The organism is Enterobacter soli ATCC BAA-2102, from assembly GCF_001654845.1.
Taxonomy (GTDB): Bacteria; Pseudomonadota; Gammaproteobacteria; order Enterobacterales; family Enterobacteriaceae; genus Enterobacter; species Enterobacter soli.
The window spans coordinates 1-57671 of the sequence record NZ_LXES01000047.1 but is presented as its reverse complement, the minus strand read 5'-3'; the positions used below and the strand labels follow the sequence as shown (position 1 = coordinate 57671).

Genomic DNA, 57671 nt, shown 5'->3' with positions numbered 1-57671 from the left:
GTGCAATACCCGCTTAATGATATTGCGGAGCAACAGGTCGCCAGCGGCAAAAGCAGCGGGAAACCCATCAGCGTGATCCAGATTGATGATCCGGCAAATCCCGGCCACAAAATGAGCCTGGCACCGTTTATCGAGCGAGCCGACAAGCTCTGCTAGCATTCTGGTTTCCAATAAAAAACCGCAGGCGCTTGCGAGAGCTCTGCGGTTTTTTAGTTTTTATGATGGCGATGCGCTTTTTTTAGGCCACTTTTACCGTGGACTGGAAAACCTGGCGCTCTCATCTATTCTTAAAAGGCAAGGCGATTTTAGCCTGCATTAATGCCAACTTTTAGCGCACGGCTCTCTCCCAAGAGCCATTTCCCTGGACCGAATACAGGAATCGTATTCGGTCTCTTTTTATGTGCTTGTTTTTTCAAAGTGATTACCGGTGTTAACCCGGAACCACCTGAAAACTTCTCGAATTTTCCATATCCTGTCTAAACCATAACATACTCTGCACCGCGTTCGTCCAGGTATTTTTGTCATTGTTACATTTTCGTGTTTGAGCGATCTGGTGAATGGATGTGGGGCGAGGGCGACACAAAAATGCCGCCCGAAAGCGGCATATCCTGCACCGGGTTTATACCCGTTTCAGGCTTAAAAGCGTGATTTTACTGACGCTTCAATTTCGTCGAGCAGTTCAAAACGACGGCGGTATTCAGCACGTTTTTTACTGGCAATCTCTTCCAGGGATTTACGTTCCATCTGCAAAGGTAACTGCCAGCGGAAGGTGGACAGTTTTTTGCCGTCGATAGACTCCCAGAACTCATCGTAGCTGGCATGGAAATGGCGACCTTTGCTCAGTCGATAACGCAACGCACGGAAGATGTGACCTTCATCGCTGACGGCGTAAATGGCTTTGATGCCGGAAAGCGTTGCCAGCTGGAACAGCACTTCCATCAGTACGCGTTTCGGAAACAGACCATGACAGGCGCGAGTGGCTTGTTTAATCACGTCACGAGACACGCTGCGACGCGGGCCTTGCAGACCGCCAATCACCAGCACCGGCTGGCCGTTTTCACGGGCAACACAGAACGTCAGGCTCGCGAGCAGGGTATTTTCGTTATCACGCAGCCACAACGTACATTCACCCTCACGTTCCGCTTTGCTGGCATTCATGGCGTTGACGTTATAGCTGACGCCTTCTTTAGCGTGAAACTCAACAATCGACTGTTCCTGCGGGCCCGTTAAGGCCTTGACCAGGCTGGCGTCTTTCAGGGAATCGATCCACTCATAGTGGCTGACGATGGCTTCAGCACGATCGTTGGCATTCATGCCGCGCATCAGATACTGACGGTGAGTTTTGCTCGGCAAGGTGATTTGCGAGGCCAGAAGCTGATCAAAATCGTCACGACGAGACAGCGCTTCCAGCATCCGGTGAGTTGAAGACCAGAACAGCAGCGAGCGCAGAAGAAACTTCAGTCGATACTCGCGTTTTTGCCAGATTGGGCCTGGGACGAGTTTACCTTTCACCAGATCGGAAATAATAGTTGCGCGATGAGAATGTGCTACATCGTTTTGCAGGCGCGAATTTGACACGTGAGAACCTCAGATTTTATGCATTGCATATTTTAGGGGGCATGCAAAAGTGGATTAATACTGGTGAGAGATTTATTTGTCCTTAGTTTACTGTTTGTTTAGCTTTATGAAAAGGTACATCACCCTGGCCGCTCCGTATGGACTTTTATGTTGCGACTATACTCCTTTGAGGAGGCGTTATGTATCAACGAATCGATGGTTCACAGTGGCGCCATGTCTGGGTTGTCAGCGACATACATGGTTGCTATCAATGGCTTATGGACGAACTTAAGCGTCGGCATTTTAATCCCTATGAGGATCTACTCATCTCAGTTGGGGATTTAATCGACCGTGGGCCGGACAGTGTCAGTTGCCTCGCTCTAATGAACGAAAAATGGTTTCGTGCGGTACGGGGTAATCATGAACAAATGGCTCTCGATAGCCTTCAGGATAATGATTTCGCACTCTGGACGAGGAATGGCGGCATATGGTTTGCCAGGCTTGAGAGCGGGGAGCAAAAACGGGCGCTGGCGCTGCTTGAGGAGTGTCGAAAGTTACCGCTGATTATTGAAATCACCTGTGCAAACGGTCTCAACGTAATTGCCCATGCAGACTACCCCTCAGAAGAGTATGCCTGGAACAAACCCGTCAGCGAGCAGCGGGTCTTGTGGGACCGTAATCGCTTAATGGGGTTTATGGCGGGTAAAGGGCAGGGGATTCACGGTGCGGATCACTTCTGGTTTGGGCATACGCCACTCGATAAACGCTATGATTTTAATAACCTGCACTATATCGATACCGGTGCAGTCTTTGACGGGTATTTTACGCTGGCGCAGTTACAGTAACGCATAAATAACCCGCCTTCGGGCGGGTTCTCTTTAGGTCAGACAAGCCGCATGACCCAGGCATCGGAATTACGATCGTAGTGCTCACGGTAAAGAACAGAGTGTTCGCCATCAAGAATGGCAGGAATGCTGATATCGGCATCCCAGGCATCCAGTTGCATACATAAATCCGGGTCGGATTTGCAGGGAATACTTAACGTTCGGTCGCCTTGTGTTTCGCCGCGCAATTCTGCATCGTCGATCTCAAAAGCGCCAATACGCACGCTGGTTTTCGTCATAATGCTCTCCGGGGTTTGTGCAAAAAAATCTGGTATGACCAGTCGGTCATCCAGATTTTAGAGTAGCCAGGGGGAGCAAAATCGCCAGTAAAAAAGTGCGCTTTTTTCAGGCAGTGCGATCGTTACCGGTAAACAGGCGGCCATCGCGCACCAGTTCGCGCGGGTAGCTATTTTTCAGGCGTGAGCCCACCTTCTTCGCCAGCCCTATCGGATATCCCTGATGGGTGACGACCACTTCGTCAGATGCTGGCGTATTTTCAGGATAAACATCCCGGCCGCGATACCACTCTTCGGCTTCCTGATGCGTCAGGGCAAAGGTATTTGCCTCACCGGCAAGCGCAATCACCGCTTCATGTTGCCAGCGATAACCTTTGTTATGTACCTCTGCAAGGCGAATACCAATACGCGAGAAACGAACTTTGCCGATAAGCGGTTCAATGTTGACCGGGAAAAGCCAAAGCTCTTTATCACGCATCCAGAGGCGCAGGCTCTCATCCCAGGAAATCCCGACCTTGCGCGCGGCCTCTTCGGCCTGTGTCGCTTCACGACCTTTTATCGGGGTGAAGGGGAAATTGCCGACTTTGAATTTTGGAGCGGGCAGCGGTGCGATTGCGGAGGTTTTACGCAAACGGGCGACGAAGAACCCTTCGCAGTCGTAAATTTGCGGGAAGACATGCAGGAAACCTTCAGGGGTCAGTGCCTCTGTTGCCGAAGAAAACAGCTCGCCAAGCGGCAGAAATTCGACTGCATCCGGATATTGCGCCTTGAGCCACTGGCAGACGTCTTCGTTTTCGTCGCGGTTTAATGTGCAGGTGGAGTAGACCAGCGTGCCGCCAGGGCGCAATGCATGGAATGCGCTGTCGATAAGTTCACGCTGCGTGGCGGCAATATCCAGATTACTTTCAACGGACCAGTTCTTAAGCGCATCGGGGTCTTTACGTACCACACCTTCACCGGAGCAGGGTGCATCCAGCAAAATGGCATCGAACGCTTCAGGTAATGCCGCGCCAAACACGCGGCCATCAAAATGCGTAAGAGCAACGTTGTGGATACCGCAGCGGCTGATATTGGCGTGCAGCACTTTGACGCGACTGGCGGAGAATTCGTTAGCGAGTATTGCCCCGTGGTTACCCATACGTGCGGCAATCTGGGTGGTTTTTGACCCAGGCGCGGCGGCGACATCCATCACCCGCTCAGGCGTATTGCCATCGGCGAATAACGCCGCGACCGGCAGCATTGAGCTGGCTTCCTGAATATAAAACAGCCCGCTGAGATGTTCGGCGGTGCTGCCCAGCGGCAGGGCTTCTTCGTCATCACGCTCAATCCAGAAACCTTCTTCACACCAAGGGATGGGCGTCAGCTGCCAGTTGTAGGGCGACACCAGCGCCAAAAAGTCGGTCACGCTGATTTTCAACGTATTCACGCGGATGCTGCGGCGCAAGGGACGCTGGCAGGCCGCGATAAAATCGTCAAAGGAGAGATGAGAAGGAAGCGCCTCGCGCATCTGCGCCAGGAATTGTTCAGGAAGAAATACGGAGTTTTGAGCCACGGGCACACCACAGGGAATCATTCAAGTGCGCAGTGTAACATAAAGGCTCCGGCGCGTTGACACCGGAGCCCTGAGATTAACGCGGTAACGCGGTTCCCCACTCACGCCACTCTTTTGGTTCGCTCTCCAGCAGCAGGAAGTGTTTATCCGGCTGCGCTTTTGGCGCAAGAGGTGTGCCAGGCGGTGTGGCGAAGGCGATACCACCGCGGATGAACTGGTTGAAGGTCCCGGTTTTCACCACGCCTCCCGTCAGACCAAAGTCCAGTGAATACCCGGAGGCCAGCCAGAATACCGAGTTGTTCCGCACCAGATGCTGGTAACGCTCGCTGATCCTGAGAGCTACCATCACGCGGTCAGACAATGTTCCGAGCGTCAGGCCAGTGACGGTACCCACTTCAATACCACGGAACAGTACCGGCGTCCCGATGTTCAGGGAACCCGCTTCCGGCACTTCTACCACAATGCTCAGGCCGTCAAGATAACGGGAGTCGGTGATGGTGGCTTCCTGTAGTTCAAAGTCACGACGGGCATTGCCACGACCGGGTTCGACGTTGATATACGGTTGCAGAATGGTATCCAGATGCTCAACACCCGCGGCAGAAATTTGCGGTGTGACCACCGAGAACCGGCTGCCTGTTCTGGCGAAGGTCTGCACATACTCCGGATACAGCACGGCAGTTGCCTGCACTTCGTTACGCGCGGTGATAAGCGTTAACTTCTGGATCTGCCCGATGTCGATACCCAGATAGCGAATAGGCATTCCCTCCGCCAGCTTGCCCGCATCGAATGCATGAAGCGTTATCTGCCCACCGACCGCGCGTGCTGCCGTTTCTGACGGGAAGAGAATACGTTTATCGCCTTTACGCAGGTTCGCACCTGCACCGCTGAGGTTGTCGAAGCTGATCGCCCCACGCAAGGCCCGGGAGAGCGGGGAGGCCTGAACAGTTAAACCGCTGCCATTGAGTTGCACTTTCGCGCCACCTTCCGCCCAGAAGACGCTATTCGGGGTCAGCAGATGGCGGTATTCCGGTTTGATATGCAATTCGATATCAAAGGCATCGGCACGCGGGCGCACGGTGATCACTTCACCCACGTCAAACTTACGGTAGAGCACCACCGAACCTGCCTGCACATCAGGCAGGGTTTCCGCGCTGAGTGTCAGTGTGGTGGTGGGTAAATCACTCAGGCTGTTTTCAATCGCCTTATCGAGATTGGCATACAGCGGATAACTGTCGCGCAGAGGACCCTTCTCACCCGGCAGAACGCGGATACCGCCGTTGATCCATTCGCTGGCGCTGGCACCAAGAAACTCCACGCCATCCAGACCGACTTTTACATCGACACGGCTGTTAACCACAAATTTGCTGTCGCCATGCAGCAAGTCACGATACTGCGGTTCGACGGCAGCGGTGAAGGTCACGCCCTGTTCCGTGAGTTTACGCTCCAGCACCTGGCCGACCTGAACGCCGTGTAAGATCAACGGCTGGCCCGCTTCGATACCGTAGCTTTCCGGGGCATTCAGCGTCACAGTGATCACACCAGGCTGTTGCAGCAGTGATTTATCTGCCGGGGCGATAACAAAACTGCTGACAGGCTCGCCGTCACCGGGGATTAACTCAAAGGTGCTGCCGGTCAACAGGCTACTGATGTTCGCATCGCTCAGGGATAGCTTCGGATTACGCATTTCAATACGCGTTTTTTCACGCAAGAGGTCGACCACGCCAGGGTCGACGGTCATCTCTCCGGTAACCGAGCCGCCAGGATTAAGCGTCATTTTGGTAAGCTGACCCACCTGCAAGCCCTGATACATCAGCGGCGTGGAGCCGGCTTTCAGACCTTTGCCATCCGGCAGGACGAGTTTGACCAGAACGCCACGCTGGCTGTGGGCCAGGTCGGCATACAGCCCGAAGGTGTCGTCTGCCGTTGCGGCGCTGGAGTTGTCAGGGGAGTCGAAGGCGATGGCACCATTGACCAGGGCCGCCAGGCTCTCAAGTTTTACTTTGGCTCCGCTGAGACTCAGGTCTGCGTCCACGCCAGAAACATTCCAGAAGCGGCTACCTTTTTTGACCAGATTGGTGAAACGGCGCTCGATCAGGACGTCAATAGTCACTCCCTGTTTGTTAGGGTTTATCGTGTAATCGTAGACACGCCCGACAGGGATTTTACGGAAATAAACCAGTGAGCCACTGTTCAGCGAACCCAGATCCGGGGATTGCAGGTGAATCATCAAATCACCGTTATTGAGACGGTATTTGGGCTGGGTATCCAGCGCGGTGAAGTGATCCTGGGGCTCGCCTTTACCGGGCATCATGCCAATATAGTTCCCGCCCACGAGCGCATCCAGACCTGATACGCCAGCCAGTGAGGCTTTTGGTGTAACCAGCCAGAACTGGGTTTCACTGCGCAGAGCATCCTGCATATCGGATTTAATACTGGCGCGAACCTGAATATTATTCAGGCCTTTACCCAGCGTAATATCCTGAACTGTGCCCACTTCTACACCCTGGAAGCGGACAGGCGTTCGCCCGGCGACAATACCGTCCGCAGACTGGAAATCAATGGTGATGGTATTACCGCGATCTTCGTAGCTCGTCCAGACGAGCCAGCCAGCGATCATCAGTGCGATGATCGGCAGCAACCAGAATGGCGAAATGCGGCGTTTTGTTTTAATTCTCGCTTCAGTCGGCGAAGCGGGCGTTTCCTGACTCATGTGCATCCCAAAGTAAGCGGCTATCCAGCCATTCCACTGCAAGAATAGTCAATATCACCGCAGAGCCGAAGTAAAAAGCTGCGGGTCCCATTGTAAAAGCAAGTAACTGATCGCGATTGATGAGCGACATCATCAACGAAATCACGAACAGATCCAACATTGACCAGCGACCAATCCACGTGACCAACCGCAGGAGCAGGATACGCGTGCGTAATCCTTGCTCACATTTAAAGTGAATGCTGATAAGCAACGTAAACATCACTACGACTTTAGTAAACGGCACCAGAATACTGGCGATGAATACGATGGAAGCCACGGCAACGTTGCTGTGACCGAGCGAGATAATACCCGAGAGGATAGTATCTTCCTGTCGCCCCCCGTTAACATAAATGATTGAAATTGGAAGCATGTTCGCAGGTATCAGGAATACCACCGAGGCGATCAGCGCCGCCCAGCATTTTTGCAGGCTGTTGTTGCGGCGTAATCTTAACGGGATATGGCAGCGCTTGCAGCGCCCACGGGCGTCGGGCAGGCCGGTGTAGTGGCAGCCCAGGCACACGCGCAGGTTGTTATCGGGGCGCGTGGCAGGGCGCTGGGGATAAAACCGTTCCCAGAGTTGCTCAACGTTGAGATGAATAAGTGTCAGAATACTGAGCAACACCAGCGAGAGGAATGCCACCAGGCCAATGCCTGGCTGCAAAAATGCATAGTCCTGTACCTTAATAGAGGCAACGCCAACGCCGACAAGATAGATATCGAGCATTACCCACTCTTTGAGCTTCTCCAGCATCAGCAGCACAGGGCGCAGGTTCATCCCCAGAATGTTGCCAAACCACAGGTAAGCAATGGCCGCGACCAATACCAGCGGCGCACCAACGGTACAAAATAGCACCATCGCTGCCGTCAATGGATCGCCCTGACGGGTCATTTGCCAGATACCTTGCAACACGTTGGCATCAATGCGCACGCCAAGCAGATAGAGCTTGAGCAGCGGCTCGCTCCAGGCGAAAGGCATCAGCATCAGCATGGTCACCGCCATTGCCGCGAGCCGGGTTAATGACCAGTCGCGACCACTGCGGATTTTTGCATCGCAGCGAGGGCAAAATGCACTTTGGTGCGATTTCATCTTCGGCAACATAAAAAGCGTATCGCACTGAGGGCAACGCTGATAATGTGCACGAGGCAGCGCATCGCTTACCGTATGAACTGTTATCTTTTTTGTCGGCGTAATTTTGGGTGTTTTTAGAGCCATCAGTCGCGCACAGATAAGTATTGTTGAAGGTTATATTAACTCATGAACTGATTCATCTTGAGCATGAGCGCATTTAATGCTTATTTTAATAGGCTATGCGGTAATTTTGTAAGACAACCAAGTGATTGAATAATGAACAAAACAGAATTCTACGCGGATCTCAACCGCGACTTCCAGGCATTAATGGCAGGTGAAACCAGCTTTTTAGCCACTCTGGCAAATACAAGTGCGTTGCTGTTTGAACGTCTTTCCGACGTTAACTGGGCCGGTTTTTATCTTCTTGAAGATAAAACGCTGGTGCTCGGGCCATTCCAGGGGAAAATCGCCTGTGTGCGCATTCCTGTGGGGCGCGGCGTATGCGGCACTGCGGTTGCAACAAACCAGGTTCAGCGTGTAGAAGATGTTCACGCCTTTGACGGACATATTGCATGTGATGCGGCCAGTAATTCTGAAATCGTCCTTCCGCTGGTGGTAAAAAATCAGATTATTGGCGTTCTGGACATCGACAGTACGGTCTTCCGCCGCTTCACAACCGAGGATGAGCAGGGGCTGCGCGAGCTGGTCGCACATCTTGAAAAGGTGTTAGCAGCTACCGATTATCAAAAATTCTTTGCGAGCGTCGCAGGATAATCAACGGATAACGTAGCATTTACTGATGGCGTCATTATAATGTCGCCTGTTCATGCCTGCGCTTGTTGGCAACGTCCGTTGTAATCAGGAAATTTCATGGAAAATCAACCTAAGTTGAATAGCAGTAAAGAAGTTATCGCATTTCTGGCCGAGCGTTTCCCACAGTGCTTTAGCGCTGAAGGTGAAGCTCGTCCCCTGAAAGTCGGTATTTTTCAGGATTTGGTAGCACGCGTTGAAGGTGAGATGAATCTCAGCAAAACTCAGCTGCGTTCTGCCTTACGTCTTTATACTTCGAGCTGGCGTTACCTGTACGGTATCAAAGCGGGCGCGACGCGTGTCGATCTCGACGGCAACCCTTGCGGTGAGCTGGACGAGCAGCACGTAGAGCACGCACGCAAGCAGCTGGAAGAAGCGAAAGCCCGTGTTCAGGCACAACGTGCTGAGCAGCAAGCGAAAAAACGCGAAGCCGCAGCGGCAAACGGTCAGGAAGAAGCGCCTCGTCGTGAGCGCAAACCGCGTCCTGCACCACGTCGCAATGATAATAACGATCGCAAACCGCGTACTGACAAACCAGCAGCAGCGAAAGCTCCGCGTGCGCCTCGTGAAGAGCCGCGCCACACCCCAGTTTCTGATATCAACGCTCTGAGCGTAGGTCAGGCTCTGAAGGTTAAAGCGGGTAACAATGCGATGGACGCCACCGTACTGGAAATCACCAAAGATGGCGTTCGGGTACAGCTGACTTCTGGTATGTCAATGATTGTACGCGCAGAACACTTGTTGTTCTGAAACGGAGGCCAAGCCTGGCATGAACACTTTTTTTAAGCTCACCGCGCTGGCGGGCCTGTTTGCCATAACAGGTCACGCTTTCGCAGTGGACGATATTACGCGTGTTGATCAAATTCCGGTTTTAAAGGAAGAGACTCAGCACGCGACGGTGAGTGAACGTGTGACGTCACGCTTCACTCGATCGCACTATCGTCAGTTCGATCTCGATCAGGCCTTTTCGGCCAAAATCTTCGACCGCTATTTAAACTTGCTGGACTACAGCCATAACGTGCTGTTGGCCAGCGATGTTGAACAGTTCGCAAAACGTAAGGCCGACGTGGGCGATGAACTGCGCTCCGGTAAGCTGGATCTGTTCTACGACCTGTATAACCTGGCACAGAAGCGCCGTTTTGAACGTTACCAGTACGCACTGAAAGTGCTGGAACGTCCGATGGACTTCACCGGTAACGACACCTTTAATCTGGATCGCAGCAAATCCCCATGGCCGAAAGACGAAGCCGAGCTGAATGCGCTGTGGGACGGAAAAGTAAAATATGACGAGCTAAGCCTTAAGCTCGCCGGCAAAGACGAAAAAGAGATCCGTGACACGCTGACGCGTCGTTATAAATCGGCCATTCGTCGTCTGGCGCAAACCAACAGTGAAGATGTGTTCTCACTGGCAATGACCGCGTTTGCCCACGAAATCGATCCGCATACCAACTACCTTTCCCCACGTAATACCGAACAGTTCAATACTGAAATGAGCCTGTCTCTGGAAGGTATTGGTGCGGTGCTGCAAATGGACGACGATTACACGGTAATCAACTCCATGGTGGCGGGTGGCCCTGCATCCAAGAGCAAAGCGATTAGCGTTGGCGATCGCATTGTCGGTGTTGGCCAGACAGGTCAGAGCATGGTTGATGTCATCGGCTGGCGTCTGGATGACGTTGTCGCGCTCATCAAAGGACCAAAAGGCAGCAAAGTTCGCCTGGAAATCCTGCCTGCCGGTAAAGGCACCAAAACCCGTATCGTTACCCTGACCCGCGAACGTATCCGTCTGGAAGACCGCGCGGTGAAAATGTCGGTCAAAACTGTGGGTAAAGAGAAGGTCGGTGTTCTGGATATTCCTGGCTTCTACGTTGGCCTGACGGATGACGTAAAAGTACAGTTGCAGAAACTGGAAAAGCAAAACGTCAGCAGCATTATCATCGACCTGCGTAGCAACGGTGGTGGTGCATTGACTGAAGCCGTCTCACTTTCCGGGTTGTTCATTCCGTCTGGTCCGGTAGTTCAGGTTCGCGATAACAACGGTAAAGTGCGTGAAGACTCTGATACCGATGGCGTGGTTTATTACAAAGGCCCGCTGGTGGTGTTGGTCGATCGCTTCAGTGCTTCAGCCTCTGAAATCTTTGCTGCTGCAATGCAGGATTATGGCCGTGCGCTGATTGTGGGTGAGCCTACCTTTGGTAAAGGCACTGTTCAGCAATACCGTTCTCTGAACCGTATTTATGATCAGATGCTGCGCCCTGAATGGCCAGCGCTGGGCTCCGTACAGTACACCATTCAGAAGTTCTACCGTGTGAATGGCGGCAGTACGCAGCGTAAAGGCGTCACGCCGGATATCATGATGCCTACGGGCACGGAAGAGACAGAAACCGGCGAGAAGTTTGAAGATAACGCACTGCCGTGGGATAGCATCAATGCCGCGACCTATGTGAAATCCGGTGACATGACCCAGTTTGGTCCTGAACTGCTGAAAGATCATAACGAACGCATTGCGAAAGATCCTGAGTTCCAGTACATCATGAAAGACATTGCGCGTTTCAATGCCATGAAAGATAAACGGAACATTGCTTCTCTTAACTACGCCCAGCGTGAGAAAGAGAACACGGAAGATGATGCAACCCGTCTGGCGCGTATCAACGATCGCTTCAAACGTGAAGGCAAACCGCTGCTGAAAAAACTGGACGATCTGCCTAAAGATTACCAGGAGCCAGATCCGTATCTGGACGAGACGGTACATATCGCTCTCGACCTGGCGAATCTTGAAAAAGACAAGCCAGCCGTGCAACCCGCACCGGCAAAATAACCTCCAGACAGGCACAAGTAATTGTGCCTGTTCTTTTTAGTTCTGCATCCTCCCGTCAATCAGCTTTCCAATTGTGTAAAGTTGTGTCTTTCTGGTGACTTACGCCCGTCGAATCCTTGAAAATAGCCGCAATACCCATACGATGTGGGTAATCGCATAGTGCGCTTTGTTAAACTGAGGTTAAAAGAAAATTATGATGCGAATCGCGCTCTTCCTGCTCACCAACCTGGCGGTTATGGTGGTATTCGGGCTCGTGCTAAGCCTGACAGGAATTCAGTCGAGCAGCGTTCAGGGCCTTTTGATTATGGCGCTGCTATTTGGTTTTGGTGGCTCCTTCGTTTCTCTGCTGATGTCGAAGTGGATGGCACTGAAATCGGTGGGTGGTGAGGTCATTGAGCAGCCACGTAACGATATGGAACAGTGGCTGATGAACACCGTTGCGCAGCAGTCGCAACAGGCGGGTATCGCCATGCCACAGGTCGCCATTTACCATGCACCGGACATCAATGCGTTCGCCACGGGTGCGCGCCGCGATGCGTCCCTGGTTGCGGTCAGCACCGGTCTGTTGCAGAACATGAGCCGTGACGAAGCCGAAGCGGTTATCGCTCACGAGATTAGCCATATTGCCAACGGTGACATGGTGACCATGACCCTGATTCAGGGCGTGGTGAACACCTTTGTTATCTTTATTTCGCGTATCCTGGCGCAGATTGCCGCAGGCTTTATGAGTGGTAACCGTGACGAGGGCGAAGAGAGCAACGGTAACCCGCTGATCTATTTCGCTGTGTCGATGGTGCTGGAGCTGGTGTTCGGTATTCTGGCAAGCATCATTACCATGTGGTTCTCCCGTCACCGTGAATTCCACGCAGATGCGGGCTCTGCGAAACTGGTAGGGCGTGAGAAGATGATTGCCGCGTTGCAGCGTCTGAAGACCAGCTACGAGCCGCAGGAGGCAACCAGCATGATGGCATTCTGCATCAACGGTAAATCGAAATCGCTGAGTGAGCTGTTTATGTCTCACCCACCGCTGGATAAACGCATCGAAGCACTGCGTAGTGGGGAATACCTGAAGTAACGCTGTGTGATGAAGAGCCGGGCAGGAGTCACTCCGCCCGGTTTTTTTATGCCTGAACGCCAGGCTGAGTGACGCGAAGCCCGCTGATAATCGCGGCAATGGTTGCCAGCGTCCCGGCGGTAAACAGTGCCACGTGCGTACCATTCTGACCGGCAAGGTTGAACATCAGAGCAACCAGTGCAGCCCCGGTACTTTGCCCCAGTAAACGCGCCGTACCCAGCATTCCGCTGGCACCACCGCTGCGATGGCGTGGAGCGGAAGTGATAATGGTGTGGTTGTTCGGTGACTGGAACAGACCAAACCCGGCGCCGCAGAGGATCATTCGCCAGATAATATCCAGGTCAGAAGGCGAGGAGGGAAGCAGTGCCAGAGCGAATAGCCCTGTCGCCATCACCACCAGACCAAGCGCACCCAGCAGACCGGCATGAACCCGCTCAATCAAATAACCTGCCAGCGGTGCCATCACCATCGTGGCAAGCGGCCATGGGGTTAACAACAGCCCCGTCTCCACCTCAGTACGGCCAATCACGCTTTGTAAGAAGAAGGGCAGAGAAACCAGTGCCAGCATCTGCGCACAGAACGAACAGATTGACGTACCAATTGAGAGTGAAAACAGTGGAATGCGTAACAGATCAACTGGCAGCAGGGGCACAGGTAAAGACAACTGGCGGCGGACAAAGAAGAATCCGATAACCAGCATCGCGGCGATTTCTGCGGCGATTAAGGTGATGGACTGACCTTGCGCAAACCCACTCAGGGCGGTGATCAGCAGACCGAAGGTCAGCGCATTCATCACCGCACTGGGTAAATCGAATTTCGGCATAGTGCTTTTCGGCCCATTTGCCGGGAGGTAACGCAGGGCAAAAACGATAGCAATGATGCCCAGCGGCACATTGATGGCAAAAAGCCACTGCCACGACGCAACGGAGAGGATTGCGGCGGCAATGGTTGGCCCGGCTGCCGAGGATACCGCGACAATAAAGGAGTTTATCCCCATGCCGCGCCCCAGATGGCGCTGCGGGTAGATAAGGCGTATCAGAGCCGTATTCACGCTCATCAGGGCCGCGCCGCCAAACCCCTGGGCGATACGGGCGAGCGTCAGGGTATGCAGAGAATCCGACAGGGCGCAGAAAAGGGAGGTGAGTGTAAAGACCACCAGACCACACTGATAGACCCGACGGTAGCCAAACATATCGCCCAGGAAAGAGAGCGAAAGCAGAGAAACCACGATCGCTATCTGGTACGCATTCACAATCCAGATAGAACTGGCGGGTGAGGCATGAAGGTCGCTGGCGATGGTTGGCAGGGCAACGTTAGCGATTGCACCGTCAAGGACAGCCATCGAAATACCGATAATAATGGTGGCAATGGCGCCGTACCGCTGGGGTAAGGGCAGCCCATCAGAAGGATTTTTTTCCATTGGGAATGAAAAGCTCAACGTGAAATTATTCTCAGAGTAACTATTTTAGCATTGTTAATTCTGTTTTATGTCGCAGATTTGTAACGAAGTAAACGCGGATTGATTGCAGGTAGCATGACAGGAATTTATAATAAAAACCGGTTCTGATTTTTATAAAACACTCTCCATGAGGTGATAAATGGCAATTGCGGATTTGGATAAGCAGCCAGATTCTGTTTCTTCCGTGCTGAAGGTGTTTGGCATCTTACAGGCGCTCGGAGAAGAGCGTGAAATTGGTATTACAGAGTTGTCGCAGCGTGTGATGATGTCGAAAAGCACCGTTTATCGCTTTTTGCAAACCATGAAGTCTTTAGGGTATGTCGCGCAGGAAGGCGAATCTGAAAAATATTCTCTGACGCTGAAACTGTTCGAACTGGGTGCCCGCGCACTCCAGAACGTCGATCTGATTCGTAGCGCCGATATCCAGATGCGTGAATTGTCTCGTTTAACCAAAGAGACGGTTCACCTGGGCGCGCTGGATGAAGACAGCATTGTTTACATCCACAAAATTGATTCCATGTACAACCTGCGCATGTATTCGCGCATTGGTCGTCGTAACCCGCTGTACAGTACCGCAATCGGTAAAGTGCTGCTGGCCTGGCGCGACCGCGAAGAAGTGACCCAGATCCTCGAAGGCGTGGAATACAAACGCAGTACCGAGCGAACCATCACCAGCACTGATGAGCTGTTAACGGTTCTCGATAAGGTTCGCGAGCAGGGTTACGGCGAAGATAACGAAGAGCAGGAAGAAGGTTTGCGTTGCATTGGTGTGCCGGTGTTTGACCGCTTCGGTGTGGTGATTGCAGGCCTGAGTATTTCGTTCCCGACGCTGCGTTTCTCTGAGGAGCGTCTGCACGAGTATGTGGCGATGCTGCATACCGCTGCGCGCAAAATCTCTGAGCAGATGGGTTATAACGAGTATCCGTTTTAATCCCGGCTAAGATAAAAAACGCCGCGTAATCGCGGCGTTTTTTGTGAATTCCCGTTGCGGTGTTAGCCGTTATCGATAACGACCGTCATCTTGCGCAGCACCGGGCAGTTGGTTAACCCAATGAAACCGCTATCTGAATGCAGGTATTGTGCCGTGCTTACCCCACGAGCGGTCACATACTTACACTGAATGCCTAAGCCCGCCGCATTTTCTGTGCTTCCCACAAGTACACCGTATCCAGTTAATAACAGGCCAATCCAGATAATGGCCAGTGCAATAATAGTGCGAATGATTAAATGCATCATTGCCTCTTTTTGTTAGTTGTCATGCCTTTAAGCGTAACGGGTTTACGCAATGAAACAAGTGCACTATTCCGAAAAGGACTTGATGACAGTACAGTTAGCCCCTGTTTAAGATAGCCATGCTAACCTGGTTGCATCAGGTCATAAGACGGAGTTTGGAGTGAAAAAAATACGCTGGGTAATTCTGGTTATCGTGCTGATAGCGTGCGTGGTGCTATGGACGCAGACTATCAATGTGATGTGCGATCAGGATGTACAGTTCTTCAGTGGCGTTTGTGCAATCAATAAGTTTATTCCGTGGTAAGACGCATTTTTTCTCAAGGTGATTTCCTTCCTTCGCGCCAGTGGTAAAATAGACATTTTTATTGAGGTGGTGAAATGGGTGAGTTACTAAATTCAGGGCTGCTGAGTATGGCGTCCCTGGTTGTCTCGTTGGTTATTCTGGTTGTGGGTTTGGTTCTGTGGTTCTTCGTAAACCGTGCCAGTTCTCGCACGAACGAGCAAATTGAGTTACTGGAAGCGTTGCTCGATCAGCAGAAACGACAGAATGCCTTACTGCGCCGTCTGTGCGAAGCTAACGAGCCAGAAGAGAAAGAAGAAGCAAAAGAAGCGGTTGTTGAAGATAAAGAGCAAGACGACGATTTTATTCGCCTGGTGGCTGAACGTTAATCTGTGATTCACGGGAGGTGGCTGTGGTCTGGAAAAATCCCTGGTATGACCCCTCCCTGAAGCATCACACCCCCGCTGGTTTTCGTAATACTCTCCCCGCTGGCCATCAGCAGGGCGATGTTGATCGCTGGCGAAAAGAGCGGAAATCCGCCGGGTTGCCTAAACCTCCCGCATTGGGCTATGACGCCTTTCTCAATCAGTGGTGGCAGCCTGTAATCCTTAACACATTACCTGAAGATGGCGTATGGTGGCTGGGCCATGCCAGTATGCTGTTGCGTATGGACGGGAATTATATCCTGACGGACCCCGTTTTTTCCCGACGCGCCTCGCCGTTACCTTTTGTTGGGCCCGAGCGTAAAACGCCCCCGGCTATCTCAGTCGATAAACTCCCGCAGCTTGATGCTCTGGTTATTTCCCATAATCATTATGATCACCTTGATGCCGCCACCGTTCGTCATCTGTTGCGTCGTTTCCCCGATCTGCACGTGTTTGTGCCATTAAGCCTGGCGAGCTGGTTTCGTCGTCGGGGGGCAAAAAATGTGACTGAACTCGACTGGTGGCAGAGCATCAGCTGGCAGGGTATGACGCTGACGGCTGTACCTGCGCAGCACTGGAGTATGCGCACGCCATGGAACCGAAATCGCTCTCTCTGGTGTGGCTGGGTGTTTGAAAGCCGTTATCATCGCTTCTGGTTCAGCGGTGATACGGGGTATACGCCAGAGCTGCTCACTATCCCCGAACGCCTTGGCAAGATTGACGCTGCCGCATTGCCGGTTGGCGCGTATGCACCACGCTGGTTCATGTCCGTACATCATATGGACCCACAATCCGCCGTTGCCTTATGGCAACAACTGGGTGCGCCGCTGGTGTTTCCTATTCACTGGGGCGTGTTTGAACTGGGGGATGAATCGCTGGAAGAACCTGTGCAGGAGTTAAATCAGGCGCTCGCTAATTTAGCACCAGTTAATGATTCATTCAGGACACTGAAAATTGGTGAATATTTACCCTTCTAAACGCAGCGCTGTTGTGTTGCATATATTCTGTATTTTAATCAATCAACGAGAGTTTTATTTTTATCGAAACGTTTTGCTTGCCTTCTTTTGAGGCAGAGTCATAAAAATTTCATTATTTTGGTGCATAACGATATTTATTAAGCGGTGAATTTTAATACAATTTGGGCGGGTTTATTAACAACGTATTTTCATTACAACGGTACCGGTACGTTGCAATGATTTAAGCATAACTTTTCACAATTTGTTCTAACTCAATCATTGCATGGAGGATTCTGTTGCCCGGCGCTGGACGCACCGAAGTGGTTGAGCTAAGGTAAAAAAGTCTTAGATTACAGCGGTTGTGAAAACATCGTTAAGGCAGTTCAGGCTGGTAATGCTGGCCGCAAACATTGCGCATAATTGTGCAGAAGGTTGCGAGGCAGCGCCAGAATTTGTGCGGCGGATCGAGACACGTTTAAAAATGGCTTGCCATAATTAACGTTGTGTGTGATAACACGTTTTGGGTCAAACGAGGTACAGTTCTGTTTATGTGTGGCATTTTCAGTAAAGAAGTCCTGAGTAAACACGTTGTCGTTGAATACCGCTTCTCTGCCGAACCTTATATTAGTGCCTCAAGCAGTAATGTCTCAGTTTTATCTAAGTCAATGCCTGCGGGCTAAGAAAACACTCTAAGGAATTTTGCAAATGGCAAAGATTAAAGGTCAAGTTAAGTGGTTCAACGAGTCTAAAGGTTTTGGTTTCATTACTCCTGCTGACGGCAGCAAAGATGTGTTCGTACACTTCTCTGCAATCCAGGGTAACGGCTTCAAAACTCTGGCTGAAGGCCAGAACGTTGAGTTCGAAATTCAGGACGGCCAGAAAGGCCCAGCTGCAGTTAACGTAACTGCTATCTGATCGAACCACTGCTGACTGAAGTGCTTCTGCGCTTCGATCTCAGATATAAAGCCTCGCTTATGCGGGGCTTTTTTATTGCCTTATCTTTCAAAATATTACGAATGAACGCCTTGTTAGCAACTTGTTGCAAAGCTACGAGGTTATTAGCATTGTTTTCACCGCGTCAGCCAGCCTTTTCCCGTTAAATCAGAGCGTTGTTTAACGGACCTGGGGTTCAGGTGAAAAAGAAAACGATAACGACAGCCGGAAACTTCACCCCGGCTCGTTTTGCGCTGCTGTGTCTTGCTATTTTTTGTAGTCTGGCTTTCTTACTGGGCCGTGTTGCCTGGTTGCAAATCATTAAACCTGACAATCTCGTTAAGCAGGAAGATATGCGCTCGCTGCGTGAGGTGGCGATTGATGCACCGCGCGGGATGATTGTCGACAGGGAAAATCGACCGCTTGCCGTCAGTGTACCGGTAAGAGCCGTCTGGGCTGACCCGAAAACTGTGCTGGCAAAAGGCGGTGTGGGGTTTGACGAACGCTGGCAGGCGCTGGCGAATGCGCTGCATCTCTCCCTTGGCACACTCTCTGCCCGAATTAACAGCACCCCGCAGGGACGCTTTATCTATCTTGCCCGTCAGGTTGACCCTTCCCAGGCACAATGGATCGATAAACTGAATCTGCCAGGCATCAATTTGCGCGATGAATCGCGGCGCTTTTATCCTGCCGGTCATGTGGCGGCCAACCTGATAGGGTTCACGAATATTGACGGGCAGGGTATTGAAGGGGTCGAGAAAAGCTTTAACGCACAACTTTCGGGGAAAGCCGGCGTCAGGCAGGTGAGGGAAGACCGCTACGGCCGCGTAGTTGAAAATCTGACAGAGATAGCGCCGGTTCCAGCGCACAACATCCAGCTGAGTATTGATGAGCGTCTGCAAACCATTACGGAAGATGCGCTGGATAACGCTGTCGCGTGGAATAAAGCCGAATCAGGCGCCTCCGTACTGATTAATGTGCAGACGGGCGAGATCCTGGCGATGGCGAGTTTCCCTGATTTCAACCCGAACAACCGCGATGGGGCGACGCTGAACGATTTTCGCAATCGCGCCATCAGTGACACCTTTGAACCTGGCTCTACCGTCAAACCTCTGGTGCTGATGACCGCATTACAGCAAGGTCTGGTACAGCCAGACAGCGTGATAGATACCCATCCGTACATGCTTGATGGCCATCGCATCCGTGATGTGGGGTATTACCCGGAACTGACGATGACCGGGATCCTGCAAAAATCGAGCGACACGGGTGTGTCGCGTCTCTCGCTGGCGATGCCGATCCAGCGATTGCTCGATACCTATAAAAACTTTGGTTTTGGCACGAACACCGGGCTTGGCTTAACGGGGGAAAGCTCTGGCTTGCTGCCACAGCGTAAATTCTGGAGCCAGCTCGACCGGGCAACCTTCGCGTTCGGCTATGGGCTGATGGTCACGCCGCTGCAACTGGCGCATGTTTACGCCACCATCGGCAGCTTTGGCCTGGAGCGGCCTCTGTCGATAACCCGAATTGATCCTCCGGTCATCGGGCACAGGGTGATGTCTGAGGAGATAGCCCATGAAGTCGAACATATGATGGAAAGCGTGGCGCTGCCGGGCGGCGGTGGCATTAAGGCGGCGGTACGCGATTATCGTGTCGCGGTTAAAACCGGGACGGCGAAAAAAATCGGCGATGACGGTAAATATGTCAATAAATACGTGGCTTACACCGCAGGCGTTGCGCCCGCCAGCCAGCCGCGTTTTGCGCTAGTGGTGGTGATTAACGATCCGCAAAACGGGGATTATTACGGCGGGGCGGTATCAGCACCGGTTTTCAGCGAGATCATGGGGAACGTGCTACGTCTTGAAAACGTCAAACCTGATGGTTTAGCGGCGGATTCCACTCACCTTATCGTCATGCGTTAGCCAGGCGTTTATAACCCGGGCGAATAGCGGTACACTTTCGCCCTTTATGATTGCCCGGAGTCACCATGTCCTTCAGTTGCCCACTTTGCCACGCGCGCCTGACGCGTTCTGAGAAAAGTTTTACCTGCCCGCAAGGGCACCAGTTTGATATGGCGAAAGAGGGCTATGTGAATCTTCTTCCGGTGCAACATAAGCGCTCGCGCGACCCGGGTGACAGCGCAGAGATGATGCAGGCGCGCCGCGCGTTTCTGGATGCCGGGCATTATCAACCCCTGAGAGACACCGTTGCACAGCTTCTGACAGACAACCTATCGACGCCTTCAGCTATTCTGGATATCGGCTGTGGTGAGGGGTACTACACGGCGTTGTTTGCTGATGTGGCTCGCGAGAAGGGCGCTGAAACTTATGGCCTGGATGTCTCTAAAGTGGCTATCCGCGCGGCGGCCAGGCGCTATTCATTGGTGACGTTCTGCGTAGCGTCCAGCCATCGCCTGCCGTTTGAGGATGCCAGCATGGACGCCGTGGTGCGAATTTATGCGCCCTGTAAAGCCGAAGAGCTGGCACGGGTCGTTAAACCCGGTGGCTGGGTGATTACCGTTACGCCGGGCCCACGTCATCTGATGGAGCTGAAAGGTTTGATTTACGATGACGTGCGTTTACATGCTCCGCATTCTGAACAGCTGGCGGGTTTTAGCCTGCAACAGGAACAGACGGTCGCGTATGAGATGAAACTCAAAGGGGATGAAGCGGTAGCCTTGCTGCAAATGACGCCTTTTGCGTGGCGGGCGAAACCGGTTGTGTGGGAAACGTTAGCGGAACAGGACGAGTTTTGCTGCCAGACGGATTTCAGTATCCACTGCTGGCAGCGCGAAGTTTAACCGGCGAAGTGTGCCCACAGGATTTGGGCACCAATCCCAATTAACACGATACCGCCCAGAATTTCGGCTCGCTTACCAAGCAGCGGGCCGATAAAGCGGCCAACCATTATGCCGAGCGTTGACATAATCAGGGTGGCACAGCCAATCGCCAGAGCGGTGGCGATGATGTTCACCTGAAGGAATGCCAGTCCTACCCCCACAGCCATCGCGTCAAGACTTGTCGCGATGGCTGTCGTGACCAGCAACCAGAAGCCATGGCGATGCTGCGGCGCTTCATCTTCATCGCTGTTGCCGCGAAAACCTTCGATAACCATTCGCCCGCCGAGGAACACCAGCAGAACAAAGGCGATCCAGTGGTTCCACTCCAGGACGAACTGACTGGCAAGCATTCCCAGACCCCAGCCAATCAGCGGCGTCAGCGTTTCGATGGCACCAAAGATAAGACCGGTGCGTAACGCTTCTGAGAATTTAGGTTTGTGGAGAGTGGCGCCTTTACCAATGGAGGCTGCAAAAGCATCCATGGACATGCCGAAAGCAAGAAGAATTGTTGCAGAGATATTCATAAGAGCGTCCAGACCGGGAGATATCCATATGACACATCACTGCCCCCAGTAAACAGCAGTTAATGTATCTATGGTCTCGCCTGATCTTTTCGTACACAGCAACTGTGCAGAAAGATCCGTACGCGCCACGTTTTTCAACGAGCATGTTGACACGTACATTTCCTGGAAAACAGGAAATCAGCTACTCCCCAACGACGGGCGCAACCTTAACATATTTTTAGAATATAAAACAACAACAGAAAAGTATTATTCTATTAACTAGTTGATAACGATTTTCATTTAGATTTAAGCGTAAAGTTATCGTTAATGAATATAAGTGTTTTTGGGGTTCTTAATATAGCTAAGGCTATATTCTTTGCGTGAAAATACCGCAATATATAGCCAGTGCTATAAATGTAACTTATTGAGTTTTAACGAGTAATTTGTATATCTTTTCAAGGTCTTCAATATTCTTGACCCGAATAAGCAGGCGGCGTTGTTCTAATTGCATCACCAGAACACCATCTTCCGATAAATTCATCTCTTTAATGCGGTTATATTCTATCCACACATTGGCAAAGAAAAATCCCTGACTTTTAAAGATGATCTTTGGTGAGCGGACCCAGAACAAATAAATCGCCATTAATACCAGCGCACATAATAACCATGTGGTTAATAATGCACCGTGACTCATGGTGTTGTTGTAAATCAGAATGACCAGTAAACCCACAAAGATGACGGCATCGATGCGGTTACGGCGCAGAAGAGGGATGGTGAGCAACGATTCGCCATGGCGGCGGGGCATGATGAACTCATCATAAATGGCGTAAGCCAGAAGGGCGGCAATAAAAAGAACCAGTACGATGTCCGTGGCAGTCATTCATCCTCCAGATAAAAAAACCGGGGGCAAGCCCCCGGTATATAACGCAGTAACTTACAGACCCAGCAAGCCGACAGCGTAGCCCGCGATACCGATGACGAAGAAGCCAACGATGATCCACAGTGGGTTAACTTTCTTACGCAGCAGCCACATACAGGCGAAGGTCAACAGCAGTGGAACCAGGCCTGGCATCAGCTGATCCAGAATGGTTTGCACCGTGGTAACGCGAGTCTGACCATCCTGACCAGTAATGGTCGACACCACCAGCGGGATGTTCACGTGCGTCCACTTGTTAACCAGCGCCCCCATGACAAAGAGGCCGAGAATAGACGCCCCCTCGGTCAGTTTTTGCAGGAAGCCGCCGCCCATGTCCTTAACGATGTCCACACCTTTACGGTAGCCGTATGCCACGCCGTAGTAACGGGTCAGCAGACGCACGGCGTTGAACAGGATGAAGAACAGCAGTGGGCCGAGCAGGCTACCACTCATCGCGATACCTGCGCCAAGCGCCGCAAATACCGGACGAACAGTACCCCAGAAGATTGGGTCGCCCACGCCTGCCAGCGGCCCCATCAGACCCACTTTGATACCGTTGATGGCACCATCGTCAATCTCTGCGCCGTTAGCACGCTGTTCTTCCATCGCCAGGGTAACGCCCAGAACCGGTGCCGCTACGTAAGGATGGGTATTGAAGAATTCCAGGTGACGCTTAATCGCTTGACGACGTGCTTCGTTGTTTTCCGGATACAGGCGTTTGATTGCCGGTACCATGGAGAAGCAGAAGCCAAGCGCCTGCATACGTTCGAAGTTCCATGAACCCTGAAACAGGTTAGAACGGATGAACACGCCACGAATATCACCCGGAGTGAGTTTCTTCTCAGTGGTATTTTTTGTCATATCAACCATTTCGCTCACCTGCTAGTCCAGTTCGTTATCGAGATCGTTATTACCAGCAGCCTGTGCCGGAGCACCCGCTACGCGGTTGTATTTCGGGCTGAGCTGGATGTAGAGAATCGCCATGACCGCACCAATTACACCCAGAGCAACCAGGTTGAAGTTGGTGAACGCAGCGGTAACGAAGCCGAGGTAGAAGAACGGCATCAGATAGCCTGCGCGCATCATGTTGATGACCATCGCATAACCTACTACCACGATCATGCCACCTGCGATGTTCAGGCCGCCGGTCACCACTTCAGGAATGGCGTTCAGCATACTCTGCACTTCGCTGGTACCGACAGAGATAGCAACGATAACGGCCGGGATTGCAATACGCATTGCTTGCAGGAACAGGGATGAAACGTGGATCCAGGACAACGCCGTCAGGTTGCCATTTTCGGCCGCCTTATCCGCCGCGTGCTGGAAGGCTACGGTGATGGTACGAACGATGATGGTCAGTACCTGGCCGGCTGCTGCCAGTGGAATTGCCAGCGCGATACCTGCACCGATACTTTGGTGACCAGCAATAACCAGAACGGTAGAAATAATGGATGCCAGTGCGGCATCTGGCGCAACCGCCGCACCGATGTTCATCCAGCCGAGGGCGATCATTTCCAGGGTACCACCGATGATGATACCGGTTTTCATATCACCGAGAACGGCACCAATCAACGTACAGGCCACCAGAGGGCGGTGGAACTGAAATTCATCAAGTACGGATTCCATACCCGCAATACATGCGACGACGAACACCAGCACAATCTGAAGAGTGGTAATCTCCATTGCACTTCTCCTATTACATAAGCTTTATGTGAAAAATCAGCGCGGGGTTATTTCCCAACTTTGCCGATCAAATCCATCATTTTCAGTTTCTGGTCTGTGGAAACTTTACGGGCTTCCAGCTCAATACCGCGTGCATTCAGTTTGTTGAATGCTTCGATATCTTTCTCATCGACTGAAATCGCGTTGTTGACCTGAGTTTTCCCCTGACGGAAAGCCATACCACCAATGTTAACGGAGGAGATTTTCACGCCGCCTTCAACAATGCGCTCGACGTCTGTCGGGTTAGTAAACAGCAGCATCACGCGCTCACCCGCATATTTCGGGTTGTTATAAACGCGGAGCATCTTGGCAATATCCACAACGTGCGCGGTTACGCCCGGTGGAGCAACCTGAGTCAGAAGGGTGCTTCGCACCTTGTCGGCGGCAACTTCGTCGCTGACCACGATAATGCGTTTAACGTTGGTTTCTTTGGTCCAGCGTGTTGCCACCTGGCCGTGGATTAAACGGTCATCGATACGCGCGAGGCCGATAACCATGTAATCATTCGGACCCATCGGTTTCGCGGGTGCGGCGGGTTTTGGTGCTACGGCCGCTGGAGCTGGCTTCGCAACCGGCTGCGCTTTCAGCGCTTTCACGCCTTCGCGACCGGTTTCAACGGCCAATGCTACCAGCTCATCGAAAGACGGATTGTCGTCACGCGCCATGAAGGTTTCTACCAACATCGGCACGTTAACCCCGGCGATGACTTCATAGTGCTCTTTATCGACGACAATGCGACTGGCAGCGTTGAACGGGCTGCCGCCCCATGTATCGACGAGAAACAGCACGCCTTTGCTGGTATCCAGCTTCTCCAGTTGAGCAGTGTATTTCTCAATTAGCGTTTCGGCGTTTTCACCGGGAACGAAATCGATCCAGCCCACGTTTTCCTGCTCGCCCAACAGCATTTCTGCTGTTTTGAGTAACTGCTCTGCAGCCCAACCATGTGTGCCTATTACAATAGCAATGGTCACTTGCTACCTCCTTTTATTATCATTAATACGTCTGCCAGGCATTCGTACTGAGAATCGTATTAGGTGAACCGAATCGATTCAGATAAGGGTTAGAGTTAAATTAACTAAGACTTCCGCGAATTATTTTAGATAGTGAAAAAATAATTTATGTGATGAAGATCCGTAATTTAGCTACGCATCGCAGAAATTCCTGTAAGTTAAAGCACTTGTGTTACAGATGTTTGCAAAGGAACGTAAATCTTTGCTAAAAACCCATTGTCTCTGATATGTTTAGCCTCCGTTTAATTGTTCAGGAGTATAGGGCAGTAGCCCACTGTATGGACCGTCACCGACGTCAGACATCTTTCAGGCTATTTCATGCCTTTTTCACCGGCGTTTCTCGCCACGCATCAATTCTGTCTACCCTTGATTTGCCCACGTTGAGTGGGGCACCGTTTCGTCATTCCTTTAGCAGGAGCTTGTCATGGAATTCTTAATGGACCCGTCAATCTGGGTGGGATTACTCACGCTGGTGGTACTGGAGATTGTTCTCGGTATCGATAACCTGGTGTTTATTGCCATTCTCGCGGACAAACTGCCGCCGAAACAGCGTGATAAAGCGCGTCTGATCGGCCTTTCGCTGGCGCTGATTATGCGACTGGCGCTGCTGTCCGTCATTTCGTGGATGGTCACGCTGACCAAACCGCTGTTCTCCGTGATGGATTACACCTTCTCCGGCCGTGATTTGATCATGCTGGTCGGGGGGATATTCCTGCTTTTCAAAGCGACGACGGAGCTTCACGAACGGTTAGAGAACAGACAGCATGATGATGGCCACGGTAAAGGCTATGCCAGCTTCTGGGTTGTGGTCCTGCAAATTGTGGTGCTGGATGCCGTGTTCTCGCTGGATGCGGTGATTACTGCGGTCGGTATGGTGAACCACCTGCCGGTCATGATGGCGGCTGTTGTCATTGCGATGGCGGTCATGCTGCTGGCGTCTAAACCGCTGACGCGCTTTGTGAACCAGCACCCGACGGTGGTTGTACTCTGTCTGAGCTTCCTGCTGATGATCGGCCTGAGCCTGGTGGCAGAAGGGTTTGGCTTCCATATTCCGAAAGGTTACCTGTATGCCGCAATTGGCTTCTCGATCATTATCGAGCTGTTTAACCAGATTGCGCGCCGTAACTTTATCAAACAGCAGTCGAATCAGCCGCTGCGCGCCCGCACGGCAGATGCCATTCTGCGTCTGATGGGCGGTCGCCGTCAGGTGAACGTACAGTCTGATTCAGATAACCGTAACCCGGTTCCGGTGCCTGAAGGGGCGTTTGTCGAAGAAGAGCGTTACATGATTAACGGTGTGCTCTCTCTGGCCTCCCGTTCGCTACGTGGGATCATGACCCCGCGCGGTGAAATCAGTTGGGTAGACGCGAACCTCAGCGTGGATGAAATTCGCCAGCAGTTGCTCTCATCGCCACACAGCCTGTTCCCGGTGTGTCGTGGTGAACTGGACGAGATTGTCGGTATCGTGCGTGCGAAAGAGCTGCTGGTGGCCCTGGAAGAGGGTGGCAACGTTGAAGCCATTGCAGCTGCGTCGCCTGCTATCGTGGTGCCGGAAACGCTAGACCCGATTAATCTGCTGGGCGTCTTGCGTCGTGCCCGTGGCAGCTTTGTTATCGTCACCAACGAGTTTGGCGTTGTGCAGGGGCTGGTCACGCCGCTGGACGTGCTGGAAGCCATCGCCGGTGAATTCCCGGATGCGGATGAAACCCCGGAAATCGTCGCCGATGGTGACGGATGGCTGGTCAAAGGGACCACCGACCTGCACGCCTTATCCCATACGCTGGGCGTGGAAAACGTGGTCAACGATGAAGAAGACATTGCCACCGTGGCAGGTCTGGTCATCTCGGTGAACGGACAAATTCCGCGTATCGGTGACGTCATCGAACTGCCGCCGCTGCACATCACGATTGTCGAAGCGAACGACTACCGTGTTGATTTGGTGCGTATTGTTAAAGAGCAATCTGCACACGACGAAGATGAGTAAGTGTTTCTAACGTAACGGCATTAAAGGCACGATGTGCCCGTTATGACGCGCTGGCGGGGGCGAACTCCCCGCCAGCCATTTAGGAAACTCCCGCAGCGGCATTGGCCGGGCGTAAAAAAATCCCTGCAAGATATCCACACCGTGGCGGCGCAAATACTGCGCCTGCTCCCCGGTTTCCACACCTTCTGCAACCAGTTCAATATTCAGCCGCTGACCGAGCGCGATGATGATATCCGTCACGGTCGAATTCACCGCGTCCGTACCAATTGCAGTAGTAAATGACTGATCGATTTTCAGCACATCCGGGTGCAGCTTTTCCAGCCAGGAGAGCGAACTGTTTCCGGTACCAAAATCATCGATGGCAAGCTTCACCCCTTTATTGTGAAGCTCGCGCACTATCCGGTAGTCCACATCCATAAGCGCATCGCGCTCAGTCAATTCGATAACCAGCTGCTGCACCGGATGCGCGTTAAACCAGGAACGGTTGAGATCCTGTAGCAGGGTGGCGCGGCGAAAATGGCTGGCGGCAACGTTAATGCCTATCTGAAACCCAGAGGACGCGGGGAAAAAGCCAATCTGGCGAACCGTTTCGGAAATCACATAGCGAGTGAGCGGGACGATCAGGTTGTGTTCTTCTGCCAGAGGGATAAACACTTCGGGTGAGATCCAGCCCTGACGCGGGTTATTCCAGCGCAGTAAAATTTCAACGCCAACGCATTTCTGTGTTCGGGCATTCACCAGCGGCTGACAGAAGAGTTCAAATTCGCGTGCCGCCAGCCCCATGTTAATTTCCCACGTGAAACTCATTCTCCTGGCCGTAGCAAGCCAGGCAACATAGCCCAGCAGCAGGCTGAGCATGAGTGCCAGCGGCAACTGAGTTGGCAGGTTTTTCAGCGCCAGTTTACCGGGGCCGGGGCCACTTACCGTAATGCTGAAAGGATAGTGTGATGACGCTTTGTGCAGGAGGGAATTGCCATCATCAAAGGTCAGGGTATCCGTCACCTGTTGCCCGTAGCGCAGGAAGTTGTCGCCCACGGTCAGGACAACGTCAGTAATCAGCGGGGGTTGCGGCTCCAGCATCATTCGGGTGATGAGGTCGATGTTGACTATCTCCATCACCCCGTCTTCACCACTTTGTGAAACGGGATACCACTGGATGAGGATTGGGCTGCCTTTCAGCAGCCACTGGTCGGTCGATAAAATGAGCCGGGGGGCGTTAGCGGGTAACGTGGGCTGTATCTCGTGCACCAGAACGTCCCGTGTGCCGAAAATACTCGAACAGTACAGAACACCATCTTTGACCAGGGCGATGGAGCGGACGGTTTGCAGAATGGCGGCCTGTTTTCGCAGCACCAGATGGGCTTGCGTGCAGGGCTGGCCGACCAGCGATTGCAGCACCCCGCGACGTTTTTCTAACGAAAGTATAACCTTATCCATTGAATTCACGGTGTGGCTGGTAAAGTCGCGGATCTGTTCCCGATTTAAATTGCGCTGTGAAATAAACCGAATTCCCAGCGTAAGGGTGAGCGTAAGAAGCGCGACCGTGACACTGACGATAACGCGTTTTCGGCGGTAGTTTTTTATGATCGTTTGTGCAGTTTGCATAAAACGGTCGCCTGATACGCCACCAGCACCAAAAGCCAGAAGCAACAGAGAAAGTGTAGTGGGGAAATGGTAAGGCGACGAGAAAGAAGGGAAAAATTCGCCCATCCGTGGCAGATGGGCGAGAGCGAGGTATTAGTCGCACTGCACCTTAATGGCCAGCCCGCCACGCGAGGTTTCGCGATATTTGGCGTTCATGTCTTTACCAGTTTCGTACATGGTTTCGATAACCTTATCCAGCGATACGCGTGGTTCGCTGGTACGGCGCATCGCCATGCGTGACGCATTGATCGCTTTCACGGATGCGATTGCGTTACGCTCGATACACGGCACCTGCACCTGGCCTGCGACCGGGTCACAGGTCAGACCGAGGTTATGCTCCATACCGATTTCGGCAGCAACACATACCTGCTCAGGGCTTGCGCCCAGCAGTTCCGCAAGACCGGCTGCGGCCATAGAACAGGCCACACCCACTTCACCCTGGCAACCCACTTCGGCACCAGAGATAGAGGCGTTCATTTTGTACAGCGCGCCAATCGCACCTGCCGCCAGGAAGTAACGGATATAAATATCCGGGCTGACAGATTCAATAAAGTGATCGTAATAGGCCAGCACCGCAGGAACAATACCGCACGCGCCGTTGGTTGGAGCTGTAACAACACGGCCACCTGCGGCGTTCTCTTCGTTTACCGCAAGGGCAAACATGTTCACCCAGTCGACCACATTCATCGGGTCATTAGAGAACTTATCGGTTGTGACAAGCATCCGGCGAAGAGCAGAGGCACGGCGCGGCACGCGCAGGGGGCCAGGCAGCACGCCTTCGGTATTCATACCGCGATCGATACAGGCACGCATGGTTTGCCACACGTTAGCAAAGTAGTCTTCAATCTCTTTCTTGCTGTGCAGCGCCAGTTCGTTCTGCATCACCATGCCGGAGAGCGACAGACCCGTCTCTTTGCAATACGCTAGCATCTCGGTGGCAGACTTGAACGGATACGGCACGCTGACGTCGCCAGCGCTGTCTTTGCCAAAATGCTCTTCATCCACGATGAAGCCACCGCCGATGGAGTAGTACGTTTTGCTGTAAATCTCTTTTTCGCCGTTCCACGCGTGGATGGTCATGCCATTTTCATGCAGCGGCAGGTTGTCGCTGCGAAAACGCATTCCGTCATCCTGCGGGAAATCCACTTCGTGCTGGCCGTTTGCCAGCAGCAGGCGACCGCGCGTTTCAACGTCGCGGATGAATGCCGGGATGGCATCAATATCAACGGTGTCCGGCATGTTGCCTGCCAGACCCATAATAATGGCGATATCGGTGTGGTGGCCTTTACCCGTCAATGACAGCGAGCCGTAGACATCCACGGCAACACGGGTAACGCTTTCCAGTAATCCTTTTTCGACCAGGTCATCGACGAACTGTTTACCGGCCTTCATCGGCCCTACAGTATGGGAAGAAGAAGGACCAATTCCCACTTTGAACATGTCGAATATACTAATCACTTTCACACTCCTGACAGGGTTACCGGGTTTCCAGTAACGATGTTATAACTGCGCATAGTGTAAGAGGGAACACTGGCCTCGGCTTAACTATTCACATGAATTAAACTAATGGATAACACCTGTTTTGCTAATAGCGCGACAGCGATCGCAAACCTGGCAGAAAAGGGTGGAATGTAAAGTATAGTCAAGGCTTCAGGCCGATTTGCAGCGCCAGCTCACGAATGATGCCCGCCGTCATGCCCCAGACAAAATAATGCTGATACCAGGAGAGCCACACACGGTGAGCATGTCCACGGCGCTGAATATCCAGAGGGTGATAGCGACCAAGGCGAAGAGCTTCTTCCAGCGGCATTTCAAATACCGCAGAGACTTCATCCACGCTGGCGTGGTACTGAAGGTCGGGGGGAATAATGCCCACCACCGGTGTGACCTGAAAACCCGTTACGCTGTCCACCGGCGGCAAAACGCCAATGATCTCCACTGACTCAGGCGGGATGGCGACCTCCTCCTGCGCTTCACGCAGCGCCGCGGCAATTAACGACGCATCGGTGCTGTCTACCGCACCGCCCGGAAACGCAACCTGGCCCGCGTGCTTACGCAAGTGCGGTGAGCGCTGAGTAAGCAATAAGCCGGGGTGCTCGCGCCGTACCACCGGGATCAGCACGGCGGCCTGGCGGTTATTCAGGGTTTCGCGGCGCGTCTGCGGACGCAAAAGCTGAAAGCGTGACAAAAAATCATCCAGCGTCAGGTTATCTTTCTCCACCCGTTAGTTCTCCAGTTGTTTCAGGATACGGTTAACTTTATCAAAGGTTTCCTGATATTCCGCCTCAACCTGGCTGTCGGCAACGATGCCTCCTCCGGCGGAGCAATACAGCGCTCCGTCGCAGGCCGTGAGGGTGCGAATGGTAATGCTGGTGTCCATCGTGCCGCACAGGCTCACATACCCAATACTGCCGCACCAGGCGTTGCGACGGTGAGGCTCCAGTTCGTCGATAATTTCCATCGCCCGCACTTTTGGCGCACCGGTAATAGAACCACCCGGAAATGCGGCACGCAACAGGTCACAGGCGGTACGCGATTCCGGCAAGCGTGCGGTAATAGTACTGACCAGATGATGTACGGCCGGGAAGGGTTCTACGACAAACAGCTCAGGTACGCGCACGCTGCCGGGTTTCGCAACGCGGCCAATATCGTTACGCATCAAATCCACAATCATCAGATTCTCCGCCCGGTCTTTCGGGGAGGCGGCGAGTTTTTCTGCCTGCTGACGGTCTGCGGCAGGATCTGCAAGACGCGGTAATGTACCCTTAATTGGCCGGGTCTGAATGATCCCTTCCGACAGATGAATAAAACGCTCAGGCGACAGGCTTAAAATCGCGCCATGCTCCAGGCGCAGGAACGCGCTGAACGGTGCCTTATTGCTGGCATTCAAACGAGTAAACGCCTGCCACTCATCCCCCTGATACGTCGCCTGGAATCGCTGCGCAAGGTTAACCTGATAGCAGTCACCGCTTTGCAGGTAGGCCTGAACGCGGGCGAATTTATCCGCGTATTCCTGTTCGGTCATGTTCGAACGCCATTTTGAGGTCAGCGTGAACGTCTCTGCCGGTGCAGGCTGCTGCGCCTCAAGCCAGGCAAGACGCGCATGAACGTCACGATGGCTCAGGAGTGAAACCGTTTTTTTCTGGTGATCAACAATTAACGCCCAGTCATACAGCCCCACAGCCATGTCTGGCAGGGAAATATCCGCCTGCGCAAGCTCGGGCAGCGTTTCGAAACGGCGCCCTAAATCGTAGCCAAACAGGCCCAGCGCGCCTCCCTGAAAGGGGAAGTCCGGATTCGGCACGGCAGATAAGCCCAGGGCGTTAATTTCTTGCTGAAGGTGCATCAGCGGATCGTCCGATAACGACAGCTCATTCGTCGTCAGCGTTTTCAGCGGGTCGGCCACCAGAATATCAAAGCGGCTATAAGGGTGGTCTGCATGGCCGGAATGCAGCAACATCGCAAAAGGCAGGTGATTTAAGCGTGCAAACCAGAATTCAGCGGCGTCAGAACGCCAGGGTAAAGTCATGACAGTGGGAAAGCGCATCTTCATGTGTGGCAAACTACCGGGCAGCGTGAAATAATTAGCGCAGACAATTTAGCAGGAGTTGACGATGTTTGCAGGTTTACCTTCTCTGAGCCATGAGCAGCAGCAGAAAGCGGTTGAGCGAATCCAGGAGCTGATGTCCCAGGGGATGAGCAGCGGTCAGGCTATCGCACAGGTGGCTGATGAACTTCGCGCCACCCATACCGGCGAGCGGATCGTGGCGCGTTTCGAGGATGAAGACGAAGAGTAATCGGGCTCAGACCGCCGCGATAATCTTAATCTCTACCTTATATTCCGGTTTCATCAGCGTGGCCTGTACGGTGCAACGTACAGGCGCGTGACCCGCCACGACCCACGCATCCCAGGCTTTGTTCATCGCCGCAAAATCATCTTTACTGGCAAGAAAAATGGTCGCATCCAGAATGCGGGATTTGTCGCTGCCCTGTTTTTCCAGTACCGCGTCAATCTGTGCCAGGGTGTTGGCCGTCTGTTCGAAGGCATCGGCATCCAGGTTTGCCGGCACGCCGGTGTAGTACAGCGTCTGGTTATGGATTACCACATCAGACCAGCGGGCTTCGGCATCAATGCGCACAATTGTCATAAACGTTTCCTCGTTATTTTTCGTATCAGGCGGCAAGACTGCCATATTGTTCTCGCCTCGTCACTATTTGGGGTGGCACTGGCGAGAGTGGGCTGACATAATCCCTGTGTAAAAATACAGTGAGAGAGCACCGTGGCAGACGATTTTTCAGCAGATGGTCAATTAGCACAGGCGATCCCCGGCTTTAAGCCGCGTGAGCCTCAGCGCCATATGGCGCACGCCGTTGCGCACGCAATCGACAATGCACAACCGCTGGTGGTTGAGGCGGGTACCGGAACAGGTAAAACCTATGCTTATCTGGCCCCGGCGCTGCGTGCAAAAAAGAAAGTGATCATCTCCACGGGGTCTAAAGCGTTACAGGATCAGCTCTATAGCCGCGATCTGCCCACGGTGGCGAAGGCGCTGAAATACAAAGGGCGACTGGCACTGCTGAAAGGCCGCTCCAACTACCTTTGCCTTGAGCGTCTGGAGCAGCAGGCGCTGGCCGGGGGAGATCTCCCGGTACAAACCCTGAGTGATGTCATCATCCTGCGGGCGTGGGCGAATCAGACTGAAGACGGAGATATCAGCACCTGCGCGAGCGTGGCGGAAGACTCGCAGGCCTGGCCGCTGGTGACGAGCACCAACGATAACTGCCTTGGCAGCGACTGCCCGCTGTATAAAGACTGTTTCGTGGTAAAGGCGCGTAAAACGGCCATGGATGCGGATGTGGTGGTGGTAAACCATCATCTGTTTCTGGCGGATATGGTGGTGAAGGACAGCGGATTTGGCGAGCTGATCCCGGAAGCCGACGTCATGATCTTTGATGAAGCGCACCAGTTGCCGGATATTGCCAGCCAGTATTTTGGCCAGTCGATCTCCAGCCGTCAGCTGCTGGACCTGGCGAAAGATTTCACCATTGCCTATCGCACGGAATTAAAAGACACCCAACAACTGCAAAAATGTGCCGACCGGCTGGCGCAAAGTGCGCAGGATTTCCGCTTACAGCTTGGGGAGCCGGGTTATCGCGGTAACCTGCGTGAACTGCTGGCCGATAAAAATATCCAGCGCGCTTTGCTGTTGCTGGATGATTCGCTGGAGCTTTGCTATGACGTAGCGAAGCTCTCGCTTGGGCGCTCTGCGTTGCTCGACGCCGCTTTTGAGCGCGCGGCGGTGTATCGTGGCCGTCTGAAAAGACTTAAAGAAATTAACCAGCCAGGATTCAGCTACTGGTACGAATGTACTTCACGCCATTTCACCCTGGCCCTGACGCCGCTGACCGTGGCGGATAAATTCAAAGAGGTGATGGCGCAAAAGCCGGGGAGCTGGATTTTCACCTCGGCAACGCTGTCGGTGAATGACGATTTGCATCACTTTACCGAGCGTCTTGGGATTGAGCAGGCCGAATCTCTGCTGCTGCCAAGCCCGTTTGATTATGAAAAACAGGCACTGCTCTGCGTCCCGCGCAATCTGCCGCTGCCAAACCAGCCCGGCGCAGCGCGCCACCTGGCGGCAATGCTGAAACCGATGATCGAAGCCAACAATGGCCGCTGCTTTATGCTCTGTACCTCCCACGCCATGATGCGCGATCTGGCAGAACAGTTCCGTGCCACCATGACTTTACCGGTACTGCTCCAGGGGGAAACCAGCAAAGGGCAACTGTTGCAACAGTTTGTCAGCGCCGGTAATGCCCTGCTGGTGGCAACCAGCAGTTTCTGGGAAGGGGTAGACGTGCGTGGTGATGCGCTTTCGCTGGTGATCATCGATAAACTGCCGTTCACCTCGCCGGACGACCCGTTACTGAAGGCGCGCATGGAAGACTGCCGCCTGCGGGGCGGCGATCCCTTTGATGAAGTGCAACTGCCTGATGCGGTGATTACCCTGAAGCAAGGGGTAGGGCGTCTTATTCGCGATGTCACCGACCGTGGCGTGCTGGTTATCTGCGACAACCGCCTGGTGATGCGCCCGTATGGTGCCACTTTCCTGGCGAGCCTGCCGCCCGCGCCGCGCACGCGGGACATTAAACGCGCGGTTCGGTTCCTTGCGAACCCAACGGCGGAGTAATTTGCTCCGGGGTGTGCTAAAATGCGCGCCATTTTGTGACTGACCACTGCGAGAGCGCGACGACTCATGCGAATTCTGGCTATTGATACCGCCACAGAGGCCTGTTCTGTTGCCCTGTGGAACGACGGTGCTATCTGTGCTCATTTCGAAGAGTGCCCACGAGAACATACCCAACGGATCTTGCCCCTGGTAAAAGAGATCCTCACCCAGGGTAACACCGCCTTAACCGATCTTGATGCGCTGGCCTACGGCCGTGGCCCGGGCAGTTTTACGGGCGTACGTATCGGTATCGGCATTGCGCAGGGGCTTGCCCTGGGCGCAGAACTGCCGATGATCGGTGTTTCTACACTGGCAACCATGGCGCAGGGCGCATGGCGCATGACCGGTGCAACCCGCGTGCTGGCGGCCATTGACGCACGTATGGGCGAAGTTTACTGGGCGGAATATACCCGTGACGAAAACGGCGTCTGGCACGGTGAAGAGACGGAAGCAGTACTTAAACCTGAAGCCGTAACCGAACGTCTGCAACAGCTTTCAGGCGAATGGGCGACGGTAGGCACTGGCTGGCCAGCATGGCCGGAAATGGCGAACGATACTGGCGTGACGCTGGTAGACGGCAACATGCTTCTGCCTGCCGCGGAAGACATGTTACCTATCGCTTGCCAGCTGCTCAGCGCAGGAAAAACCGTTGCAGTTGAACAAGCTGAACCAGTTTATTTGCGAAACACGGTCGCGTGGAAGAAACTTCCAGGCCGCGAGTGAATCTCAGTAACAGGAACTGAGAAAAAGGAGTCGCACCATGGCGGTTCAAACTAAAGTAGTACGTCTGATGATGGCGGGTATTGTTGCCGCAGCGCTGAGCGGGTGCGTTACCGTTCCTGATGCGATTAAGGGAACAAGCCCAACGCCGCAGCAGGATCTGGTGCGCGTGATGAATGCGCCTGAGCTCTACGTTGGTCAGGAAGCGCGTTTTGGCGGCAAGGTGGTTGAGGTCTTAAACCAGCAGGGGAAAACCCGCCTGGAGATCGCCACCGTTCCTCTGGATAGCGGCGCAAGACCGGTCCTGGGCGAAGCCTCGCGCGGGCGTATTTATGCTGACGTCAGCGGCTTCCTCGACCCGGTTGATTTCCGCGGACAGCTGGTGACCGTTGTCGGCCCCATTACCGGCACGGTAGAGGGCAAAATCGGCAGTACGCCGTATAAATTCATGACCATGCAGGTCAACGGTTATAAACGCTGGCGGCTTGAGCAGCAGGTGATTATGCCACCACAGCCTATCGATCCGTGGATGTGGGGCCCACATCCATACCGTTATGGCTATCCGGGATGGGGCTGGTATAACCCTGGTCCGGCGCATGTTCAGACTGTTGTAACCGAGTAACTAACTGTTATTAATAGGAAAGAGACAGCGGCTCAGCCGCTGTCTCTGTTTTTTTACGGATAAAACTAAAAAAAAGAGTGACGCGCTTCGCAACCTTAAATCTGAACAATTAATAAACTGGTACGCTGAGTTAATATAATGTTAACAAACTGTTTATTATCGGGGTTGTGATGACGACGAACACTCATTTCAGAGGTGATGCATTGAAGAAGGTTTGGCTTAACCGTTATCCCGCAGATGTCCCTGCGGAGATCAATCCTGACCGTTATCAATCCCTGATTGAATTATTTGAGCACTCGGTAAGGCGCTACGCGGACCAGCCCGCATTTGTGAATATGGGCGAGGTAATGACGTTCCGTAAGCTTGAGGAGCGTAGCCGCGCGTTTGCGGCCTATCTTCAGGAAGGGCTGGGGCTGCAAAAAGGGGCCCGCGTCGCGTTGATGATGCCCAACCTGCTGCAATACCCGGTGGCGCTGTTTGGTATCCTGCGTGCCGGGATGATTGTCGTCAACGTCAACCCGCTGTATACCCCGCGCGAGCTGGAGCACCAACTGAACGACAGCGGCGCGGCCGCGATTGTGATTGTATCCAACTTTGCCCATACGCTGGAAAAAGTGGTCGACAAAACCCAGGTGAAACACGTCATTCTGACGCGCATGGGGGATCAACTCTCCACCGCCAAAGGCACGCTGGTTAACTTTGTCGTCAAATACGTCAAGCGTCTGGTGCCAAAATACCACCTGCCGGATGCTATCTCCTTCCGCCGTGCGCTGCACGCGGGCTATCGTATGCAGTACGTTAAGCCGGAGGTGGTGTCAGAAGACCTGGCCTTCCTGCAATACACCGGCGGTACCACCGGCGTGGCCAAAGGGGCGATGCTGACCCACCGCAACATGCTGGCAAACCTCGAACAGGTGAATGCGACCTACGGGCCGCTGCTGCATCCGGGTAAAGAGCTGGTGATCACCGCGCTGCCGCTGTATCACATTTTTGCGCTGACCATGAACTGCCTGCTGTTTATTGAGCTCGGCGGCCAGAACGTACTGATTACCAACCCGCGAGACATCCCAGGGCTGGTGAAAGAGCTGGCGAAATATCCCTTCACCGCCATGACCGGGGTAAACACCCTGTTTAACGCGCTGCTGAATAACAAAGAGTTCCAGCAGCTCGATTTCTCAACGCTGCATCTGTCCGCTGGCGGCGGGATGCCGGTGCAACAGGCCGTTGCCGAACGCTGGGTGAAACTCACCGGACAGTATCTTCTGGAAGGCTACGGCCTGACAGAATGCGCACCGCTGGTCAGCGTAAACCCGCACGATATTGACTACCACAGTGGCAGTATCGGGCTGCCTGTTCCGTCGACAGAAGCCAAACTGGTTGACGACGACGATAACGAAGTCGAACCCGGTCAGCCTGGGGAGTTGTGCGTGAAAGGCCCACAGGTGATGCTGGGTTACTGGCAGCGCCCGGATGCCACGGATGAGATAATCAAAAATGGCTGGCTCCACACCGGTGATATTGCCGTGATGGATGAAGAGGGCTTCCTGCGCATCGTTGACCGTAAGAAAGACATGATCCTGGTGTCCGGATTTAACGTTTATCCGAACGAAATTGAAGACGTGGTCATGCAACACTCTGGCGTGCAGGAAGTGGCGGCCGTGGGTGTACCTTCTGGCAGCAGCGGTGAAGCGGTGAAGATTTTTGTGGTCAAAAAAGATGCGTCCCTCAGCGAAGAGGAGTTGATCACCTTCTGTCGCCGTCAGTTGACGGGCTACAAAGTGCCGAAGCTGGTTGAGTTTCGCGATGAACTGCCGAAATCCAACGTCGGGAAGATATTACGACGAGAATTACGTGACGAAGCCCGTGCCAAAGTGGACAATAAGGCATGAGCTTCACGCTAATCGCCCAGACGCCGGTTTAGCCGGCGTTTTTTATGGGCGCAAACAAAAGAGAAACCGTTTTGAATTACCAGATGATCACCACCAACGACGAGCTGGCTTCGCTGTGCGAGGTTACGCGTGACTTTCCCGCCATCGCGCTGGATACCGAGTTTGTCCGCACCCGTACATACTACCCGCAGCTGGGTTTGATTCAGATGTACGACGGTAAACATGTTTCACTTATCGATCCTCTTGGTATTACCGACTGGTCGCCGATGCGTGAGCTGCTGCTGGATACTGACGTCACCAAATACCTGCACGCCGGCAGTGAAGATCTGGAAGTGTTTCTCAACACCTTTGGCATCATGCCGCAACCCCTGATTGATACGCAGATCCTGGCGGCATTCAGCAATCGTCCGCTCTCATGGGGTTTCGCGGCCATGGTTGAGGAGTACACGGGGATCGCACTGGATAAAAGCGAATCCCGTACCGACTGGCTGGCGCGCCCGTTAACCGAACGTCAGCTGGAATATGCCGCTGCAGACGTGTTTTATCTGCTGCCGATTGCCGGCCAGCTGATGAAAGAAGCCGAAGCATCTGGCTGGTTGCCTGCGGCGCTGGACGAATGTCGTATGACACAACAGCGTCGTCAGGAAGTGGTTGATCCGAAAGAGGCCTGGCGTGACATCAGCAACGCGTGGCAGTTGCGTACGCGTCAGCTGGCCTGTTTGCAGTTGCTGGCTGACTGGCGCCTGCGTAAAGCGCGCGAGCGCGATCTGGCCGTTAACTTTGTGGTTCGTGAAGAACATCTCTGGGCGGTTGCGCGTTATATGCCGGGTAGTATGGGCGAGCTGGACAGCATTGGTCTGTCCGGAAGCGAAATCCGTTTCCACGGTAAAACCCTGCTGGCGCTGGTGGAAAAAGCCCAGCAAACGCCGGATGACGCGCTGCCAGAGCCGCTGCTGAACCTGATGGACATGCCGGGTTACCGCAAAGCGTTCAAAGACATTAAGGCACTGGTGCAGGAAGTGGCAACTGAGAGCAAACTGGGCGCTGAATTGCTGGCGTCGCGTCGTCAGATCAATCAGTTGCTGAACTGGCACTGGAAGCTGAAAACACAGAATGGATTACCGGAAATGATGGCAGGCTGGCGCGGGGAACTGATGGCCGATCGCCTGAATACGCTGCTGGAAGGGTATCCGCGATAAAATATACCGGGTCATGAAACCATGCCCGGCACATCTCCCCGGTGGCGCTAGTGCTTACCGGGGCTACAAAAATAAAACCTGACTAACGTGATTCTTCCGCTTCCGGAAGCGTCACGTTCAGCTCCAGAATCGAAATATCCCCGTCTTTTTGTTCCAGCTGTACGGTGACCATTTCCGGGTCTATCTGCACATACTTACAGATCACTTCCAGGATGTCCTTGCGCAGCTGCGGCAGGTAATGTGGCTCGGCGTCACTACGACGACGCTCCGCAACGATGATTTGCAGACGCTCTTTAGCGATGTTGGCGGTGCTTTTTTTCCGCGAGAGAAAAAAGTCCAGTAATGCCATAACTTATCCTCCGAACAGGCGTTTGAGGAAACCTTTCTTCTCTTCTTCAATGAAGCGGAAAGGACGTTCTTCTCCCAGCAGACGGTCAACGGTATCGGCGTAAGCTTTACCTGCGTCTGCCATCGTATCCAGAATAACCGGCTCACCCTGGTTAGAGGCGCGTAACACGGATTGATCTTCCGGGATAACACCCACCAGTTTGATGCGCAGGATCTCCAGCACGTCTTCCATGCTCAGCATGTCACCTTTGTTCACGCGACCTGGGTTGTAACGGGTCAGCAGCAGGTGCTCTTTGATTGGGTCCTGGCCATTTTCCGCACGACGAGACTTAGACGCGAGGATACCCAGAATGCGGTCAGAGTCACGCACGGATGACACTTCAGGGTTAGTGGTGATGATCGCTTCATCAGCGAAGTAGAGCGCCATCAGTGCACCTGTTTCGATACCGGCAGGGGAGTCACAGACCACAAAGTCGAACTCCATCTTTTTCAGATCGTCGAGCACCTTTTCCACGCCTTCGCGGGTCAGGGCATCTTTATCACGTGTCTGAGAGGCAGGGAGAATATAGAGATTCTCGGTGCGCTTATCTTTAATCAGCGCCTGGTTCAGTGTGGCATCGCCCTGAATGACGTTCACAAAGTCATACACAACGCGACGCTCACAACCCATGATCAGGTCCAGGTTACGCAGGCCGATATCGAAATCGATAACGACGGTTTTCTTTCCCTTCTGGGCCAAACCAGTAGCGATGGCCGCGCTGGAGGTGGTCTTGCCAACGCCTCCTTTACCCGAAGTAACAACAATAATGCGTGCCATAGAAATTCCTTGTTAAAAAGGGATCAATTCAACGGTTGAACGGTCAACGCGTCGTCTGCCAGTCGCAGACGAGCCGCTTTGCCATAAAATTCGGCTGGGATCTTGTCGCTCAGCCAATATTCACCTGCGATGGAAACCAGTTCCGCCGTCAGGTGAGTACAAAATATTTGTGCATCCCGATCGCCACTTGCACCTGCAAGCGCACGCCCACGCATCATACCGTAGACGTGAATATTGCCATCCGCAATGAGTTCTGCACCGGCGCTGACGTGGCTTGTAACAATCAGATCACAGTTTGGTGCATAAATCCGCTGACCGGAACGAACCGGCACATCAATCAATCGCGTTTTTGTGACAGGTGTAACGTTCTGCACCGGCGGCGGGGGGGGTTGCACGGCAACAGGTGCCGGACGTGGGGCTTTTTCTTTGCCTTCCGTCAGAATGGGCAGCCCTGCGCGGTCAATGTCGGCTTTCAGTTCGGCATCTTTGCAACCGCTGATGCCGACAATGCGCAGCCCGGTCGATGACACTGCCTGCTGGAGAAGTTTCCAGTTAACAGGGGCATCAAGACCGCTGACATTGACGACGACGGGGGCGTGCTTCAGAAAAGCGGGAGCCTGCGCGATTTTGTCTTCTAACGCCTGACGAATAACCTCGGGTTTTGCATCATGCAAATGAACCACTGATAAGGTGAAGCTACTGCCTTTAAGCTCGATGGGCGTGTTTGACATCCTGGCCTTACTCAATTTGCTATTAACCACAACGCAGTCGTTGCGATATTCCGAAGAGTATCAGGCATGTTATAGTCAGGAGTATATTGAGGCAAGCAACCACCCGAGAATTCAGAGTAAAAACATGTTTTGTGTGATCTACAGAAGTACCAGCCGCGACCAGACCTACCTTTATGTCGAAAAGAAAGACGATTTCTCCCGCGTGCCTGAAGAATTAATGAAAAGCTTCGGCCGTCCGCAGCTGGCGATGCTGTTGCCGCTGGATGGGCGAAAGAAACTGGTTAATGCCGATCTGGAAAAAGTGAAATCAGCATTAGCTGAACAGGGCTATTATTTACAGCTTCCGCCACCACCCGAGAATTTATTAAAACAGCATCTTGAGGTGAACGGAAAGAAATAGTCCCGGGTAGGCCCGGGAACAACACATCAACCGTTTAGGGGTCGTAAATGTATCAACATCATAACTGGCAAGGTGCATTACTGGATTATCCCGTCAGCAAAGTTGTCTGCGTTGGCAGCAATTATGCGAAACACATTCAGGAAATGGGCAGTGCCACGCCAGACGAGCCGGTGCTGTTCATTAAACCGGAAACTGCGCTTTGCGACATTCGCCAGCCGCTGGCGTTGCCACAGGGGTTAGGTTCAGTTCATCACGAAGTGGAGCTGGCCGTACTGATTGGCGCAACCCTGCGTCAGGCCTCTGAAGAGCACGTGCAAAAAGCGATTGCTGGCTACGGCGTTGCGCTGGACCTCACGCTGCGTGATGTGCAGGGCAAAATGAAAAAAGCCGGGCAGCCGTGGGAAAAGGCCAAAGGGTTTGATAATTCCTGCCCGATCTCCGGTTTTGTGCCAGTGGGCGAGTTCACTGCTGACCCGCAGGATACGCCACTTTACCTGAAGGTTAACGGTGAATTCCGCCAGCAAGGTACCACTGCCGATATGATCCACAAGATCCTGCCGCTGATTGCCTATATGAGCCGTTTCTTCACCCTGAAACCGGGAGATGTGATCCTGACCGGTACGCCAGAAGGTGTTGGCCCGCTTAACAGCGGTGACGAACTGGAAGTGAGTTTTAACGGCCAGTCGCTGAAAACCCGCGTGCTGTAAAAGCAACTTGCCGCCTTCTTCGGGCGGCAAAACTTGCATCAACGTGCCAGACTCGTTATAAGGTGCGCTTTCTTTTGACGTGTGGACATCCTGATGAACGACATTCCTTTCTGGCAAAGCAAAACTCTCGACGAAATGACCGACGAGGAGTGGGAATCGTTGTGCGATGGCTGCGGGCAGTGCTGCCTGCATAAGCTGATGGATGAAGACTCAGACGAGATCTATTTCACCAACGTTGCCTGCAAACAGCTGAACATTAAAACCTGCCAGTGCCGCAATTATGAACGTCGCTTCGAGTTCGAGCCGGACTGCATCAAGTTAACCCGTGATAACCTGCCAACTTTCGAATGGCTGCCGCATACCTGCGCCTATCGTCTGTTGGCGGAAGGGCAGGCTCTGCCGAAGTGGCATCCGTTGCTGACGGGGTCAAAAGCGGCGATGCACGGCGAGCGTATTTCCGTGCGTCATATTGCGGTGAAAGAGTCAGAGGTGCGGGACTGGGAAGACCACATCATGAATCATCCCAACCGTTGATACGAGAAAACCCGCCGAGGCGGGTTTTTTTATGTGGTGTGCTGTGTCGGGTAGCGCTGCGCTTACCCGACCTACAAAACCGTAGGCCCATGTAAGCGAAGCGCCGCTGGGCAAATTAGCGCCCAAACAAATCACGTTTCTTCGGTTTGAACGGCTGAGCAATCAGCACCAGCAGCGCTACCACAAAGTAAGCCACAAAAATCCCTACCAGCCACTGAGGCATCTCCAGTGTCAGGAATTCCCACTGACGCACAGAACAGTCACCGGACGCCACGAACACCTGTGGCAACCATTTATCCAGCGGCAGCCAGCTCGGGAAGCGGGCGGCAAAATCACAGGTCATAAACGGTGACGGATGCAGCTGCATCATGGTGTGCTGCCAGGACAGCTCAATGCCTTTCCAGGCGCTGTAAATCCAGATGGCGAGGCCGGCATAGCGAAGCGGGGATTTTGGCGCAATCGCCCCAACCAGACCCGCACCCATAATGCCGAACAGTGCGCAACGCTCGTAGATACACAGCACACAAGGCTTAAGCCCCATAACATGCTGGAACCACAAAGCGACCATTTCCAGCGCAAAGGCGGTCAGGGCCATCAACAACCACGCTCCGCGACCGCGAGAGCACTGGTTTAAAAATCTCAACATAATCATTTCCCTGGAACATGCTTAGAAAGCGCAGTGTAAACGAATTCGTTCCTTGCGCCACCTGTGCCTTGCGAATTAAAGCGTAATCGGATGTTTATCATGCGAAAACGCAAACGGGCAGCGAACTGCCCGATATGCCTGATTTACTGCGCCGCAAGTATACCTGCTTGTAGCAACCAGTGCGTATAGGGAATGAGGGTAATTTTGACGCAAAGCAATCCCACGAGTGTCAGCACCAGCGTATATGGCAGCGCCATCCATACCATTCTTCCATAAGAAAGTCGTATGAGTGGGGCGAGGGCAGACGTCAGCAGGAATAAAAAGGCCGCCTGTCCATTCGGTGTCGCGACGGAAGGCAGATTTGTCCCGGTATTAATCGCGACCGCAAGCAGTTCAAACTGCCCGGCGCTGATAGCGCCATGTTCCATCGCGGCTTTTGCTTCATTGATATAAACGGTGCCGACAAAGACGTTATCCGAAATAGACGACAACAGGCCGTTAAACAGGTAGAAGAGCGTCAGCTGCGAATCAGGGGCTGCCTGGAGCACAAAGGCGATAATCGGTGAGAACAGCTGCTGGTCAATAATGACCGCCACAACCGCGAAAAATACCGCCAGCAGTGCGGTAAACGGCAGGGCTTCGGTAAACGCTTTGCCGATAGCATGTTCGTCTGTCACGCCGGTAAACGACGTGGCCAGAATAATCACCGACAGGCCGATTAAGCCCACTTCCGCGAGATGGAACGCCAGTGCGGCGATAAGCCATACGCCGATAATCCCTTGGGCGATAAGGCGCAATGTTTCCTGCCGGGTGCGCTGGCTGCGACTCTGCTGGTCAAATTTGCGTAACTCCTGAAGTACCGGTTCCGGGAGTTTTGCGCCATAACCAAAGACGCTGAATTTCTCGACCAGAATACAGGTGGCCAGGCCGCAGAAAAGCACCGGTACGCTGACAGGCGCCATGCGCATGAAGAACTCGCCGAAATGCCAGCCTGCGGCTTTCGCGATGATCAGGTTTTGCGGTTCACCGACCATGGTCATTACGCCGCCCAACGCGGTACCGACACCGGCGTGCATCATCAGGCTGCGCAGGAAGGCGCGGAACTGCTCCAGCACCACACGATTATGTGCGTCAATGTGGCTGTCGTCCTGGAGATCATCGCCCTGGCGGGATGAGGCAACCCGGTGGTAGATACCGTAAAAACCGACCGCCACGCTTATCACTACCGCGACCACCGTTAAGGCATCGAGAAACGCAGACAGGAAGGCTGCGGCAAGGCAGAAGGCGAGCGAGAGCAGCGTTTTCGAAGGAATGCTCAACAGCAGGCGCGTGAAAATAAACAGCAGAAGCTGTTTCATGAAATAGATGCCAGCCACCATAAACATCAGCAGCAGAAGCACTTCAAGATTCGATGCCAGCTCTTCTTTTACATGTTCGGCACTGGTCATACCGATGACCACCGCTTCAAATGCCAGCAAGCCGCCAGGCAGTAATGGATAGCATTTCAGTGCCATTGCCAGAGTGAAGATGAATTCTGCAACCAGCAGCCACCCGGCAAAAAAGGGGCTGACGATAAAAATGATAGGGTTAACGACCAGAAACACCAGGAGTGCCAGTTTGTACCAGTCAGGTGACTGGCCTAAAAAATTGCGCCACAGTGCGCGCCCAAATGAGATTTCCACTACAGATTTCCCTCTCCATCAAGACAACCAAAGCATAAGTATACGCAAATTCAACACCCAGGAGGGCAATAAGGCCGTATTGTAAATTTCACAAAAATGAAACGGCGATCCCTCTTTTCTCGCGCTGCTGCGCTACCTGCCGGTACTAGCCTCTGGTATGATGAGTCCAATTTGCTAAAGCTGTGTAATGGAAATCTCACTATGGTCATTAAGGCGCAGAGCCCGGCGGGTTTCGCGGAAGAGTACATCATTGAAAGCATCTGGAATAATCGTTTCCCTGCGGGGTCAATTCTTCCTGCTGAACGCGAACTCTCTGAACTGATTGGCGTCACCCGTACCACGTTGCGAGAAGTTCTTCAGCGACTGGCGCGTGATGGCTGGTTGACGATTCAGCACGGCAAGCCAACAAAAGTAAACAACTTCTGGGAAACGTCCGGGCTGAATATTCTTGAAACGCTCGCGCGTCTTGATCACGAAAGCGTGCCGCAGCTGATTGATAACCTGTTGTCCGTTCGTACCAACATTGCCACCATCTTTATCCGTACGGCGTTCCGCCAGCATCCGGATAACGCGCTGGAAGTGCTGGAAAGCGCAAAAGCGGTTGAAGATCATGCCGATGCCTTTGCCACCCTCGATTACAACGTATTCCGTGGGCTGGCGTTCGCATCAGGTAACCCGATTTACGGACTGATCCTCAATGGGATGAAAGGGCTGTACACCCGTATTGGTCGTCACTATTTTGCGAACCCGGAAGCCCGTAGCCTGGCGCTGGGGTTCTATCACAAGCTGAGCGAGCTGTGCTCATCAGGTATGCACGATCAGGTTTATGAAACCGTGCGTCGCTACGGACGCGACTCCGGCGAGATCTGGCACCGGATGCAGAAAACGTTGCCTGGCGACCTGGTTATCCAGGGCCGCTAAAATAAAAAACCTCTCAGTTGAGAGGTTTTTTTTCGCCCGGTGGCGCTTCGCTTACCGGGCCTACAAAACCCGTAGCCGCCACCCGGCAACTACAGCGTATTTAACCGTGCCGGGCAGCGTTCCAGCAGCTCCACGCTACCGTCTTCGTTCTGCTGCTCCAGCAACACGTCAAACCCCCACAGGCGGTGCACATGTTTCAGCACCTCTTTGCGGCCTTTATCCAGCGGCGCGCGGTTATGCGGAATGTAGCGCAGCGTCAGCGAGCGGTCGCCGCGTAAATCCACATTCCACACCTGGATGTTTGGTTCGAGGTTGCTCAGGTTGTACTGGGAAGAGAGGCGGGAGCGGATCTCGCGGTATCCCTCTTCGTTATGGATAGCGGAAATTTCCAGATAATTATTCCGGTCATCATCCAGTACGGTAAAGAAGCGGAAGTCACGCATGATCTTCGGCGACATAAACTGGCTGATAAAACTCTCGTCCTTAAAGTCACGCATCGCAAAATGCAGTGTTTGCAGCCAGTCAGAGCCGGCGATATCCGGGAACCAGTATTTGTCTTCTTCCGTTGGTGACTGGCAAATACGTTTAATGTCCTGGAACATCGCAAAGCCGAGCGCATATGGGTTAATACCGCTGTACCACGGGCTGTTGTACGGCGGCTGGAACACCACATTGGTGTGGCTGTGCAGGAATTCCATCATAAACCGCTCGGTGACTTTCCCTTCATCGTACAGATGGTTAAGGATGGTGTAGTGCCAGAAGGTGGCCCAGCCTTCGTTCATTACCTGGGTCTGTTTTTGCGGATAGAAATACTGGCTCACCTTGCGCACAATGCGCAGGATCTCACGCTGCCACGGTTCCAGCAGCGGCGCGTTTTTCTCCATAAAGTAGAGCAGGTTCTCCTGCGGCTCAGATGGATAACGGCGCGCCTCCGTCACCGTTTTCTCTTCTTCACGTTTCGGCAGGGTACGCCACAGCATATTCACCTGGCTTTGCAGATATTCTTCACGGCTTTTCTGCCGGGCTTTCTCCTCCTGCAAAGAGATCTTCTGCGGACGTTTGTAACGATCCACCCCGTAGTTCATCAGCGCGTGGCAGGAGTCGAGCAATTTCTCAACTTCATCTACCCCATAGCGTTCTTCGCATTCGGTGATGTATTTACGGGCGAAAATCAAATAGTCGACTATCGAGCTGGCATCCGTCCAGCTGCGGAAAAGATAGTTATTCTTGAAAAACGAGTTATGCCCGTAGCAGGCATGGGCCATAACCAGTGCCTGCATGGTAATGGTGTTCTCTTCCATCAGATAAGCGATACACGGGTTGGAGTTAATGACGATTTCATACGCCAGCCCTTGCTGTCCGTGTTTGTACAACCGCTCGGTTTCAATGAATTTTTTACCAAACGACCAGTGCGGATAGTTGATAGGCATCCCAACGCTTGAGTAGGCATCCATCATTTGTTCGGAGGTAATCACTTCAATCTGATGGGGGTAGGTATCCAGGCGATACAGTTTTGCCACCCGGTCGATCTCGGCCAGGTAGACATCCAGCAACTCAAAGGTCCAGTCGGGTCCATCGCTCAGACGTGTGCTGCCCTTGGATATGGAATCAATAGTAGCCATTAGCGCGCCCTCGTTGTTGGTGCTCTCTCTGTCTGGAGAGCCTCTTTTCAAGCATAGAACAACGCATTCAAAAGCGTGCTGGCGCAGAAATTTTTTCTTTGCGATTTCCCGTTTTTGAAACGGGTAAAAAACCCGTCCCTGCAATATTTTATGCTGGTTAAAAATAACGCGCAGCAGGAGATCCCAAATAAGCCCTATCCCTGTATACAGGGGAAGATGTGAGATAAGTCACCATAAAAAAGTCGTATGTTGAATAATATTTTCAACTAGGTTATCAATCTGTAATTAGAAGATTGTTCTTTTGCACATAATGGAGTTGGCTATGCGTGTTGTCATACTGGGAAGTGGTGTCGTTGGGGTAACCAGCGCCTGGTATTTAAGTCAGGCGGGACATGACGTTACCGTTATCGACAGGGAACCCGGCCCGGCACTGGAAACCAGTGCGGCGAACGCCGGACAGATCTCTCCGGGCTATGCAGCACCGTGGGCCGCTCCGGGTGTGCCGCTGAAGGCGATCAAATGGATGTTCCAGCGCCATGCGCCGCTGGCGATTAGCCTTGATGGCTCGCAATTCCAGCTCAAGTGGATGTGGCAGATGCTGCGCAACTGCGACACCCGCCATTACATGGAAAACAAAGGCCGTATGGTTCGCCTGGCGGAATACAGCCGTGACTGCCTGAAAGCGCTGCGTGCCTCTACCGGTATTGAGTACGAAGGCCGTCAGGGCGGCACGTTGCAGCTGTTCCGTACCGCGCAGCAGTACGAAAACGCCACGCGGGATATCGCCGTGCTAGAAGACGCCGGCGTGCCGTATCAGCTGCTGGAAGCCAGCCAGCTGGCGCAGGTTGAACCGGCGCTGGCTGAAGTCGCACACAAGCTGACCGGCGGGTTGCGTTTGCCGAATGACGAAACCGGCGACTGTCAGCTGTTTACTCAGCGTCTGGCCGCGATGTGCGAACAGGCAGGGGTGAAATTCCGCTTTAACACCTCCGTTGATAAGCTGCTGTCAGAAGGTGAAAATATCTACGGCGTGAAGTGCGGTGACGAAGTGATTAAAGCTGATGCTTACGTCATGGCGTTTGGCTCGTACTCCACCGCGATGCTGAAAGGCATTCTTGATATTCCGGTCTATCCGCTGAAAGGCTACTCGCTGACCATTCCGGTCAAAGAGGAAAGCGGCGCGCCGGTATCAACTATTCTTGATGAAACCTACAAGATTGCGATCACCCGTTTTGACAACCGTATTCGCGTGGGCGGAATGGCCGAAATCGTGGGCTTTAACACGGAGCTGTTACAGCCTCGTCGTGAAACGCTGGAGATGGTGGTGGGCGATCTGTTCCCGCGTGGCGGCTTTGTTGAGCAGGCGACATTCTGGACCGGACTGCGCCCTATGACGCCAGACGGCACGCCGATCGTTGGGCGTACACCGTTTAAAAATCTGTGGACCAACACGGGCCACGGAACGCTGGGCTGGACGATGGCCTGCGGTTCGGGCCAGCTGTTGAGCGACCTGATTTCCGGGCGTACACCGGCGATTCCGTTTGACGATTTAAGTGCCGCGCGTTATCAATCGGGGTTTACCCCATCGCGCCCACAGCACCTGCACGGCGCGCATAATTAACAAGGAGTTGTCATGTCCCGTCCTATTCTGGCTCAGCTGGATCTGAAGGCGCTGAAGGATAACCTCCAGATTGTTCGTCGTGCAGCGCCAGGCTCGCGTGTATGGTCGGTTGTCAAAGCTAACGCCTACGGCCACGGTATTGATCGCATCTGGAGCGCGCTCAGCAGCACTGACGGCTTTGCCTTACTGAATCTGGAAGAAGCCATTTTACTGCGCGAGCGCGGCTGGAAAGGGCCGATACTGCTGCTGGAAGGGTTCTTCCACGCCGACGATCTGCCGTTACTGGATAAGTACCGCCTGACCACCAGCGTACACAGTAACTGGCAAATCAAAGCGCTGCAAAATGCGAAATTACATGCCCCACTGGATATTTACGTCAAAATGAACAGCGGCATGAACCGTCTGGGCTTCCAGCCTGAGCGGGTGCATACGGTCTGGCAGCAACTCCGCGCCCTGCAAAATGTGGGTGAAATGACGTTAATGGCGCATTTCGCCGATGCAGAAAAACCGGATGGTATTGCCGACGCCATGACGCGTATCGGGCAGGCCGCCGAAGGGCTGGATTGCCCGCGTTCGCTTTCCAATTCAGCGGCCACGCTCTGGCACCCTGAAGCACACTATAACTGGGTGCGTCCGGGGATTATTCTGTACGGCGCTTCTCCGTCGGGCCAGTGGCAGGATATTGCCAACAGCGGCCTGAAACCGGTGATGACCCTGCGCAGTGAAATTATTGGCGTGCAGACGCTGAAAGCGGGGGATACCGTCGGTTACGGCAGCCGTTACCGTGCGACAGGCGAGCAGCGTATCGGGATTGTGGCAGGCGGTTATGCTGACGGCTATCCGCGCATCGCACCATCGGGCACGCCGGTTTGGGTTGATGGCGTTCGCACCGGCACGGTGGGAACCGTTTCGATGGACATGCTGGCGGTTGATTTAACGCCGTGCCCTCAGGCGGGTATTGGTTCGCCGGTTGAGCTGTGGGGGAACGAGATTAAAATCGATGATGTGGCCGCTGCGGCGGGGACTATCGGGTATGAACTGATGTGCGCGCTGGCACCGAGAGTACCCGTTGTGACAGTGTAACCATGTTTTTGTGCCGGGTGGCGTTGGCGCCACCCGGCACAAACCCACTACTCTGCGTCTTCTTCCATCGGCCTTACGCCGACCTTACGTACCGAATTATCTTCTTTCTCGGCAACCGTCCAGATCATCCCGGCAAACTCCACCTGGTCACCGACAACCGGTGCCGCGCCCAACAACTGCTGGATAATCTCACCCAGGGTTTGTTGCTTGTCGCGGTACTCCAGACCTTCATCCAGGCCGTAAATCAGGGCGACATCGGCAAATTTGGCGTTGGCTTCCAGAATAAAATCACCGAAGAAGCGCTGATCCAGCGCCACAGGAGGTGACTGGCTGAACAGCTTCCCTAATGCCGGAAGGTCGCGCTCGCGGCCAATAACGCAGAGAATATCGCCTTCGCGCAGGCGCGTGCTGCCGGTCGGGTGCAGCAGAATATTATCGCGGAACAGGGCTGCAATTCGCGTTTCGGCAGGCATGTGCAAATCGCGCAGCGAAGCGCCCACGCACCATTTGTCAGCGCTCAGCTGATAGACGAACTGTTCCCACGGATTTTCCGGGTGAATATCCAGCCCCACGCGGGAGACCGGCCAGCCGACAGGCGGAACCACCACTTTGGCTTTTTTGGCCGCCCATCCCAGCGATGTGCCCTGGAACAGCAGCGACACCAGCACCACGAAGAAGGCCACGTTAAAGAACAACCGCGAGTTATCAAGACCCGCCATCATCGGGAACACGGCAAGGATAATCGGCACTGCGCCGCGCAACCCCACCCAGCTGATAAAAATACGCTCGCGCAGGTTGAACCCGCGAAACGGCAGCAGCCCGGCAAAGACCGACAGCGGGCGGGCAAAGAAAATCATCCAGGCAGAAAGGATCAACGCCGGAACGGCAATCGGCAGCAGGTCGGATGGCGTAACCAGCAATCCCAGCACCAGGAACATGCCGATTTGTGCAAGCCAGGCCAGCCCGTCAAAGTTCTGCAAAATGGCGTGGCGGTTACGAATAGGGCGGTTGCCCAGCAGGAACCCGCAAAGATAGACCGCCAGAATACCGCTGCCGTCCATCGCCGTGGTGAGGCCGAAAATAAGGATCCCGCCACTCAGGGCCAGCAACGGATAGAGCCCCGCAGGCAGTGAGATGCGGTTGATCATCTGCTGTAGCAAATAGCCGCCGGAAAGGCCGATGACAATCCCCAGACCAAACTGCTGCAAAATATGCCAGGCAAACATCCAGCTTAAACCGGTTTCGTGCTGCTGGATCATCTCAATCAGGGTGATGGTGAGGAACACCGCCATCGGATCGTTACTGCCGGATTCAATTTCAAGCGTTGAGCCAACACGCTCGTTCAGCCCTTTACCGCCCAGCAGGGAAAAGACCGCTGCCGCATCGGTCGAGCCGACAATTGCGCCAATCAGCAGGCCTTCCATGATGTTGAGGTGAAATAGCCACGCTGCCATCATCCCGGTCAGGCCTGAGGTGATAAGCACTCCGACAGTCGCAAGCGAAAGCGCCGGGCCTAAGGCGACCCGAAACGAACTGGCCTGAGTACGCATCCCGCCGTCCAGCAAAATGACCGCCAGGGCGAGGTTACTGATCATATAAGCGAAGGGATAGTTATCGAAAGGAATACCGCCGATACCATCTATACCGGCCAACATCCCGATAGCGAGGAAAATAACAAGAATAGGGATGCCAAGGCGCGAAGAAAATGAACTTAATAAAATACTACAGGTTACAAGGACAGAACCCAGAATGAATAGGCTGATTATCGCTGCGGCATCCAATGTTGTCGTACTCCCACCTTAATGCTGTATCTGTTATTAAAACCCTATCATATTAACGGCAGATACAGCGTTTTATTGCGGTGGTTTAACGGCTTTTTTATGCCTTTATGACCGGATGGCCGCTTATTGTTAACCGACTGCCTGAATTATCGTGCTTCAGGAAAGCCTGCGCGCCAAGCGGAAGGGTCACCGTTTGTTGTTCATGACCAAACGCCAGCCCGGTTATCACCGGAATATCCAGCCTGGAGCGGATAAAATCGACCATCGTTTCAAGAGAATAGCCCGCGTCGTACTCATTCGGCGCGGAGCCGCTAAAACTGCCGAGCACGATAGCCGACTGACGCGCAAGAATACCGGCATGATAAAGCTGAAGCAGCATTCGCTCGACCCGGAACGGGTGCTCATTGATATCTTCAAGCACCAGAATGCCGTCATCAATATCCGGCAGCCACGGTGTGCCAATCAGCGACACCAGCATCGCCAGATTTCCACCCCACAGTTTTCCTTCACACTCCCAGTCTGGCCCGTTACCTTGCCACTCGATGCTGAAGGTCGGGTTGCGCAGGGCACGCCAGAAATGCTCCTGGGTAAAGGCATCAAGCTCTGGTGCGCCAAAATTCCCGGCCAGCATCGGGCCGCTGAAAGTAATGACATTATTCAGTGCCAGCAGGCCAAGCTGGATAACCGTGAAGTCACTGTGGCCGCAAATCAGCAGGGGATGCTGCTGCTGGCGTTTGGCCAGCCCCGCCCAGTCGATGCTTTCCAGCAGCCGGCTGGCGCCGTACCCGCCTCGCACTGCCAGCACGATGTTATTTTCACCCTTCAGGTTCACCAGACCGTTGATATCATCCAGTCTCTGCGCTTGCGTCCCGGCAAAACGTTGCTGGCGGCGGGGGATAATCGTCTGATTTTCTACCTGATGGCCGGATTCCAGTAAGCGCTGAACGCCCCGCTGTGCCGCCTCCTGGTTAATGCAGTAGCCCGACGGTGCGATGAGATGAAACTGAGACATGGCAATTCCTTGCTGAATGAGAAGCTAATTGTCTATATCATGCCGCTTACACGATGCCGCCTTCAAGAGGCAGCGTGACCGCGATGACCGGCTATAAGGATAGATGACGTGAAATTGAGATGGTTTGCTTTTTTGATTGTGTTGCTTGCTGGCTGTAGTACCAAACATGACTACCAAAATCCGCCATGGAATCCGGAAGTGCCTGTTAAACGGGCAATGCAGTGGATGCCAATCAGCGAGCAAGCCGGAAAGGCCTGGGGCGTGAGCCCGCGTCTGGTGACGGCGATCATTGCAGTGGAGTCGGGCGGTAATCCGACCCTGGTCAGTAAATCTAACGCGGTGGGGCTGATGCAGCTGAAGGCGTCGACGGCCGGGAAAGAGGTTTATCGCTATATGGGATGGAGCGGGCAGCCATCGACCAGCGAGCTGAAAAACCCGGAACGTAATATCTCAATGGGGACGGCGTATCTGAGCATTCTGGAACACGGCGTGCTGAAAGGCATTGAAGATCCAGAAGTGATGCAATATGCGCTGGTGGTCTCTTACGTGAATGGCGCGGGCGCGTTGCTCAGGACATTCTCATCTGACCGGAAAGAAGCGATCGACGAGATTAACGGCATGGATAGAGACGAGTTCTTTGAACATGTGGTGAAAAATCATCCGGCACCACAGGCTCCACGTTATATCTGGAAAGTTCAGAAAGCGATGGATGCCATGTAATGCCGTCGTCGGGCGGCGGTCTGCTGCCCGACATCTGTCACAGGACTTTGTTTGCTCTTTCCCGCGCTTCGCGTTCCAGCGAGAAAATAATGCGCTGAAGTTCCCGCTCTGCACCTGGTCCGACATTCAGAAAACGGAAGCTCAGACGCGGGGTGGTGATGGTTTCGTTCTTGCTATCAACCACTTTGCGCTCGCTGATGGCAATCAACTGGGCATCAAAATAGAACCGCCCCCAGCCGCCCATATCCAGCTCAATTTGCGAAAAACGCATTCCTTCGACCAGTCCGTCGGGTTTTGGCGTGTCCATTAAAGCGCCCATCCCGCCGAGGGACAGATCAAACAGGCGGAAGCGAAACTCTTTCTTGTCCGGCATTCGCGCCTTGCAAAAATACGCCGGATGAAGCGGAGCGCTGATGCGAAAATATTCGCGGCGTTGCACAAACCACAGGTTAGTCGGCAGGGGGGTGATAAACGCAGGAAGGCCCTGGAATTCACCCTGTGTCAGCCGTGGCAGCACAAACTCAACTTTTGCACCCTGCGTTTCAGCCATCACCGCGATATTTTCTGCCCGAAGTGCCGCGCGGTTTTCGTACTCCTGGCTACCCAGGTCGATGACCAGGCGCTCCGGCGAGGCTTCGAGGATTTTGCTGATAAACTGATTGGTTGCCCAACTGATGCGCAGTGGCACCTCGCCTTTTTGCAGATCGCGTAATACCCCTAATACAGCCAGCGGATTTTGTTTCAGGAACTGCTCACTGTAATTACTCACGCCAGATGGCTCCTCGATGTGTGACAGACTGTCTTTGAGTTATCGGCAGCCTGAAATGAAACTTAATACAAACCGGTGAGTTTTTTTTCATGGCGGCAGCAATTTAAGTCGGTGAGATGAAATCGGTTTTATGGCTTTAGCCTATAATTAGAGTACATGTGCAGAAGGTTTTCTGCGTATGCGTTAAACCTGCAAGAGGGCATCGCTATGGGTATCATCGCCTGGATTATCTTTGGTCTTATTGCCGGCGCTATCGCCAAACTTATCATGCCGGGGCGTGATGGTGGCGGCTTTATTTTGACCTGTGTCCTCGGGGTCGTTGGTGCAGTTGTTGGTGGCTGGCTGGCAACAATGTTTGGCCTCGGAGGCAACGTGAGTGGTTTTAATATGCACAGTTTCCTGGTTGCCGTAGTGGGCGCCATCGTGGTACTGGTCGTGTTCAGGTTACTCAGAAGAGCATAAGAATAGTGAAAAACGGCTCTCTTCGGAGGGCCGTTTTCTTTGGTGGTATTGATTTGTTTATGCAAATGATAATAATTGTCGTTCCTAATATCATTTAATAATTAGACGACAATATGATCACTTCGCGTTTTGCGTTATGTGCGTTGGCAGGAGCCGTGACGCTGGCATTGCAGGGAGCGGCTTTTGCCGAAGAATCCACAATTGTGGTTACGGGTTCAGCACAGGGCGATGTGCTGCCGGTCTGGACGAACAGTGCCACCAAATCTGCGGTGGCGGAAAGTAAAACCCCGCAAGTCATCAATACCCTCTCCGCACAAGAGATTGAACAACGCCATGCGAACTCGGTGAACGAGATCCTGCGCTATGCGCCGGGCGTGTCGACCGAGGTCCGCGGTAATACGTCGTACATGAGCGAGTATAAAATTCGCGGCTTTACCGTCGATCAGGAGTTCTACAACGGTCTGCAACTGCCTTACAACGTCACCGGCAACACCAAAGCGCGCATCGATCCTCTGCTGATCGAGAGCGTCGATATTCTGAAAGGGCCATCTTCAGTGTTGTATGGCGGGGGCTCGCCGGGCGGCCTGGTGAATATTCAGGGCAAGATGCCGCAAAAAGAGGCGAAAACCGAGCTGGGCTTTACTACCGGTAACCGCAATCTGAAAGAGGGATATCTCGATTCGACCGGGCAAATAGCCGACAGCGACTGGAATTACCGTCTGTTGGGTAAAGCCACCGAAAATGACGATCAGCCGCACACCACGCGCTATGAAAACTATCTGGTGGCGCCGTCCGTTACCTGGCAGCCAGACAGCAACACGCGCCTCACGATTGATGCTCTGGCGCAAAACACCCCGAGTTTGTCACCGTCTAACCCGTTGCCGCTAGCCTATCTGCGCTCTGAGTATGCCGGACGTCGCGATTATGCCGGGGACGAATGGAGCGGTTTCAAACAGCGGCAGTGGATGCTCGGATACCACTTCGAACATGCGTTTGACAGTGGCTGGGGCTTCAGCCAGAAAGTGCGTTATTTCGATGTGGATACGCATCAGCGCAGCGCCTATTCCACCGGGCAGGGAAGTGAAGTGTATGAACTTAACCGCTTCGCCTATACCACGGATGAAGACCTCCAGAGCTTCAACATGGATAACCAGGTCACCAAAACGGTAACCCTCGGTGAGTGGCAACATCATGTGCTGGCAGGGTTCGACTACCAGAAGCTGAACTCCCACTTCCACTATCGCTACGCCTCCGCCACACCGGGCATCGATATGCGCGACCCGGACTATTCACAAATTCATGAAAGCGAGCTGGGTTTATATACTGCGCAGAAAAACCGTCTGAGCTATCAGCAGAACGGTTACTACGTACAGGATCAGGTGGTCTTTGGCGGCCTTAACCTGCTGGGTAGCCTGCGTTATGACGATTACCGCTCTGTGACCACCAACTATCTGCAAAACGGGGATAAAGCGTGGGTTTCACAGGATCGTGTCACCAAACGTCTGGGCGCGCTGTATGCCTTCGACAATGGCATATCGCCGTTCATCAGTTACTCCGAAGGATTTGCCCCGGTATCGCCGCAAGGCACGTTGACGGCCCGGGATGTGAAGCCAACGACCAGTAAGCAGGTGGAAGGCGGGGTGAAGTATCTCATGGAGGACTTCGCGACCACCTTGACTGCCTCGGTGTTTAACATTCGCCAGAAGAACGTGGTCACAACCGATCCCGGTTTCCTGAACTACCGCCAGACCGGCGAGGTGGAATCTGAGGGTGCGGAGCTTTCGGCAACCAGTCGCCCGACGGACAACCTGACGCTGGTGGCCAACTATGCGTATACCCACGCGATTAATACCGAAGATGATAAGTACAAAGGCAAACGCCCAACCCAGGTGCCGGAGAATGCGTTTAACCTGTGGGGCGATTACACTTTCGACAGCACCCCGCTGAAAGGGGTGAATATTGGTGCCGGTGCCCGCTATACCGGGCCAATGGAAATTTCGCCAGCCAACGATGCGGGCAAACTGGGCGGCACCACGCAGTATGACCTGGCGGCGTCTTATCGTATGGGTGAGTTGCTGCCGTCACTTGCGGGGCTGACGCTGAAGATGAGCGCGCAGAACATCACCAACAAAGAGACGCTAACCTGCTACGACGCCAGCAACTGCTGGATAGGTCGCGACCGCACCTGGCAACTGGGAGCAAGCTACAGCTTCTGATGATGGGTCTGATGCCCGAAGGTGTTCTCCCTCTCCCTTTGGGAGAGGGATCTCCAGTTATCCAGCGATAACATTACATCTTTGGAATAAAAGGCTTACAGCGGCTCCATGGTCCGGCTGAAAATCGCCGAAGCGTTTCCTGTAGGCCGGGGCGAGGCGCATGGATGCGCCGAGAGGGCGCGACTTGCATGGATGCTTCATCGCGCCCGACCCGAAAGCCGAAAGGAATAAGCTGAGGGTACCGCGTAGCGGCGATTTTCTTGCCGGGAGCCCGGGTCGCCAGGGTGG

At 53.4% G+C, this 57671-nt stretch carries 54 protein-coding genes and 3 pseudogenes (1 of these 57 running past the window's edge); 31 read left to right on the top strand and 26 right to left on the bottom strand.

All coding sequences use genetic code 11. The annotated features are described in order from the left end of the window. Positions 1-156, top strand: the 3' end of a protein-coding gene (locus M987_RS18730; RefSeq protein WP_014070673.1) for a YebY family protein. The gene continues 183 nt to the left of window position 1, outside the view; only the last 156 of its 339 coding nucleotides appear in the window; its start codon lies off the left edge, out of view; the stop codon is at positions 154-156. 480 nt (positions 157-636) lie between these two features. On the opposite strand, the gene M987_RS18725 is transcribed toward M987_RS18730, so the two are convergent. Further along, positions 637-1578, bottom strand: coding sequence for a VirK/YbjX family protein (locus M987_RS18725; RefSeq protein WP_014070672.1), 942 nt, complete (start codon positions 1576-1578; stop codon positions 637-639). Between the two features lie 179 nt (positions 1579-1757). Between M987_RS18725 and pphA the strand changes: the two genes are divergently transcribed. Beyond that, a complete protein-coding gene (gene pphA, locus M987_RS18720) occupies positions 1758-2402 on the top strand; it encodes a protein-serine/threonine phosphatase (protein WP_014070671.1) in 645 nt (214 codons plus the stop codon). 38 nt (positions 2403-2440) lie between these two features. Here pphA and M987_RS18715 read toward each other — a convergent pair whose 3' ends face one another. The 4 genes from M987_RS18715 to yebS all read right to left on the bottom strand — a co-directional run bounded on the left by M987_RS18715 (position 2441) and on the right by yebS (position 8191). Beyond that, a complete protein-coding gene (locus M987_RS18715) occupies positions 2441-2680 on the bottom strand; it encodes a YebV family protein (RefSeq protein WP_014070670.1) in 240 nt (79 codons plus the stop codon). Between the two features lie 106 nt (positions 2681-2786). Then, positions 2787-4250 carry a 16S rRNA (cytosine(1407)-C(5))-methyltransferase RsmF gene (rsmF, locus tag M987_RS18710; RefSeq protein WP_014070669.1) on the bottom strand — a complete coding sequence of 488 codons (1464 nt, stop codon included), beginning with the start codon at positions 4248-4250 and terminating at the stop codon, positions 2787-2789. A gap of 55 nt (positions 4251-4305) precedes the next feature. Beyond that, the gene (locus tag M987_RS18705) at positions 4306-6939 is read right to left on the bottom strand and encodes a PqiB family protein (protein WP_014070668.1); all 2634 of its coding nucleotides are present in this window, start codon (positions 6937-6939) and stop codon (positions 4306-4308) included. Continuing rightward, positions 6908-8191: a membrane integrity lipid transport subunit YebS gene (yebS, locus tag M987_RS18700; RefSeq protein ID WP_014070667.1), complete on the bottom strand. Its 1284-nt coding sequence runs from the start codon at positions 8189-8191 to the stop codon at positions 6908-6910. The genes M987_RS18705 and yebS overlap by 32 nt, the downstream gene beginning before the upstream one ends. 132 nt (positions 8192-8323) lie before the next feature. On the opposite strand from yebS, the gene M987_RS18695 reads away from it, so the two are divergent. The 4 genes from M987_RS18695 (at position 8324) to htpX (ending at position 12750) form a co-directional block, all read left to right on the top strand. Continuing rightward, the gene (locus M987_RS18695; protein ID WP_014070666.1) at positions 8324-8821 is read left to right on the top strand and encodes a GAF domain-containing protein; all 498 of its coding nucleotides are present in this window, start codon (positions 8324-8326) and stop codon (positions 8819-8821) included. A gap of 96 nt (positions 8822-8917) precedes the next feature. After that, positions 8918-9607, top strand: a complete 690-nt coding sequence (proQ, locus tag M987_RS18690; protein ID WP_014070665.1) for an RNA chaperone ProQ — start codon at positions 8918-8920, stop codon at positions 9605-9607. A gap of 19 nt (positions 9608-9626) precedes the next feature. Next, positions 9627-11675 carry a carboxy terminal-processing peptidase gene (prc, locus tag M987_RS18685; RefSeq protein ID WP_014070664.1) on the top strand — a complete coding sequence of 683 codons (2049 nt, stop codon included), beginning with the start codon at positions 9627-9629 and terminating at the stop codon, positions 11673-11675. A 193-nt stretch (positions 11676-11868) separates the two neighbouring features. Further along, positions 11869-12750, top strand: a complete 882-nt coding sequence (gene htpX, locus M987_RS18680) for a protease HtpX (protein WP_014070663.1) — start codon at positions 11869-11871, stop codon at positions 12748-12750. Positions 12751-12796: 46 nt separating this feature from the next. On the opposite strand, the gene M987_RS18675 is transcribed toward htpX, so the two are convergent. After that, positions 12797-14170: an MFS transporter gene (locus M987_RS18675; protein WP_014070662.1), complete on the bottom strand. Its 1374-nt coding sequence runs from the start codon at positions 14168-14170 to the stop codon at positions 12797-12799. Positions 14171-14348: 178 nt separating this feature from the next. Here M987_RS18675 and kdgR point away from each other — a divergent pair, with 178 nt between their 5' ends. Then, positions 14349-15140: a DNA-binding transcriptional regulator KdgR gene (kdgR, locus tag M987_RS18670; RefSeq protein ID WP_014070661.1), complete on the top strand. Its 792-nt coding sequence runs from the start codon at positions 14349-14351 to the stop codon at positions 15138-15140. A gap of 62 nt (positions 15141-15202) precedes the next feature. Here the strand turns inward: kdgR and M987_RS18665 are convergent, their stop codons facing one another. Continuing rightward, the gene (locus M987_RS18665) at positions 15203-15442 is read right to left on the bottom strand and encodes a YobH family protein (protein ID WP_014070660.1); all 240 of its coding nucleotides are present in this window, start codon (positions 15440-15442) and stop codon (positions 15203-15205) included. Positions 15443-15602: 160 nt separating this feature from the next. Between M987_RS18665 and mgrB the strand changes: the two genes are divergently transcribed. From mgrB to rlmA, 7 genes and pseudogenes are all read left to right on the top strand, one after another. Next, complete coding sequence (mgrB, locus tag M987_RS18660) at positions 15603-15746, top strand: PhoP/PhoQ regulatory lipoprotein MgrB (protein ID WP_013096124.1); 144 nt, start codon at positions 15603-15605, stop codon at positions 15744-15746. A 74-nt stretch (positions 15747-15820) separates the two neighbouring features. Then, on the top strand, positions 15821-16111 hold the full coding sequence (locus tag M987_RS18655) for a YebO family protein (RefSeq protein WP_014070659.1): 291 nt from the start codon (positions 15821-15823) through the stop codon (positions 16109-16111). Positions 16112-16134: 23 nt separating this feature from the next. Continuing rightward, positions 16135-17124 carry an MBL fold metallo-hydrolase gene (locus M987_RS18650; RefSeq protein ID WP_014070658.1) on the top strand — a complete coding sequence of 330 codons (990 nt, stop codon included), beginning with the start codon at positions 16135-16137 and terminating at the stop codon, positions 17122-17124. Positions 17125-17651: 527 nt separating this feature from the next. Continuing rightward, positions 17652-17796, top strand: a pseudogene (locus M987_RS18645) (DUF2627 domain-containing protein). A 12-nt stretch (positions 17797-17808) separates the two neighbouring features. Further along, positions 17809-18018 carry a transcription antiterminator/RNA stability regulator CspE gene (cspE, locus tag M987_RS18640; RefSeq protein ID WP_001062678.1) on the top strand — a complete coding sequence of 70 codons (210 nt, stop codon included), beginning with the start codon at positions 17809-17811 and terminating at the stop codon, positions 18016-18018. Between the two features lie 218 nt (positions 18019-18236). Further along, a complete protein-coding gene (gene ftsI / locus M987_RS18635; protein ID WP_014070657.1) occupies positions 18237-19955 on the top strand; it encodes a peptidoglycan glycosyltransferase FtsI in 1719 nt (572 codons plus the stop codon). 65 nt (positions 19956-20020) lie between these two features. After that, a complete protein-coding gene (gene rlmA / locus M987_RS18630; RefSeq protein ID WP_014070656.1) occupies positions 20021-20833 on the top strand; it encodes a 23S rRNA (guanine(745)-N(1))-methyltransferase in 813 nt (270 codons plus the stop codon). On the opposite strand, the gene mntP is transcribed toward rlmA, so the two are convergent. From mntP to manX, 5 genes are all read right to left on the bottom strand, one after another. Next, a complete protein-coding gene (gene mntP, locus M987_RS18625) occupies positions 20830-21396 on the bottom strand; it encodes a manganese efflux pump MntP (RefSeq protein ID WP_014070655.1) in 567 nt (188 codons plus the stop codon). The two genes, rlmA and mntP, sit on opposite strands and share 4 nt — an antisense overlap. A gap of 400 nt (positions 21397-21796) precedes the next feature. Next, complete coding sequence (locus M987_RS18620; protein WP_014070654.1) at positions 21797-22255, bottom strand: DUF986 family protein; 459 nt, start codon at positions 22253-22255, stop codon at positions 21797-21799. A 54-nt stretch (positions 22256-22309) separates the two neighbouring features. Beyond that, complete coding sequence (locus tag M987_RS18615; RefSeq protein ID WP_014070653.1) at positions 22310-23161, bottom strand: PTS mannose transporter subunit IID; 852 nt, start codon at positions 23159-23161, stop codon at positions 22310-22312. A 12-nt stretch (positions 23162-23173) separates the two neighbouring features. Beyond that, positions 23174-23974 (bottom strand): PTS mannose transporter subunit IIC, encoded by an 801-nt coding sequence (gene manY, locus M987_RS18610; protein WP_008500490.1) that lies wholly within the window; start codon positions 23972-23974, stop codon positions 23174-23176. A gap of 47 nt (positions 23975-24021) precedes the next feature. Beyond that, positions 24022-24984 (bottom strand): PTS mannose transporter subunit IIAB, encoded by a 963-nt coding sequence (gene manX, locus M987_RS18605; RefSeq protein WP_014070652.1) that lies wholly within the window; start codon positions 24982-24984, stop codon positions 24022-24024. 463 nt (positions 24985-25447) lie between these two features. Between manX and yoaE the strand changes: the two genes are divergently transcribed. Further along, a complete protein-coding gene (gene yoaE / locus M987_RS18600) occupies positions 25448-27007 on the top strand; it encodes a CNNM family cation transport protein YoaE (protein WP_014070651.1) in 1560 nt (519 codons plus the stop codon). A 6-nt stretch (positions 27008-27013) separates the two neighbouring features. On the opposite strand, the gene M987_RS18595 is transcribed toward yoaE, so the two are convergent. The 4 genes from M987_RS18595 to pabB all read right to left on the bottom strand — a co-directional run bounded on the left by M987_RS18595 (position 27014) and on the right by pabB (position 32204). Further along, positions 27014-28612: an EAL domain-containing protein gene (locus M987_RS18595; protein WP_014070650.1), complete on the bottom strand. Its 1599-nt coding sequence runs from the start codon at positions 28610-28612 to the stop codon at positions 27014-27016. 132 nt (positions 28613-28744) lie between these two features. Beyond that, positions 28745-30109, bottom strand: a complete 1365-nt coding sequence (sdaA, locus tag M987_RS18590) for an L-serine ammonia-lyase (protein WP_014070649.1) — start codon at positions 30107-30109, stop codon at positions 28745-28747. 184 nt (positions 30110-30293) lie between these two features. Beyond that, positions 30294-30872 (bottom strand): CoA pyrophosphatase, encoded by a 579-nt coding sequence (locus tag M987_RS18585; protein WP_014070648.1) that lies wholly within the window; start codon positions 30870-30872, stop codon positions 30294-30296. A 3-nt stretch (positions 30873-30875) separates the two neighbouring features. Then, positions 30876-32204, bottom strand: a complete 1329-nt coding sequence (gene pabB / locus M987_RS18580; protein WP_014070647.1) for an aminodeoxychorismate synthase component 1 — start codon at positions 32202-32204, stop codon at positions 30876-30878. 61 nt (positions 32205-32265) lie between these two features. Between pabB and M987_RS18575 the strand changes: the two genes are divergently transcribed. After that, positions 32266-32448, top strand: coding sequence for a YoaH family protein (locus tag M987_RS18575; protein WP_014070646.1), 183 nt, complete (start codon positions 32266-32268; stop codon positions 32446-32448). Between the two features lie 6 nt (positions 32449-32454). On the opposite strand, the gene M987_RS18570 is transcribed toward M987_RS18575, so the two are convergent. Further along, entirely contained in the window at positions 32455-32799 is a 345-nt protein-coding gene (locus M987_RS18570; protein ID WP_041162240.1) for a RidA family protein, read from the bottom strand. A 132-nt stretch (positions 32800-32931) separates the two neighbouring features. Between M987_RS18570 and yoaA the strand changes: the two genes are divergently transcribed. From yoaA to rnd, 5 genes are all read left to right on the top strand, one after another. Next, positions 32932-34842 carry a DNA repair helicase YoaA gene (gene yoaA / locus M987_RS18565; protein WP_014070644.1) on the top strand — a complete coding sequence of 637 codons (1911 nt, stop codon included), beginning with the start codon at positions 32932-32934 and terminating at the stop codon, positions 34840-34842. Positions 34843-34908: 66 nt separating this feature from the next. Next, the gene (gene tsaB / locus M987_RS18560; protein WP_014070643.1) at positions 34909-35604 is read left to right on the top strand and encodes a tRNA (adenosine(37)-N6)-threonylcarbamoyltransferase complex dimerization subunit type 1 TsaB; all 696 of its coding nucleotides are present in this window, start codon (positions 34909-34911) and stop codon (positions 35602-35604) included. Between the two features lie 37 nt (positions 35605-35641). After that, complete coding sequence (locus tag M987_RS18555) at positions 35642-36223, top strand: Slp family lipoprotein (RefSeq protein WP_014070642.1); 582 nt, start codon at positions 35642-35644, stop codon at positions 36221-36223. 203 nt (positions 36224-36426) lie between these two features. Then, positions 36427-38112 (top strand): long-chain-fatty-acid--CoA ligase FadD, encoded by a 1686-nt coding sequence (fadD, locus tag M987_RS18550; RefSeq protein ID WP_074392890.1) that lies wholly within the window; start codon positions 36427-36429, stop codon positions 38110-38112. Positions 38113-38195: 83 nt separating this feature from the next. Beyond that, a complete protein-coding gene (rnd, locus tag M987_RS18545; protein WP_128738929.1) occupies positions 38196-39311 on the top strand; it encodes a ribonuclease D in 1116 nt (371 codons plus the stop codon). A gap of 82 nt (positions 39312-39393) precedes the next feature. Here the strand turns inward: rnd and minE are convergent, their stop codons facing one another. From minE to minC, 3 genes are read right to left on the bottom strand one after another with little or no spacing between them, the layout of a single operon-like run. After that, complete coding sequence (gene minE / locus M987_RS18540; RefSeq protein WP_003859937.1) at positions 39394-39660, bottom strand: cell division topological specificity factor MinE; 267 nt, start codon at positions 39658-39660, stop codon at positions 39394-39396. A 3-nt stretch (positions 39661-39663) separates the two neighbouring features. Next, positions 39664-40476, bottom strand: a complete 813-nt coding sequence (gene minD / locus M987_RS18535) for a septum site-determining protein MinD (protein ID WP_014070639.1) — start codon at positions 40474-40476, stop codon at positions 39664-39666. 23 nt (positions 40477-40499) lie between these two features. Next, positions 40500-41207, bottom strand: coding sequence for a septum site-determining protein MinC (minC, locus tag M987_RS18530; protein WP_014070638.1), 708 nt, complete (start codon positions 41205-41207; stop codon positions 40500-40502). Between the two features lie 124 nt (positions 41208-41331). Between minC and M987_RS18525 the strand changes: the two genes are divergently transcribed. From M987_RS18525 to M987_RS18515, 3 genes are all read left to right on the top strand, one after another. Continuing rightward, a complete protein-coding gene (locus tag M987_RS18525; protein WP_014070637.1) occupies positions 41332-41607 on the top strand; it encodes a YcgL domain-containing protein in 276 nt (91 codons plus the stop codon). A 47-nt stretch (positions 41608-41654) separates the two neighbouring features. Beyond that, positions 41655-42314, top strand: a complete 660-nt coding sequence (locus M987_RS18520) for a fumarylacetoacetate hydrolase family protein (RefSeq protein ID WP_014070636.1) — start codon at positions 41655-41657, stop codon at positions 42312-42314. A 93-nt stretch (positions 42315-42407) separates the two neighbouring features. Beyond that, positions 42408-42848, top strand: coding sequence for a YcgN family cysteine cluster protein (locus tag M987_RS18515; protein WP_014070635.1), 441 nt, complete (start codon positions 42408-42410; stop codon positions 42846-42848). Between the two features lie 115 nt (positions 42849-42963). Here M987_RS18515 and dsbB read toward each other — a convergent pair whose 3' ends face one another. Together dsbB and nhaB are read right to left on the bottom strand one after the other, a co-directional pair. Then, on the bottom strand, positions 42964-43494 hold the full coding sequence (gene dsbB, locus M987_RS18510) for a disulfide bond formation protein DsbB (RefSeq protein ID WP_014070634.1): 531 nt from the start codon (positions 43492-43494) through the stop codon (positions 42964-42966). Between the two features lie 143 nt (positions 43495-43637). Further along, the gene (nhaB, locus tag M987_RS18505; protein ID WP_014070633.1) at positions 43638-45176 is read right to left on the bottom strand and encodes a Na(+)/H(+) antiporter NhaB; all 1539 of its coding nucleotides are present in this window, start codon (positions 45174-45176) and stop codon (positions 43638-43640) included. A 201-nt stretch (positions 45177-45377) separates the two neighbouring features. Here nhaB and fadR point away from each other — a divergent pair, with 201 nt between their 5' ends. Further along, on the top strand, positions 45378-46097 hold the full coding sequence (gene fadR / locus M987_RS18500; RefSeq protein ID WP_014070632.1) for a fatty acid metabolism transcriptional regulator FadR: 720 nt from the start codon (positions 45378-45380) through the stop codon (positions 46095-46097). An 89-nt stretch (positions 46098-46186) separates the two neighbouring features. On the opposite strand, the gene M987_RS18495 is transcribed toward fadR, so the two are convergent. After that, the gene (locus tag M987_RS18495) at positions 46187-47719 is read right to left on the bottom strand and encodes a SpoVR family protein (protein ID WP_014070631.1); all 1533 of its coding nucleotides are present in this window, start codon (positions 47717-47719) and stop codon (positions 46187-46189) included. 322 nt (positions 47720-48041) lie between these two features. Between M987_RS18495 and M987_RS18485 the strand changes: the two genes are divergently transcribed. From M987_RS18485 to M987_RS25320, 3 genes and pseudogenes are all read left to right on the top strand, one after another. Next, the gene (locus tag M987_RS18485; RefSeq protein ID WP_014070630.1) at positions 48042-49340 is read left to right on the top strand and encodes a D-amino acid dehydrogenase; all 1299 of its coding nucleotides are present in this window, start codon (positions 48042-48044) and stop codon (positions 49338-49340) included. Positions 49341-49352: 12 nt separating this feature from the next. Further along, entirely contained in the window at positions 49353-50423 is a 1071-nt protein-coding gene (gene dadX / locus M987_RS18480) for a catabolic alanine racemase DadX (protein ID WP_014070629.1), read from the top strand. Positions 50424-50425: 2 nt separating this feature from the next. Beyond that, positions 50426-50533, top strand: a pseudogene (locus tag M987_RS25320) (hypothetical protein); the annotation flags it as partial. Positions 50534-50536: 3 nt separating this feature from the next. Here M987_RS25320 and M987_RS18475 read toward each other — a convergent pair. Together M987_RS18475 and ldcA are read right to left on the bottom strand one after the other, a co-directional pair. Continuing rightward, a pseudogene (locus M987_RS18475) lies at positions 50537-52204 on the bottom strand (potassium/proton antiporter); the annotation flags it as partial. Positions 52205-52301: 97 nt separating this feature from the next. Then, on the bottom strand, positions 52302-53216 hold the full coding sequence (gene ldcA, locus M987_RS18470) for a muramoyltetrapeptide carboxypeptidase (protein ID WP_014070627.1): 915 nt from the start codon (positions 53214-53216) through the stop codon (positions 52302-52304). Positions 53217-53324: 108 nt separating this feature from the next. Here ldcA and emtA point away from each other — a divergent pair, with 108 nt between their 5' ends. Continuing rightward, complete coding sequence (gene emtA / locus M987_RS18465; RefSeq protein ID WP_014070626.1) at positions 53325-53936, top strand: membrane-bound lytic murein transglycosylase EmtA; 612 nt, start codon at positions 53325-53327, stop codon at positions 53934-53936. A 37-nt stretch (positions 53937-53973) separates the two neighbouring features. Here the strand turns inward: emtA and ycgR are convergent, their stop codons facing one another. Further along, positions 53974-54705 (bottom strand): flagellar brake protein YcgR, encoded by a 732-nt coding sequence (ycgR, locus tag M987_RS18460; protein WP_014070625.1) that lies wholly within the window; start codon positions 54703-54705, stop codon positions 53974-53976. 207 nt (positions 54706-54912) lie between these two features. Between ycgR and M987_RS18455 the strand changes: the two genes are divergently transcribed. Next, complete coding sequence (locus M987_RS18455) at positions 54913-55167, top strand: GlsB/YeaQ/YmgE family stress response membrane protein (RefSeq protein ID WP_014070624.1); 255 nt, start codon at positions 54913-54915, stop codon at positions 55165-55167. 113 nt (positions 55168-55280) lie between these two features. Beyond that, positions 55281-57383, top strand: coding sequence for a TonB-dependent siderophore receptor (locus M987_RS18450; RefSeq protein WP_014070623.1), 2103 nt, complete (start codon positions 55281-55283; stop codon positions 57381-57383). Positions 57384-57671 lie beyond the last annotated feature (288 nt).

What these genes read in the sequence shown, in the direction of transcription:
- pphA (WP_014070671.1), top strand. Translation starts at nt 1,758, where the DNA reads ATGTATCAACGAATCGATGGTTCACAGTGGCGCCATGTCTGGGTTGTC.
- M987_RS18715 (WP_014070670.1), bottom strand. Translation starts at nt 2,680, where the DNA reads ATGACGAAAACCAGCGTGCGTATTGGCGCTTTTGAGATCGACGATGCA.
- rsmF (WP_014070669.1), bottom strand. Translation starts at nt 4,250, where the DNA reads ATGATTCCCTGTGGTGTGCCCGTGGCTCAAAACTCCGTATTTCTTCCT.
- M987_RS18705 (WP_014070668.1), bottom strand. Translation starts at nt 6,939, where the DNA reads ATGAGTCAGGAAACGCCCGCTTCGCCGACTGAAGCGAGAATTAAAACA.
- yebS (WP_014070667.1), bottom strand. Translation starts at nt 8,191, where the DNA reads ATGGCTCTAAAAACACCCAAAATTACGCCGACAAAAAAGATAACAGTT.
- M987_RS18695 (WP_014070666.1), top strand. Translation starts at nt 8,324, where the DNA reads ATGAACAAAACAGAATTCTACGCGGATCTCAACCGCGACTTCCAGGCA.
- proQ (WP_014070665.1), top strand. Translation starts at nt 8,918, where the DNA reads ATGGAAAATCAACCTAAGTTGAATAGCAGTAAAGAAGTTATCGCATTT.
- prc (WP_014070664.1), top strand. Translation starts at nt 9,627, where the DNA reads ATGAACACTTTTTTTAAGCTCACCGCGCTGGCGGGCCTGTTTGCCATA.
- htpX (WP_014070663.1), top strand. Translation starts at nt 11,869, where the DNA reads ATGATGCGAATCGCGCTCTTCCTGCTCACCAACCTGGCGGTTATGGTG.
- M987_RS18675 (WP_014070662.1), bottom strand. Translation starts at nt 14,170, where the DNA reads ATGGAAAAAAATCCTTCTGATGGGCTGCCCTTACCCCAGCGGTACGGC.
- kdgR (WP_014070661.1), top strand. Translation starts at nt 14,349, where the DNA reads ATGGCAATTGCGGATTTGGATAAGCAGCCAGATTCTGTTTCTTCCGTG.
- M987_RS18665 (WP_014070660.1), bottom strand. Translation starts at nt 15,442, where the DNA reads ATGCATTTAATCATTCGCACTATTATTGCACTGGCCATTATCTGGATT.
- M987_RS18655 (WP_014070659.1), top strand. Translation starts at nt 15,821, where the DNA reads ATGGGTGAGTTACTAAATTCAGGGCTGCTGAGTATGGCGTCCCTGGTT.
- cspE (WP_001062678.1), top strand. Translation starts at nt 17,809, where the DNA reads ATGGCAAAGATTAAAGGTCAAGTTAAGTGGTTCAACGAGTCTAAAGGT.
- rlmA (WP_014070656.1), top strand. Translation starts at nt 20,021, where the DNA reads ATGTCCTTCAGTTGCCCACTTTGCCACGCGCGCCTGACGCGTTCTGAG.
- mntP (WP_014070655.1), bottom strand. Translation starts at nt 21,396, where the DNA reads ATGAATATCTCTGCAACAATTCTTCTTGCTTTCGGCATGTCCATGGAT.
- M987_RS18620 (WP_014070654.1), bottom strand. Translation starts at nt 22,255, where the DNA reads ATGACTGCCACGGACATCGTACTGGTTCTTTTTATTGCCGCCCTTCTG.
- M987_RS18615 (WP_014070653.1), bottom strand. Translation starts at nt 23,161, where the DNA reads ATGGTTGATATGACAAAAAATACCACTGAGAAGAAACTCACTCCGGGT.
- manY (WP_008500490.1), bottom strand. Translation starts at nt 23,974, where the DNA reads ATGGAGATTACCACTCTTCAGATTGTGCTGGTGTTCGTCGTCGCATGT.
- yoaE (WP_014070651.1), top strand. Translation starts at nt 25,448, where the DNA reads ATGGAATTCTTAATGGACCCGTCAATCTGGGTGGGATTACTCACGCTG.
- M987_RS18595 (WP_014070650.1), bottom strand. Translation starts at nt 28,612, where the DNA reads ATGCAAACTGCACAAACGATCATAAAAAACTACCGCCGAAAACGCGTT.
- pabB (WP_014070647.1), bottom strand. Translation starts at nt 32,204, where the DNA reads ATGAAGATGCGCTTTCCCACTGTCATGACTTTACCCTGGCGTTCTGAC.
- M987_RS18575 (WP_014070646.1), top strand. Translation starts at nt 32,266, where the DNA reads ATGTTTGCAGGTTTACCTTCTCTGAGCCATGAGCAGCAGCAGAAAGCG.
- M987_RS18570 (WP_041162240.1), bottom strand. Translation starts at nt 32,799, where the DNA reads ATGACAATTGTGCGCATTGATGCCGAAGCCCGCTGGTCTGATGTGGTA.
- tsaB (WP_014070643.1), top strand. Translation starts at nt 34,909, where the DNA reads ATGCGAATTCTGGCTATTGATACCGCCACAGAGGCCTGTTCTGTTGCC.
- M987_RS18555 (WP_014070642.1), top strand. Translation starts at nt 35,642, where the DNA reads ATGGCGGTTCAAACTAAAGTAGTACGTCTGATGATGGCGGGTATTGTT.
- rnd (WP_128738929.1), top strand. Translation starts at nt 38,196, where the DNA reads ATGATCACCACCAACGACGAGCTGGCTTCGCTGTGCGAGGTTACGCGT.
- minE (WP_003859937.1), bottom strand. Translation starts at nt 39,660, where the DNA reads ATGGCATTACTGGACTTTTTTCTCTCGCGGAAAAAAAGCACCGCCAAC.
- minD (WP_014070639.1), bottom strand. Translation starts at nt 40,476, where the DNA reads ATGGCACGCATTATTGTTGTTACTTCGGGTAAAGGAGGCGTTGGCAAG.
- minC (WP_014070638.1), bottom strand. Translation starts at nt 41,207, where the DNA reads ATGTCAAACACGCCCATCGAGCTTAAAGGCAGTAGCTTCACCTTATCA.
- M987_RS18525 (WP_014070637.1), top strand. Translation starts at nt 41,332, where the DNA reads ATGTTTTGTGTGATCTACAGAAGTACCAGCCGCGACCAGACCTACCTT.
- M987_RS18520 (WP_014070636.1), top strand. Translation starts at nt 41,655, where the DNA reads ATGTATCAACATCATAACTGGCAAGGTGCATTACTGGATTATCCCGTC.
- M987_RS18515 (WP_014070635.1), top strand. Translation starts at nt 42,408, where the DNA reads ATGAACGACATTCCTTTCTGGCAAAGCAAAACTCTCGACGAAATGACC.
- dsbB (WP_014070634.1), bottom strand. Translation starts at nt 43,494, where the DNA reads ATGTTGAGATTTTTAAACCAGTGCTCTCGCGGTCGCGGAGCGTGGTTG.
- fadR (WP_014070632.1), top strand. Translation starts at nt 45,378, where the DNA reads ATGGTCATTAAGGCGCAGAGCCCGGCGGGTTTCGCGGAAGAGTACATC.
- M987_RS18495 (WP_014070631.1), bottom strand. Translation starts at nt 47,719, where the DNA reads ATGGCTACTATTGATTCCATATCCAAGGGCAGCACACGTCTGAGCGAT.
- M987_RS18485 (WP_014070630.1), top strand. Translation starts at nt 48,042, where the DNA reads ATGCGTGTTGTCATACTGGGAAGTGGTGTCGTTGGGGTAACCAGCGCC.
- dadX (WP_014070629.1), top strand. Translation starts at nt 49,353, where the DNA reads ATGTCCCGTCCTATTCTGGCTCAGCTGGATCTGAAGGCGCTGAAGGAT.
- ldcA (WP_014070627.1), bottom strand. Translation starts at nt 53,216, where the DNA reads ATGTCTCAGTTTCATCTCATCGCACCGTCGGGCTACTGCATTAACCAG.
- M987_RS18455 (WP_014070624.1), top strand. Translation starts at nt 54,913, where the DNA reads ATGGGTATCATCGCCTGGATTATCTTTGGTCTTATTGCCGGCGCTATC.
- M987_RS18450 (WP_014070623.1), top strand. Translation starts at nt 55,281, where the DNA reads ATGATCACTTCGCGTTTTGCGTTATGTGCGTTGGCAGGAGCCGTGACG.